Annotated in this window: 45 protein-coding genes and 1 tRNA gene (1 of these 46 only partly in view); 23 read left to right on the top strand and 23 right to left on the bottom strand. The window is 63.8% G+C overall.

Translation table 11 applies throughout. The features are described from left to right. Window positions 1–279 precede the first annotated feature (279 nt). The 6 genes from ACE3UG_RS08065 to trmB all read left to right on the top strand — a co-directional run bounded on the left by ACE3UG_RS08065 (window position 280) and on the right by trmB (window position 7,885). Window positions 280–1,305 carry an endo alpha-1,4 polygalactosaminidase gene (locus ACE3UG_RS08065; RefSeq protein WP_374622052.1) on the top strand — a complete coding sequence of 342 codons (1,026 nt, stop codon included), beginning with the start codon at window positions 280–282 and terminating at the stop codon, window positions 1,303–1,305. A gap of 298 nt (window positions 1,306–1,603) precedes the next feature. Continuing rightward, window positions 1,604–2,401 (top strand): DUF3348 domain-containing protein, encoded by a 798-nt coding sequence (locus ACE3UG_RS08060; RefSeq protein WP_374622050.1) that lies wholly within the window; start codon window positions 1,604–1,606, stop codon window positions 2,399–2,401. Then, complete coding sequence (locus ACE3UG_RS08055) at window positions 2,382–5,222, top strand: DUF802 domain-containing protein (RefSeq protein ID WP_374622048.1); 2,841 nt, start codon at window positions 2,382–2,384, stop codon at window positions 5,220–5,222. Before ACE3UG_RS08060 ends, ACE3UG_RS08055 begins: the two co-directional genes overlap by 20 nt. Further along, window positions 5,219–5,887 (top strand): OmpA family protein, encoded by a 669-nt coding sequence (locus tag ACE3UG_RS08050; protein WP_374622046.1) that lies wholly within the window; start codon window positions 5,219–5,221, stop codon window positions 5,885–5,887. The genes ACE3UG_RS08055 and ACE3UG_RS08050 overlap by 4 nt, the downstream gene beginning before the upstream one ends. Further along, window positions 5,880–6,803: a DUF2894 domain-containing protein gene (locus tag ACE3UG_RS08045; RefSeq protein WP_374622044.1), complete on the top strand. Its 924-nt coding sequence runs from the start codon at window positions 5,880–5,882 to the stop codon at window positions 6,801–6,803. The genes ACE3UG_RS08050 and ACE3UG_RS08045 overlap by 8 nt, the downstream gene beginning before the upstream one ends. A gap of 281 nt (window positions 6,804–7,084) precedes the next feature. Next, a complete protein-coding gene (trmB, locus tag ACE3UG_RS08040; protein WP_374622042.1) occupies window positions 7,085–7,885 on the top strand; it encodes a tRNA (guanosine(46)-N7)-methyltransferase TrmB in 801 nt (266 codons plus the stop codon). Window positions 7,886–7,967: 82 nt separating this feature from the next. Here trmB and ACE3UG_RS08035 read toward each other — a convergent pair whose 3' ends face one another. The 4 genes from ACE3UG_RS08035 to ACE3UG_RS08020 all read right to left on the bottom strand — a co-directional run bounded on the left by ACE3UG_RS08035 (window position 7,968) and on the right by ACE3UG_RS08020 (window position 10,634). Further along, window positions 7,968–8,810 (bottom strand): undecaprenyl-diphosphate phosphatase, encoded by an 843-nt coding sequence (locus ACE3UG_RS08035; RefSeq protein WP_374622040.1) that lies wholly within the window; start codon window positions 8,808–8,810, stop codon window positions 7,968–7,970. Window positions 8,811–8,884: 74 nt separating this feature from the next. Continuing rightward, complete coding sequence (locus tag ACE3UG_RS08030; RefSeq protein ID WP_374622038.1) at window positions 8,885–9,514, bottom strand: DUF1439 domain-containing protein; 630 nt, start codon at window positions 9,512–9,514, stop codon at window positions 8,885–8,887. Window positions 9,515–9,582: 68 nt separating this feature from the next. Continuing rightward, window positions 9,583–9,846 (bottom strand): YkgJ family cysteine cluster protein, encoded by a 264-nt coding sequence (locus ACE3UG_RS08025; protein ID WP_374622036.1) that lies wholly within the window; start codon window positions 9,844–9,846, stop codon window positions 9,583–9,585. Window positions 9,847–9,851: 5 nt separating this feature from the next. Next, window positions 9,852–10,634 carry an SDR family NAD(P)-dependent oxidoreductase gene (locus ACE3UG_RS08020; RefSeq protein WP_374622033.1) on the bottom strand — a complete coding sequence of 261 codons (783 nt, stop codon included), beginning with the start codon at window positions 10,632–10,634 and terminating at the stop codon, window positions 9,852–9,854. A gap of 99 nt (window positions 10,635–10,733) precedes the next feature. Between ACE3UG_RS08020 and ACE3UG_RS08015 the strand changes: the two genes are divergently transcribed. The 3 genes from ACE3UG_RS08015 (at window position 10,734) to ACE3UG_RS08005 (ending at window position 12,729) form a co-directional block, all read left to right on the top strand. Next, a complete protein-coding gene (locus tag ACE3UG_RS08015; protein ID WP_374622031.1) occupies window positions 10,734–11,414 on the top strand; it encodes a TetR/AcrR family transcriptional regulator in 681 nt (226 codons plus the stop codon). A gap of 173 nt (window positions 11,415–11,587) precedes the next feature. After that, entirely contained in the window at window positions 11,588–12,256 is a 669-nt protein-coding gene (locus ACE3UG_RS08010) for a protein-L-isoaspartate O-methyltransferase (protein ID WP_374622029.1), read from the top strand. Between the two features lie 149 nt (window positions 12,257–12,405). Next, the gene (locus ACE3UG_RS08005; protein ID WP_374622027.1) at window positions 12,406–12,729 is read left to right on the top strand and encodes a rhodanese-like domain-containing protein; all 324 of its coding nucleotides are present in this window, start codon (window positions 12,406–12,408) and stop codon (window positions 12,727–12,729) included. Between the two features lie 131 nt (window positions 12,730–12,860). On the opposite strand, the gene waaA is transcribed toward ACE3UG_RS08005, so the two are convergent. The 4 genes from waaA to ACE3UG_RS07985 all read right to left on the bottom strand — a co-directional run bounded on the left by waaA (window position 12,861) and on the right by ACE3UG_RS07985 (window position 17,644). Next, window positions 12,861–14,168, bottom strand: a complete 1,308-nt coding sequence (waaA, locus tag ACE3UG_RS08000; RefSeq protein ID WP_374622083.1) for a lipid IV(A) 3-deoxy-D-manno-octulosonic acid transferase — start codon at window positions 14,166–14,168, stop codon at window positions 12,861–12,863. A 3-nt stretch (window positions 14,169–14,171) separates the two neighbouring features. After that, on the bottom strand, window positions 14,172–15,077 hold the full coding sequence (locus ACE3UG_RS07995; RefSeq protein ID WP_374622025.1) for a Kdo hydroxylase family protein: 906 nt from the start codon (window positions 15,075–15,077) through the stop codon (window positions 14,172–14,174). Beyond that, window positions 15,074–16,042, bottom strand: a complete 969-nt coding sequence (gene waaC, locus ACE3UG_RS07990; RefSeq protein ID WP_374622081.1) for a lipopolysaccharide heptosyltransferase I — start codon at window positions 16,040–16,042, stop codon at window positions 15,074–15,076. Before waaC ends, ACE3UG_RS07995 begins: the two co-directional genes overlap by 4 nt. Before the next feature lie 204 nt (window positions 16,043–16,246). Further along, window positions 16,247–17,644 (bottom strand): phosphomannomutase/phosphoglucomutase, encoded by a 1,398-nt coding sequence (locus tag ACE3UG_RS07985; RefSeq protein ID WP_374622023.1) that lies wholly within the window; start codon window positions 17,642–17,644, stop codon window positions 16,247–16,249. A gap of 36 nt (window positions 17,645–17,680) precedes the next feature. Here ACE3UG_RS07985 and ACE3UG_RS07980 point away from each other — a divergent pair, with 36 nt between their 5' ends. From ACE3UG_RS07980 to ACE3UG_RS07945, 8 genes are all read left to right on the top strand, one after another. Further along, window positions 17,681–17,926, top strand: a complete 246-nt coding sequence (locus ACE3UG_RS07980) for a hypothetical protein (protein ID WP_374622021.1) — start codon at window positions 17,681–17,683, stop codon at window positions 17,924–17,926. Between the two features lie 71 nt (window positions 17,927–17,997). Next, window positions 17,998–19,215 (top strand): oligosaccharide flippase family protein, encoded by a 1,218-nt coding sequence (locus tag ACE3UG_RS07975; RefSeq protein WP_374622019.1) that lies wholly within the window; start codon window positions 17,998–18,000, stop codon window positions 19,213–19,215. A 4-nt stretch (window positions 19,216–19,219) separates the two neighbouring features. Continuing rightward, window positions 19,220–20,356 carry a glycosyltransferase family 4 protein gene (locus ACE3UG_RS07970; RefSeq protein ID WP_374622017.1) on the top strand — a complete coding sequence of 379 codons (1,137 nt, stop codon included), beginning with the start codon at window positions 19,220–19,222 and terminating at the stop codon, window positions 20,354–20,356. Further along, a complete protein-coding gene (locus ACE3UG_RS07965) occupies window positions 20,353–21,483 on the top strand; it encodes a glycosyltransferase (RefSeq protein WP_374622015.1) in 1,131 nt (376 codons plus the stop codon). The genes ACE3UG_RS07970 and ACE3UG_RS07965 overlap by 4 nt, the downstream gene beginning before the upstream one ends. 5 nt (window positions 21,484–21,488) lie before the next feature. Further along, on the top strand, window positions 21,489–22,631 hold the full coding sequence (locus tag ACE3UG_RS07960) for a glycosyltransferase family 4 protein (protein WP_374622012.1): 1,143 nt from the start codon (window positions 21,489–21,491) through the stop codon (window positions 22,629–22,631). Between the two features lie 66 nt (window positions 22,632–22,697). After that, entirely contained in the window at window positions 22,698–23,792 is a 1,095-nt protein-coding gene (locus ACE3UG_RS07955) for a glycosyltransferase (protein ID WP_374622010.1), read from the top strand. 55 nt (window positions 23,793–23,847) lie between these two features. Continuing rightward, the gene (locus ACE3UG_RS07950) at window positions 23,848–24,939 is read left to right on the top strand and encodes a glycosyltransferase (protein WP_374622008.1); all 1,092 of its coding nucleotides are present in this window, start codon (window positions 23,848–23,850) and stop codon (window positions 24,937–24,939) included. A gap of 94 nt (window positions 24,940–25,033) precedes the next feature. Further along, window positions 25,034–26,077, top strand: a complete 1,044-nt coding sequence (locus tag ACE3UG_RS07945; RefSeq protein ID WP_374622006.1) for a symmetrical bis(5'-nucleosyl)-tetraphosphatase — start codon at window positions 25,034–25,036, stop codon at window positions 26,075–26,077. Between the two features lie 121 nt (window positions 26,078–26,198). Here ACE3UG_RS07945 and ACE3UG_RS07940 read toward each other — a convergent pair whose 3' ends face one another. The 7 genes from ACE3UG_RS07940 to ACE3UG_RS07910 form a co-directional block, all read right to left on the bottom strand. Continuing rightward, on the bottom strand, window positions 26,199–27,029 hold the full coding sequence (locus ACE3UG_RS07940; protein ID WP_374622004.1) for a lysophospholipid acyltransferase family protein: 831 nt from the start codon (window positions 27,027–27,029) through the stop codon (window positions 26,199–26,201). 12 nt (window positions 27,030–27,041) lie between these two features. Next, window positions 27,042–28,310 (bottom strand): dihydroorotase, encoded by a 1,269-nt coding sequence (locus ACE3UG_RS07935; protein WP_374622002.1) that lies wholly within the window; start codon window positions 28,308–28,310, stop codon window positions 27,042–27,044. Between the two features lie 7 nt (window positions 28,311–28,317). After that, a complete protein-coding gene (locus ACE3UG_RS07930; RefSeq protein WP_374622000.1) occupies window positions 28,318–29,295 on the bottom strand; it encodes an aspartate carbamoyltransferase catalytic subunit in 978 nt (325 codons plus the stop codon). A gap of 92 nt (window positions 29,296–29,387) precedes the next feature. Continuing rightward, on the bottom strand, window positions 29,388–29,816 hold the full coding sequence (gene ruvX, locus ACE3UG_RS07925) for a Holliday junction resolvase RuvX (protein WP_374621998.1): 429 nt from the start codon (window positions 29,814–29,816) through the stop codon (window positions 29,388–29,390). Next, on the bottom strand, window positions 29,813–30,382 hold the full coding sequence (locus ACE3UG_RS07920) for a YqgE/AlgH family protein (protein WP_374621996.1): 570 nt from the start codon (window positions 30,380–30,382) through the stop codon (window positions 29,813–29,815). Before ACE3UG_RS07920 ends, ruvX begins: the two co-directional genes overlap by 4 nt. 177 nt (window positions 30,383–30,559) lie before the next feature. Then, window positions 30,560–31,945 (bottom strand): hypothetical protein, encoded by a 1,386-nt coding sequence (locus ACE3UG_RS07915; protein WP_374621994.1) that lies wholly within the window; start codon window positions 31,943–31,945, stop codon window positions 30,560–30,562. Between the two features lie 189 nt (window positions 31,946–32,134). Then, entirely contained in the window at window positions 32,135–32,305 is a 171-nt protein-coding gene (locus tag ACE3UG_RS07910; RefSeq protein ID WP_006400971.1) for a rubredoxin, read from the bottom strand. 216 nt (window positions 32,306–32,521) lie between these two features. Here ACE3UG_RS07910 and ACE3UG_RS07905 point away from each other — a divergent pair, with 216 nt between their 5' ends. Then, the gene (locus ACE3UG_RS07905) at window positions 32,522–33,358 is read left to right on the top strand and encodes a hydroxymethylpyrimidine/phosphomethylpyrimidine kinase (RefSeq protein ID WP_374621982.1); all 837 of its coding nucleotides are present in this window, start codon (window positions 32,522–32,524) and stop codon (window positions 33,356–33,358) included. A 93-nt stretch (window positions 33,359–33,451) separates the two neighbouring features. Here ACE3UG_RS07905 and ACE3UG_RS07900 read toward each other — a convergent pair whose 3' ends face one another. The 8 genes from ACE3UG_RS07900 to recA form a co-directional block, all read right to left on the bottom strand. Then, window positions 33,452–35,284, bottom strand: a complete 1,833-nt coding sequence (locus tag ACE3UG_RS07900) for a Wzy polymerase domain-containing protein (protein ID WP_374621981.1) — start codon at window positions 35,282–35,284, stop codon at window positions 33,452–33,454. 215 nt (window positions 35,285–35,499) lie between these two features. Then, window positions 35,500–36,024, bottom strand: coding sequence for a pilin (locus ACE3UG_RS07895; protein ID WP_374621978.1), 525 nt, complete (start codon window positions 36,022–36,024; stop codon window positions 35,500–35,502). 229 nt (window positions 36,025–36,253) lie between these two features. Further along, on the bottom strand, window positions 36,254–36,982 hold the full coding sequence (locus tag ACE3UG_RS07890) for a TerC family protein (RefSeq protein ID WP_374621975.1): 729 nt from the start codon (window positions 36,980–36,982) through the stop codon (window positions 36,254–36,256). A 155-nt stretch (window positions 36,983–37,137) separates the two neighbouring features. After that, window positions 37,138–38,019, bottom strand: a complete 882-nt coding sequence (sucD, locus tag ACE3UG_RS07885; RefSeq protein WP_374621972.1) for a succinate--CoA ligase subunit alpha — start codon at window positions 38,017–38,019, stop codon at window positions 37,138–37,140. An 82-nt stretch (window positions 38,020–38,101) separates the two neighbouring features. Further along, complete coding sequence (gene sucC, locus ACE3UG_RS07880) at window positions 38,102–39,268, bottom strand: ADP-forming succinate--CoA ligase subunit beta (protein WP_374621969.1); 1,167 nt, start codon at window positions 39,266–39,268, stop codon at window positions 38,102–38,104. Then, window positions 39,265–39,951: a DUF2889 domain-containing protein gene (locus ACE3UG_RS07875; RefSeq protein WP_374621967.1), complete on the bottom strand. Its 687-nt coding sequence runs from the start codon at window positions 39,949–39,951 to the stop codon at window positions 39,265–39,267. The genes sucC and ACE3UG_RS07875 overlap by 4 nt, the downstream gene beginning before the upstream one ends. A gap of 309 nt (window positions 39,952–40,260) precedes the next feature. Next, window positions 40,261–40,806: a recombination regulator RecX gene (gene recX / locus ACE3UG_RS07870; RefSeq protein ID WP_374621964.1), complete on the bottom strand. Its 546-nt coding sequence runs from the start codon at window positions 40,804–40,806 to the stop codon at window positions 40,261–40,263. A 97-nt stretch (window positions 40,807–40,903) separates the two neighbouring features. Continuing rightward, window positions 40,904–41,968: a recombinase RecA gene (gene recA / locus ACE3UG_RS07865; RefSeq protein ID WP_374621961.1), complete on the bottom strand. Its 1,065-nt coding sequence runs from the start codon at window positions 41,966–41,968 to the stop codon at window positions 40,904–40,906. Window positions 41,969–42,170: 202 nt separating this feature from the next. Between recA and ACE3UG_RS07860 the strand changes: the two genes are divergently transcribed. From ACE3UG_RS07860 to ACE3UG_RS07840, 5 genes are all read left to right on the top strand, one after another. After that, window positions 42,171–42,860, top strand: a complete 690-nt coding sequence (locus ACE3UG_RS07860; protein WP_374621959.1) for a response regulator — start codon at window positions 42,171–42,173, stop codon at window positions 42,858–42,860. Between the two features lie 68 nt (window positions 42,861–42,928). Continuing rightward, window positions 42,929–44,623, top strand: a complete 1,695-nt coding sequence (locus ACE3UG_RS07855; RefSeq protein WP_374621956.1) for a sensor histidine kinase — start codon at window positions 42,929–42,931, stop codon at window positions 44,621–44,623. A 171-nt stretch (window positions 44,624–44,794) separates the two neighbouring features. Then, complete coding sequence (locus ACE3UG_RS07850; RefSeq protein WP_374621953.1) at window positions 44,795–46,453, top strand: MFS transporter; 1,659 nt, start codon at window positions 44,795–44,797, stop codon at window positions 46,451–46,453. Window positions 46,454–46,630: 177 nt separating this feature from the next. Then, window positions 46,631–46,707 (top strand) — tRNA-Met (locus ACE3UG_RS07845). Between the two features lie 145 nt (window positions 46,708–46,852). After that, window positions 46,853–47,187 carry the 5' portion of an MFS transporter gene (locus ACE3UG_RS07840; protein ID WP_374621951.1) on the top strand. 403 nt of this gene lie beyond the right edge of the window, so only the first 335 of its 738 coding nucleotides appear in the window; it begins with the start codon at window positions 46,853–46,855; its stop codon lies off the right edge, out of view.

The raw sequence follows: 47,187 nt of genomic DNA, 5'->3' as shown, positions 1-47,187 counted from the left end.
GACTTCGGTATGAAATCCGATGCTCTGGCTGTTGATGGATGTGCTTGGCTCGCTTTGGATCACCCGCAACGGCCTGCGTTGACCAGGCCGAAGACTTGAGTCCACAATCGAGTCCATTCCGTGACGCTTGGATCGGAAAAAACGTTCGTAATAAACGAGTTAGCGACCGGGTGCTGTTCCCTTCACCCGCTCCACTGAATTCCCCGCAAGGCTCGCAGAAGCCATCGATCAGCCGTCTAACCGACGGCTTTTTTGTATCCATCGCGCCCCATTGCGTCCATGACGAATCACGCTCGCCAGATTGGCTGCTACGCGTCCCGACATCGCGGGCAATCCCCGGCGTCCTGGCTGCGTCGCGTCGCTTGCACCCTCCTGGCCCTCGTCATCCCGCTCGCGTCAGCGCAAACGCCCGTACAACCACACTCAGCCCCCAACCCACCGACCGGACGCAATATCGGTATCGGTGCCCCCTGGGTCAGCTACTACGGCAACGTCGCCAACCTCGACCTCGCACGCGTAGCACGCACCTTCCGGCTCATCGATATCGACGCCGATCCCGATCAGGGGAACGTCACGCCCGAGCAAATCGCCACCCTCAAGGCCGGCGGCAGAAACCGCGTCATCAGCTATCTCAATCTCGGCTCGTGCGAACGCTTTCGCGCCTACTGGCAGCACGCCCCCGCCGGCTTCGTCCCCTGCGGCAGCAACGCCCCCGCACATCTAGGTCGCTATAACGGCTACCCCAATGAGATGTGGATGAACCCGTCCAACCGGGCATATCGCAAGCTCATCGTGTCATACGTCGCGCCGCGGCTGATTGCGCAAGGCGTCGACGGCTTCTACCTCGACAATCTCGAACTGATCGAACACGGCACGTCAACCCGCAACGGCCCCTGCGACGCAACATGCAAGCAAGGCGCGCTCGATCTCGTGCGCGAACTTCGTCAAGCATTCCCCAACAAGATCCTCGTCATGCAGAACGCCACCAGCCCAGCAACGCGCCTCGGCCACACCGGCGGCGTTCCCTTCGCTTCGCTACTCGACGGTATTGCCCACGAAGAGGTCTACGCGCCCAAATACGACGCCGACGCCGAAGAACAATTGCGGTCATGGTCGCAACGCCCCCCAGGTCACAACGGTCGCAAGCTCTGGATCGGCACGCTCGACTACGTCGGCGGATGTCACCACATGCGCCAAGCGAACGCCGTCATGGCCCGTAGCCGTGCACACGGCTTCAGCCCCGCCGTCAGCGACGCCAGCGCAGGACAGAACGTCGTGTGCTACTGGAACCTCCCACGCGATTGACGCACCGCTGCGCCGGAAAATTCTCCGGCCCGAGCACCTTGCTCGCCCTAAACACCAACCACACACATCACCCTCGCTAACGTCCCCCGCCCCGCAAACGCCTCAGTCAGTGCTCACTCGTCGCTCGCTCACCTCCCTGCGCCGATCCATCACGATATCGTGCGCAGGCGCCTCTCAACGCCATGACCGAAGCCATCGGACGGCCGTCAAAACGCGTGTCAATCTCCCCCGAAGGGGGCCAGACGTCGTCAAGGCGCGCGCGCAGTGTAAACTGCTGGGTTTTCGACCCCTCTGTGGAATGGTGCAAGTGCCCCGGCGTCCCGTTATCAGCGCCCCGACACTCATACGCTCGCTGGCCCGCCTGAGCACGTTCGCGCCGCCCGAAGCCGCGCCGTCGCTCTCGGACCGCCTGAGTCAGTGGCTGGGCTGGACCGACGCCATCGCCCTGTCGTCGGCCCTGAAATCCGCCCCGCCGGCCGCAACGCCCGGCGCGCGAGCGGCTGCGCAGGATCCGGCGAACGACCTGGCACGCGTGCGCATCGAGCTTGCCGCCGCCATCGCCCGCGATTGCGGCCTCGCCGCCGCACCCGGCGGACAAATTCGCGCGCTGAGCGCCGCCGAGCGTCAACGAGCGGCGTCATTCGCGGAGTTTCCGGCCTATCGTCAACGCTACGCCACATCCCAGCAGACGATGGACACGGCGATCAGCGCCCTGCGCACCCGCCTGCGCGCGAAACTGGCCACGCAATCGCCACATGCCTCACGCCTCGCCGGCGTCGACGCCGTCATGGAACGCGTGATGGGCGCACGCGAGCGCTCGCTGCTCGCCAGCGTGCCGAACCTGCTCGAAGGACACTTCGTGCGGCTTCGCGATACGGAACAAGCCGCGATGGCCGCGCCTCGCGCATCCGGCATGCCGCCGCTCGCACCCGCCGGTACGTGGCTCGATACCTTCCACCGGGACATGCAGAGCGTCTTGCTCGCAGAACTGGATATACGCCTTGAACCGATCGAAGGGCTGATCGCCGCCCTCGCCTCGGTCCATACAGGTGAAAACGCTTGTGAACCCGGACAACATGACCCGTTACCTCGTTGATCTCGTCGCCTTCATCGCCGGCCTTGCCGTCGTCGGCTGGATCGCCATCGGCTACGCCGGCACCAATACCCTCGCCCTGGCCGTCGCCTTGTTGATCGCCGCCGTCTATCTCTTCGGCGCACTCGAACTCAAACGCTTCCACCAGGCAACCCACAACCTCGCCGACGCCGTCGCCCGCCTGGACGCCGCGCCCGCATCGCTGCCCGCCTGGCTCGACACGCTCCCCGCCGGCCTGCGCACCGCCGTGCGTCTGCGCGTCGAAGGTGAGCGCGTCGGCCTGCCCGGCCCCGCACTCACGCCCTACCTCGTCGGCTTGCTCGTGCTCCTCGGCATGCTCGGCACCTTCCTCGGCATGGCCGCCACGCTACGCGGCACCAGTCTCGCACTCGAAGGCGCCACCGACCTCGAAGCCATCCGCGCCTCGCTGGCGTCGCCCGTCAAAGGGCTCGGCTTCGCCTTCGGCACCTCGGTGGCCGGTGTCGCCACCTCCGCCATGCTCGGCCTGCTCGCCGCGCTCGCCCGCAAGCAACGCGCGCAAGTCGTGCAATCGCTCGACGCACGTATCGTCACGACACTACGCGGCTTCTCGCAACAGCATCAGCGGGAAACCACGCTGCAACTGCTTCAACAACAAGCGACGGTCATGCCCGCGCTCGTCGACCGGCTTCAGGACATGATGAACGCCATGGAGCGTCAAAGTCAGACGCTCGGCGAGCGGCTCGTCGCGAACCAGCACGCCCTGCACGCCAAGACCGATGCCTCGTATGCGCAACTCACGAGCGCCATGCAGCAATACCTCAAGGACAGCGTGACCGTCACCGCCAATGCCGCCGGTGCCGCCATCCGCCCGGAGGTCGAGGCGACGATGGCCAGCCTCGCACGCGAGAGCGCGTCGTGGCATCAGACTGTTTCCGCCGCAATGCAGGATCGAATGAACGGCCTGTCAGATCGCTTCGAGGCAACGACCGCACGCGTGGCCAGCGTCTGGACCGATTCGCTCGACGCTCAATTGCGCACCAATGAATCGCTCGCGACCCACCTGCGCACCGCCCTGAGCGAGTTCTCGCAGACGTTCGAGACGCGCTCGTCCCGACTGGTCGACGAAGTCGCAGCCCGTCTCGAGAGTGCGACGGGGCAAGTCGGCGCCGCCCATGCCAGTGTCGCGCGCATGTGGGAAACGTCGCTCGCCGAGCAACAGCACACCAACGATTCACTCGCCAAAGATCTTGGCGCAACGCTCGCGCAATTTGCCCAGACATTCGAGACGCGTTCCGTCGACCTGCTCGCCAATGCGACCGCCCGTCTCGATAACGCGACCGGCAGCATCGCGACCGCGCAAACGTCGGTCGCCCAGGCCTGGGAGCAAGCCCTCGCCCAGCAGCAGCGCGCTCACCAAGCCCTCACGCAAGACCTCGGCACCGCGCTGGAGCGTTTCGCGCACACGTTCGACGCGCGCGCCAGTGCACTGCTCGGCGACGTGGCCGCCAAGCTCGATGCAGCCAGCGGCAATGTGAGCGGTGCACACGAACGCGTGGCACAGGCGTGGGACCAATCGATCGCGCGACAACAGCAAGCCAACGCGGCGCTGACCGCCGAGCTCGCCGCCGCGCTCACCCGTTTCACCGAGACCTTCGAGCAACGCTCGGCGCACCTCATCGACGCCGTGAGCCTGCGCACCGAAGGCGCAATGCACAACGTGTCGGAGACGGCCGCCGTGGTGTCGGGCGAATGGCGACAGGCACTCACCGCCCAGCAGTCCGCGAACGACGCGCTCACCCGCGATCTGGCCGCCGCGCTGGCCCGCTTCGCCGACACCTTCGAGACGCGCGCGTCGCAGTTGCTGCAAGGCGTCTCGGCACAGATCGATTCGACATCCGCCAACGTCGCGCAAACGTGGCGCGACGCCATCGCCGAACACACCCGCACGAGTGAACGGCTGGCCGACGGCAACCACCAACTCGTGGCCGCGACGACCGGTGTCTTCACCGAGCACAGCGCATCGCTGCTGCAAGCGCTCAGCGCCGCCAACACCGCCCATCACCACGCCACAGCCGAGCGCGAGACACAACGCCTGTCCGCCTGGACCGAAACGCTCGAAGGCACGCTCGCCACACTGCGCTCGGAATGGCAGCAAGTCGGCGCGCAAACCGCCCGCCAACAACAGGCCATCTGCGAAACGCTCGCCCGCACCGCGCTCGATATGTCGGAACAGACACGCGCCAATGCCAGCGATACCATCGCCGAGATCTCGCGCCTCGTGCAAACCGCCTCGGAAGCACCGAAAGCCGCCGCCGAAATCATCGGCGAACTGCGTCAGAAACTCTCGGAGAGCATGGTGCGCGACAACGCCATGCTCGAAGAGCGCTCGCGCCTGCTCGACACGCTGGGCACACTGCTCGACACCGTCAAGCACGCCGGAAACGAGCAACGCGCCGCCGTCGACGAACTGGTGACGACGTCCGCCCAATTGCTGGCGCGCGCAAGCGCAAATCTGGGCGACGCCATCGCCGCCCAAACCGAGAAACTGACCGCCGCCTCAGCGCAGGTCACCGGCAGCGCGGTGGAAATCGCGAGCCTTGGCGACGCCTTCGGCGCCGCCGTGCAATCGTTCGGCGAATCGAACACGCAGTTGCTCGAGCACCTGCAACGCATCGAAGCCGCACTCGACAAATCGATGGCGCGCAGCGACGAGCAACTCGGCTATTACGTGGCCCAGGCACGCGAGGTCGTGGAGCTGAGCGTGATGTCGCAGAAGCAGATCCTCGAGAACCTTCAGGATCTGGCCCAGACGCGGGCACAACCGAACAGCGCAGCAGCATGAGAGACGACTTCGACGCGGACATCGGAGACAGCGGCGACGTGGGCGCCGCCGCGCCGACGTGGGCCGTCTTCGGCGATCTGATGTCGGTCATGCTCGGCGCATTCGTGCTCATCATGCTCGGCGTGATCGGCGTACAGATCGAACTATCCGCCAAGCTCGAGCGCGAGGTAAAGGAGCGCCGGGCCGAAACCCAACGCCGCGAAACGCTCGAGAAAGCGCTCGCCGGGCCGCTCGCGGGCGGACGCGTCACCCTCGTGAACGGTCGGATCGGGATCAGCGGCAACGTGCTCTTCGCGCTGAACTCGGACCAGTTGCAGCCGCAAGGGCGCGAGGTGCTGCGCAGTCTGGCCGCTCCGCTCACCGCTTATCTGCGAGCCAGTGACGAGATCCTCATGGTCAGCGGCTTCACCGACGACCAGCAGGTGCGCGAGACGAACCGGCGATTCGCCGATAACTGGGAGTTGTCTGCCCAGCGCGCGCTCACCGTCACCCGGGAGTTGATCGCCGCAGGCGTGCCGCCGGCGTCGATCTTCTCGGCGGCTTTCGGCTCGGAACAGCCGGTCACATCGAACGCCGACGAAGCCGGTCGCGCCAAGAACCGACGCGTGGAAATCGCCCCCATGCCGCGCAGTACCGCCAGCAACGCAGGTAAGCCCCATGCATGATGCAATGCACGACGCGACCACAGCGACGAATTCGCACGATGTCCCCGACCCAGTGTTCGAGCAGCTCGACGCATGGCGGGCGCAGGGCGTCGATAAACGCGATCCCGCCCGCTTTCACCGCATCGAAGCACTGGCACTGCGCAGCCGTTCCTACAGCGGGCCCGTGCGGCAGGTGCTAGACGACCGTCTGAAGGCACTCGTCGACGAGCTGGTGCAGTCGCTCGGCAGCGCCCGCGCCACACCGACCTCGTCTGCCCTACCTGCCCTACCTGCCCTAACGGCCCTAACCGCCCTGCCCGCCCCACCTGCCCTAACCGCCGCATCGTCCGATGGCGACTGTCATATCCCGCAATGCGCTGCGTCGCCACTTGCGGCACTGACGGCGGTCATCACGCAACGCGTTGGCGTCCGTGAGCCTCTCGCGCCGTCGACGATGCCTCGCACCGCCAAAGCCACAGCGCCGGCTCGGCAGACGCACCGCGCAGGCGAGTCCACTCAGCCGGTCGGCGTCTTCACGCCACCGCCGCCGACGACGACGACGACGACGACGCGCCCCATCGTAGCGCCAGCCGCGATGCCCGTGCTCACCGTGCCGACGGTCATCGCGACGGACAACGCCTTCGAGGACCTCGATGTCCTCGAGTACTTCCGCGAGACCTGGTCGAAGCTGAGCACCGACGGCAATCTGCGTCAGTCCCTCGCACAGGTGCCGGAGAACGCCGGGCCGCTCAACTCCAGTCACCTGGTGCACCGCGCGCTCTCGCTCATGCACGACGTCTCGCCCGACTATCTGCGGCACTTCCTGCGCCACGCGGACGCACTCTCGTGGCTCGAAGACATGGAGACAACCGGCGTACTCGGCAATAAGGCCACCGCTCGCGCCCCCGTCAAGCCCTCACGCGCGAAGTCTCGCTAACGTCTGTCCAACCTCGGTTCGCAAGGCAACCCTCGCGACGGCGGCCGCTCGGCATCGGTGGCGCCGCAGCACACCGCAGGTCGTCCGCCCGCGCGTGAACGGGGTGCAAACTTGCCAGTGGAGGCCGTTCCGGTGGATAATCGACCCCGCTCCCGACGCTACGGCACGGGAAAAACTTTCGAAAAATCATCGTGTTGGGTGCCGACGCCGATAGCAATGCCGGCTGTGCCGCCCGCCGCAGCCTTTCTCGACAAGCCGTCGCCCGACGGCTTTTTGTTTCCATGACGAACCACGGACATCCGCCGGCTGACGACGCGCAACCGGCCCATGACGACGACGCCGACATCGGCGCGCCGACCACCAACGCCGAGGGCGACGATACCCCGCAGGCCGACCCGGACGGTGTGGCGCATCCACGTCGCATTCGCAGTTTCGTGCGCCGTGCCGGCCGCAGCTCGGAAGCGCAAAAGCGCGCTTTCGACATACTCGGCCCGAAGTTCCTGCTGCCATACGCCCCCGAGGCGCTGGACTGGCCCGCAGCCTTCGGGCGCGGTGACGCGCCTCGCATTCTGGAGATCGGTTTTGGCATGGGCGACGGCACTGCGCACATCGCGAAGCTGCGCCCGGCGGACGATTTTCTCGGCGTCGAGGTGCACGAGCCGGGGGTCGGTGCGCTGCTCAAGCGCATTGGCGAGACGCCGCTCTCGAACGTGCGCATCATCGAGCACGATGCAGTGGAAGTCGTTCAGTACATGCTGCCCGAAGGGTCGCTCGACGGCGTGCACGTTTTCTTCCCCGATCCGTGGCACAAGAAACGCCATCACAAACGCCGCCTGCTTCAGCCGCCGTTCGTGGCGTTGCTCGCCTCGCGCCTGAAGCCCGGCGGCTACCTGCACTGTGCGACGGACTGGCAGGAATACGCCGAGCAGATGCTCGAAGTGCTCAGCGGCGAGCCCATGCTCGAAAACACGGCGGCCGATTACTCGCCGCGTCCGGATTATCGCCCCGTAACGAAGTTCGAGAATCGCGGCCTGCGTCTCGGTCACGGCGTGTGGGATCTCGTGTTCCGTCGGCGCGCCTGAAAGACGCCGACGCACACGACAAGGGGCACCGCGCGGTGCCCCTTTTTCGTTCAGCCTTTACCTTTGGCTTGCCCCGCCGGACTCAGTCGGCCCAAACGACCCATCCGCTATAAGCAGTGACAAGCACCACGAGGCCGAACACGATGCGATACCACGCGAACGCCGTGAAATCGTGCGACGCGATGTAGCGCAGCAGCCATCGCACGCAAATGAACGCGCTGACGAAGGCCGCAATGAAGCCGACGCCAAACAGGCTGAAGTCGTCGACCGACAACGTCGCGCGCGCCTTGTAGAGTTCGTAGACGGTCGCGCCGAACAGGATCGGAATCGCAAGGAAGAACGAGAATTCGGTGGCCACCTTGCGCTCGAGCCCGAACATCATGCCACCGATGATCGTCGCCCCCGAACGCGACGTGCCCGGCACGAGTGCAAAACACTGCGCAATGCCGACCTTCAGGGCGTCGGTAAGCGAAAGATCGTCGATCGCGCTCACGCGCGGCAGCTTGCCCGCTTCCGCGTTGCGACGGTTATGCCGCTCCACCAGCAGGATGATCACTCCGCCAACGATGAATGCCGTCGCGACCACCACGGGACTGAACAGCGCCGCCTTGATGTACTTCCCGAACAACAAGCCGAGCACGATCGCAGGCAGGCACGCCACGATCACATTCACCGTAAAGCGACGCGCCCGGGCGTCGCTGCCCAGCCCCGCCACAACCTGCGCAATCTTCGCGCGAAACTCCCAGCACACCGCGAGAATCGCACCGAACTGAATCACGATCTCGAAGACCTTGCCCTTGTCGTCGTTGAAGTCGAGCAGACTGCCGGCCAGAATCAGGTGCCCCGTCGATGAGATCGGCAGAAATTCCGTCAGACCTTCCACCACACCGAGAATGATGGCTTTGAACGCCAGCAACAAGTCCATGCAACGAGTTCCTAAAAAATGTGAACGACAAATTGGGGGTAAAAGCGACGACGCCGCCCGCGAGGTCGCCCTCGTCAGCGTGAATCGAACGTGACGTCGACACCATGCGAGAACACCGTGATCGTGCCGGGCTGACGCGCCACGCCACCCATGGTGAGTTGCTCGGGCTTGAACGTATAAATCGGAGCGCCTTGCAGCAACTGCATCGCAATCAACGCTCCCGCGGCATTCAATTGCCGCGACCAGCGATCGGGCAATCCGTCGATGGCGAAGGTCTCCACCTCCGGATCACGCAGCACGACCGACATCGTCGCCGGGTCGTAGGCGAGCGCGCTATCGATGGCGAGTGTGCCGGTGAGCGGTGCGCCGCCGAACGGATGCATCACGGTGGCATCGACGGACACCGCCAGACGATTGCGCGCCGGCAGCAAGGTCAGCCGAGGATGCGAAAGGTGCACGTCGAGTACCGCCAGCACGCGCCGGTCGAACGGAAACTTGCGTTCGAGCGCGCGCTGAAGCTGGCCCTCGGAGAAGGTGTATTGGTTGCCGAATGGCAACCCCGCGCAGGCGCCCAACGCGGCAGCAAGCGCCGCCGCACCGCTCAGCGCCAGCCAACGGCGACGCGAGACCCGCGAGGCTTGCTGCGACGCGGGCACCTCGCACTGTTGACGAACGGGTTGATCCCGATAAGCACGACCCTGCATGTCACGTTCCGCTACAGGGCGCCAGGCGCCCGACACGCGCGACTATAGCATTCGCGTGCGACGCCCAACTAGGCCGTCCTGGGCGCGGTCATCGCTTCGAGTTGCGTCAGCCAGACGATGGCTTGCTCGCGATCGTCGCCGCACATCTCGGCCGATGGCAACAACGATCCGCATACGGCCGGGCGCTCCGGCCTGCCGAAGATCCGGCAGCGATCGTCGTCGTCCAGCTGCACGCAACGCGTGTTTGCCGGCTTGCCGTCAGGCATTCCGGGAATCGGTGTGGAAATGGACGGCGCGATGCAGCAAGCCGCGCACCGGGGCCGGCAATGCATGACGCTCACCACGGCAAACTACCCGCGACGTCGAAAAATCCGCCCGTCACCGGCCCGCGCTCACCGAGCGCCAGCATCAACACACTGCGCGCGCCCTCCGCCACGCCCTCGCGGACGCGCTTGCCGGTCGCATCGACCGTCAAATCGGCGGGCGCGCCAGGATCGACCGAGTTGACCGTGATCGAGGTCTCCCGCAACGTATGCGAGAGCTGCACCGTCAACATGTTCAAGGCAGCCTTCGACGCATTGAACCCGATCTGCCGGAACGCCGCATGCGCCCAGGCCGGGTCGTTGTTGTGCGCCAGCGAACCCAGGGCGCTCGACACATTGACGATATGCGCGCGCGGCGAGCGCGCCAGCCAAGGCAGCATGGCTTGTGTCACGCGCAAGGTGCCGAAGAAGTTGGTCGCGAACACCCGCTCCACGGCTTCGATGGAAGCTTTCTCAGGCGCGTCGTCGCGCGGATCGGTCACCCCCGCGTTGTTGACCAGCACGTCGAGCCGCCCATGATAGCGGCCGATGCGATAGGCCGCCGCGTGCAGCGTCTCCGGGCGCAACAGGTCGATCACCAGCGTCTCCGCCTGAAAGCCCGCCTTGCGCAACGGCGCGACGACGTCGTCGCCCTTCGCTTCCTCGCGCGCGCCCACGAGCACCGTCATGCCCGCCTCGGCGAGCCCCCGCGCGACTTCCTGTCCAATGCCCCGGGTCGCGCCAGTCACCAGCGCCACGCGTCCCAAGTGGCGTTCGGCGTCCTCGCGCACCGCATTCTCGATGGCGTCCCGTTTCATCACTGCTCCCGTCGATTGACCTTATTGTGCTGCGCCCGATTGCGCGCAAATTTGTTAGCATCGAGTTTATGAAGAATCCTTCAGCTTTTCCATTCGCATATGAAACCGGACAGTCGAGCCCCCGCAACGCCCCGTAAGACGCCGCAGCAAGCGCGCTCACGGGTCACCATCGACGCCATTTTCGAAGCCGCGCTTCAGGTTTTGCTGCTCGACGGCGGACGTCAACTGACCACGACTCGCGTGGCCGAACGGGCGGGCGTGTCGGTGGGCACCCTGTACCAGTACTTCCAGAACAAGCAGGTGTTGCTCTATGCGGTGCTCGAGCGACACATCGAACGGATCGTCAAGACGGTGGAGGCCACGAGTGTGGCGTCGCACGGCCAGCCGCTCGAAGCGATGGCGCAGGCGCTCGCCAAGGCGTACGTCGGCGCAAAGATGACGGACATCGAAGAAGCCCAGGCGCTGTATCGGCTCTCGGAAGATCTCGACGGACGCGAGGTGTTCGCCGGAGCATCCACACGCATGCATACCGCGGTCGTTGCCATGCTGAAAACGGCGCGCGACGCGCATTTCGACGATCCGGAGACGGTCGCGTTCGTGTTCCTGAACGCGATGACCGGCCCCATCAAGGCGATCTTGGAGAACCGGGCGCCCGCAGGCACCTGCTACCCCACCCTCGCCAGCCAGATCGCCGATCAGATGGCGACCATGTGCGGCGCCTACCTGCATCGCGTGGCGAAAACGGTCGGCGCGGCGCACGCAACGCAAGCCGCTGCCTAGACCTGGCCAAGACGCCTCCCTGACGTCACCCAAGCGCCATTTCCGCGCCGCTCGCCCCCTGCGGACAGCGCCCTGGCACCGCTTCGGCGACAAAAGTTCACGCGTCATCATGACTGCGGTCCGGAACTGGTAAAATGCCGGGTTGTGTTTGCCTACTACCCACGGTAATCGAGATGAACTACGAACAGGCCCGCTTTAACATGATCGAGCAGCAAATCCGTCCCTGGGATGTGCTCGACCAAGAGGTGCTCAATCTGCTCAAGCTCGTCAAGCGCGAGGAATTCGTGCCGACGGCCCAACGCGCGCTCGCGTTCACCGACGTCGAACTGCCGCTCTCGGGCGCTGCGATCGCCGACAAGAGCCAGCACATGATGTTCCCGCGCGTTGAAGCGCGCATTCTGCAGGCCCTCGCGCCGAAGAAGCACGAGAACGTGCTCGAAATCGGCACGGGTTCGGGCTACATGGCCGCGCTGCTTGCCTACAATGCGCACCATGTCACGACCGTGGAGTTCGATGCCAACCTCGCCCAGGCCGCTCAGCAGACGCTGCGCGCCAACGGCGTGACCAACGTCGAAGTCATCAACGCCGATGGCGCACACGGCTGGAGCGCCGCCGCGCCATATGACGTGATCGCCATCTCCGGCGGGCTGGCCGAACTGCCCCAGGCGTTCCTTGACCAGCTCAAGGTCGGCGGCCGTCTGGCCGCGTTCATCGGCGGTAGTCCTGTCATGGAAGCGAAGCTCATCACGCGCGTGTCCGAGACCGAGTACCGCGCAGAAAACCTGTTCGAGACGCAAGTGGCCTATCTGATTGCGCCGCAGCCATCGAGCTTCAAGTTCTGAGCCCGGTGCCTGGGCCAACGTGCCGTTCGATGACGGACGGCGCGTGCCTCGGGAATGCCGCGAGCGGACCGGTCCTGCGCCCTTTGTGAAGACAGATGCGGGCGAGAATGAACGCAGACCGGACGCGATCCATACGACACAAGAACATCATGCAAAACATTACACCGGCGCAATTGGCCCAGTGGCTCGCGAACGGGGAACGTAGCCAACCCACGCTCCTCGACGTGCGTGAGGATTGGGAAGTGCAGACCTGTCGCATTGCCCAGAGCAAGAATGTACCGCTCGGCGAGGTGCCCGCCCGCCTGACGGAACTCGATGCCGATGCGCCCATCGTGTGTATCTGCCATCACGGCATGCGCAGCGCACGCGCCGCAATGTTCCTCGAACAACAGGGTTTTACCCAACTGTTCAATCTGGACGGCGGAATCGACGCCTGGGCTCGTCAGGTCGATCCGTCGATGCCGACCTACTGAGCCGAGCAAGCGTCACGCCTCGCCAAGCGTGCCGCGCAAGCCCGCCAGACATGCCCCGCATGGCCAATACGGTGTGCGGGGCATGTTGTTTTTGCGACGCGCAATGAGGTGTATCGGGCTTTGACGCGAGATCAGTCCTGCACGGCCGTGAGACCCGTGTCCAGCCAGCGGCCCAGGGCCGTGACCGTGCGCACCGTTGCCCCCTGATGCTGCTTGGCAAACAGCATTGCCGCCGTACGCATCGCGAGCCGCCGGTCGTCGTTGACCAGCAAATCGGCCAATGCAGTGGCGAGCTCGCCTGCATCGCTCACCCGCCGCGCCGCACCGGCAGTCAACGCATTTTCGCTGGCCTGTGTGAAATTGAACATGTGCGGACCGAAGACGACAGGCGTGCCCGCCGCACAGGCCTCAATCAGGTTCTGACCGCCCAACGGCAGCAGGCTGCCGCCGATGAATGCGACGTCTGCCGCTGAGAAATAGGCCGCCATCTCGCCCATCGAGTCGCCGAGAACAACGTCGACGTCTGCCGGCAGCGGCGTCTCATCGTCGGGCCACGCGCTTCGGCGAACGTAGTTGAGCCGCACCTTCGCCAGCATCGCCGCCACTTCGTCGAAACGCTGCGGATGGCGCGGCACGATGACCAGCAACGAGCGCCGCCCCACGTCGGAAGACGCCGCCAACATGGCGCGCGCGTGAAGGACCAGCGCTTCCTCGCCATCGCGCGTACTGGCGGCCAGCCAGACCTTGCGCTCGCCGAAGCGCTCGCGCCAGCGTGCGCCCAGCGCGAGCAGCGCGGGCGGTGGGGTCATGTCGAACTTGAGATTGCCCATCACGTCGACGTCGTTCGCTCCCAGCATGCGCAGACGCTCGGCATCGGCGTCGCTCTGCGCGAACACGCGGCTGAAGCCACCGAAGACCGGCTTGGCCGCGTCGCCGAAGCGGGCGGCGCGCCGGAACGAGCGCGCCGACATCCGCGCGTTCGTGAGCACCAGCGGCACACCACGCTCGCGGCAAACGAAGATCAGGTTCGGCCAGACTTCCGTCTCCATCACCATGCCCACACTCGGCCGCCATTGCTTCAGGAAGCGCCGAATCGGCCCGACCATGTCGTAGGGCAGATAGCAGCGCAGCACGCGATCGCCGAACAGTTGCTCCCCCGTCGCGCGCCCGGTAGGCGTCATGTGCGTGAGCAGAATGCCATGTGATGGATAGCGCGCGAGCAGCGCTTCGATGAGCGGCTGCGCGGCGCGCGTCTCTCCGACAGAGACGGCGTGCACCCAGATCAGCGGGCGGCCGGTGTAGGGCGATGCGGCGTAAAACCCGAAACGCTCACCGATATGACGGCGATACCCAGGCTCGAAGCGCCCGCGCCACCACAGGCGAACGACCGCCAGTGGCGCGACGATCCACCAGAGCGCGCGATAGACGAGACGCAGCAACATTCAGATGAGCGCGCGATGCGTGAGGCGTTGCAAAACCGCCAGCGGCGAGCACTCGGGGTGCACCATCGCATCGGCGGGAAGGAAGAAGGTCTGCTCCATCATGAACTGGCCCGACATCACGGCGTGCGACGTCTGATCCGAGAAGCAGATCCATACGCTGCCCGGCGGGAACGGCATGGTCTGCTGATCGGCATCGCGCTGATAGCCCATGTCGGCTTTCATGCCGTCGTGCAAATGCAGCATGATGTGATCGTAGCCGCTGCGCGCGCGCTTGGTGATGCCCACGGCATGCTGCAGCCATGCAGCGCCGGGCCATTGCGTCGGCACGTTCGGCAGAAAGCGCTTGGCCACCGCTTCGAACGGCTCGCCCACACGCCAGACGCGCGCCTGACCGGCCGGGTTGACGTTGGTGAACACGCGCAGAATGCGCTCGCCGTAGTTCGGCCGTGACGGGAACGCGTCGACGTGCAATCGGCTGTCGTCCTTACGCCACGATGTCTGGCGCGTTTCGACCTGGTGCAGACGCAGGCTCGTGGGTGCCGCACGCAGCTTGCCTCGATACTCGGGCAGCAGGCCGTCGATCAGGCTGCACGCCTGCGTGTAGTAGCGCTTGACCAGGGCATGGACGGCGCGCTGCGTGAGGTCGTCCGCAGCCACACCGACGAGCACGCCGGTCTTGGGATCGAGACTGATGTTCTTGCGCTTCGGATCGGCAATCGCCGGATCGAGCAGGCGCTGCTCGTCGGCATCGATGGCGAAGGCCAGATGGGGGAAATACAGCACTTTGCCGGCCTCGACCTCGGCGACCAGCGTCTCGCGCGGCACCGACAGTCCCGCCCCCTGCCAATCGCCGGATTCGACCGTGACGATTTGGCCGCTTTCGTTACTTTCGTTCGTTGAACTCATGCGCTTCGGTCCTCTGCGGGCGCGGCGGCGCCGCTCTGCGCCGGCGGCAGCGACGGTGCGAGCTGACGCACCGCGTCGCGCACTTGCGCGAGCGTTGGCTTGTGTTCGGCGTCGCCAAGATTGACGATGCGCGGCGACCAGAACCCGCCGGTACGCCACGCGGTGCTGAAATTGTATAGCTCGATGGTCGGCCGGTTGAGCGCTGCGGCAATATGTACCAAGCCGGTGTCGACGCCCACCGTGATTCCCCCCTGATCGATGAGGCCGACCACCTGCGACAGGTTCATCTTCGGCGGCACCCAGGCGGCGTCACCCAAGGCGGCTGCGAGCCGCAACGAGACCTCGTGCTCAGCGGCACTGCCCCAGGGCAAGACGATCAGCCACCCCTGCGAGGCCAGATCGCGGCCAAGCGCGATCCAGTCGGCTTCGGGCCAGGTCTTGTCGTCGCGCGACGTCGCGTGCACGAACACCGCATACGGACGGTTGGGGCATTGGCTGTGGTCGGCCCGCTCGGTGGCAATGCCGAAGTCGATATCGCCCGGCATCTCGAAGCCGATCGCGTCGGCTACCAGCCGCCGGGAGCGTGTCACGACATGCGTATGCGGCTCGATGCAGACCTTGTGCTGGTAGAGAAAACGCACGGGCCACTCGTAACTGGCCCCCTCGGTCCGGTTACCGAGCCCCCACACGGCACCGCGCGCCGTGCGCGCAATCCAGCCGGTCTTGACCAGACCTTGTGTGTCGATCACCAAGTCGTAAGGGGTTTCGCGCAATGCGCGACGAAACGCGCCGATTTCCTGCCACGTCCGCACGGCGAGCGGCTTCTTGCGCCAGCGGCGCAGTGCAAACGGGATGACGCGACGCACACCGCGCACGAGCTTGACGAGTTCGACGAAGCCCTCTTCCACGACCCAGTCGATCTGGGCGTCGGGCGCGTGGCGCAGGATGTCCTGCACCACCGGCATGTTATGGACGACGTCGCCGAGCGACGAGACTTTGACGATCAGAACCTGCAACCGAACGCCCCGGCGGTTGGGCCGGGCCTCGTGAGCAAAACCGCGATTTTACTCCACCCGGCCCGCAGAACAGCGTGGATCATGCCGCTCTTGAAACGCTCGCCCTTACGGCGCCCCGCGTCCGATGTCGAACGCTCCCGCCCCGGCCCCACATCAGAACGGCAGCTTCGCGTCGGGCTTGACTGCCAGAATGGCGCGGCGGAAGTCGTCCTGAATGCGCTTGATCGCCGCATCGCTATCGGCCTCGAAACGCAGCACGACGACCGGCGTGGTGTTCGACGAACGGGCCAGACCGAAACCGTCGGCATATTCGACGCGCACGCCGTCGATCTTGATCACTTCCTGAGCGCCGTCGAACTTCGCGGTCTCCCGAAGCTTGTCGATCAGTGCGAAGTTCTCGCCTTCAGCCAGCGGAATCTGCAGCTCGGGCGTCGAAATCGAATTGGGCAACGCGTTGAGCACCGCACTCGGATCGGCCGTCTTCGACAGGATCTCAAGCAGACGCGCCCCCGTGTACAGGCCGTCGTCGAAGCCGTACCAGCGATCCTTGAAGAACACGTGGCCGCTCATCTCGCCCGCCAGCGGTGCCCCCGTCTCCTTGAGCTTCGCCTTGACCAGCGAGTGGCCTGTCTTCCACATGAGCGGCTCGCCGCCATGCTTGCGCACCCAATCCGCGAGGTTACGCGTGCACTTCACGTCGTAGATGATCGTCTCGCCCGGATTGCGGCTCAACACCTCGGCAGCGAAGAGCATCAACTGGCGATCCGGATAAATGATCTGACCGTCCTTGGTGACCACGCCGAGCCGGTCGCCGTCGCCGTCGAACGCCAGGCCGATTTCCGCATCGGTCGTCTGAAGCGTCTTGATCAGATCCTGAAGATTCTCGGGATGCGCGGGATCCGGGTGATGGTTCGGGAACGTGCCGTCCACCTCGCAGAACAGCTCGACGACATCGCAGCCGAGCATCTGGAACAGCGCCGGGGCATAAGCGCCCGCCACACCGTTGCCGCAGTCCACCGCAATCTTCATCGGACGCGCCAGATGAACGTCGCCCGCAATGCGCGCACGATACGACTCGCCGATCTCGTCGGCCGTGTACGTGCCCTGCCCCGTCTCGAAGTCCTGCTGCTCGATCAGCTTCGCCAGGCCCTGGATCGCGTCGCCATAGATCGCCCGGCCGCGCAGCACCATCTTGAAGCCGTTGTAGTCGGGCGGGTTGTGGCTGCCCGTGACCATGATGCCGGAGTCGACAATCCGGCCATGCAGCGTAACGTTCGTCGCGAAATACACCATCGGCGTGACGACGACGCCGATATCGACCACATCGACCCCCGCCGCGCGCAAGCCGTCGGAGAGCGCGCCGACCAGTTCGGGGCCCGACAGACGGCCATCGCGGCCGACCACGACGGCATTGCCGCCTTCGCGCCGCAGTGCCGTGCCGAATGCGCGTCCGATCAGGTGTGCGACGTTGACATCCAGGGTCTTGCCGACGATGCCGCGAATGTCATAGGCCTTGAAAATCGCAGGCGAAACTTGCGTGGTTTGCGTCATTGGAATGGGTCTCTCGGAAAACGCGGGAAGAATGAATTGGCCGAAGCGACCGGGCCGGAGCTATCGCTTGCCCGAACCCGACGCGTGACGGAAATTGCGAAGCGCGTTGGCCGCGAGGAAAGCGCCGGCCGCGCTGCAAACGTGAATCCCGGCAGGAAGCCCGGCCGGGAACGGCTGCATTACGTTAAAATTATACGGGACTTCGCCGCACTGCGGCATCTCTCGAAACGCGTGTCGGCGATCGCCTACAATCCGTCATCGCGCGACGCGACATGCGCGTGAAGTCCCCCTGTACCGGCCTTGCGAGGCCGGTTTTGCTTATCTTGAGAACAAGTGAGCCGCGCGAGCGCCACATGCCCTATCGGACCATCATTCGCAACATCCTCTGGATGCTGACCGAGCGCGGCGCGCAGATCGCCGGCGGCATCGCAGTCTCCGGTCTCCTCGCACGCAGTCTCGGCGCCGCTCAGTTCGGCCTGTTTCAATACGCGCAATCGCTCGTGTTCCTCGCCGCGTCGCTCACGCTGCTATGCGGCAGCGAGGTCGTGGTACCGCGCCTGGTCGGCAAATCGGAGACGGAGCAACGCACGGTCATCGCCCATGCCTTCGTGCTGCGGCTGGCTGCGGCCGCCGTCGCCTATACGATCCTCGCGATCTACGTCATCGGGTTTGCCGAGTCCCGGCTGGTCGCCGTCGCCCTCTGGCTCGGTGTGGCGCTTTGGTTTCGCGAACCGTCGGGCGTCGTGATCGCATGGCTGCAAGCACGCACCTTCAACCGGCCGAGCGTGGCGGCCAACGTGTGCGGGTTGGGCGTGAAGCTCGCGCTCGTGGCAGTCCTGTACATCACGCATGCAGGCATTGCCGCGTTCGCTCTCGTCTATGCCGCCGAGGCCATCGTGGCCGCCGCGCTTCTCGGCCGCTATTACTTGAGGCACTCGCCGAAGACGCCCGTGATCTGGCGGCGCGCCCTGCTGCTCGAACTGCTCGCAAGCGGTATGACCTTCTGGGGCGGCCTGATGCTCATGATCCTGTTCAAGCGCATCGATCAGCTCGTGCTCAAGCCGATCATCCCGCTCGCGGAGCTGGGGGCCTACGCCGCAGCGATGCAAATCACGGAGAACTTCGTCCTCGTCGCGCCGATCATCGCGAATTCGCTGGCGCCACAACTGATCTTCCAGACGTTCGACAACGCGACCGCACGACGCAACACGGTGCGGGCCGTGTGGCTGATGATGGCCGCAGGCGCCAGTCTGGCCATTCCGATCGCGCTGCTGGCGCCCTGGATCGTGCACCTGATCTACGGTGCGGGATTCGCGGAGTCGGCAGTCATTCTGCGCGTCTCGGCACTCATGGGGATTCTCGTGTTCGCCGATGCCGCCCTCAACCTGACGCTGATTCGTCGCGGCGCCGGACGCTGGGTCATCGCGAAGTGGCTGTGTGCAGCGGTGATCGCCTTCGTGGTCGTACGCGGTCTGGCCCCGCAGCTCGGTGCGCTCGCCGGGGCACTCGGCTATGGCGCAGGATATGCGGCCGCGCTCGCGCTCGGTGTCTGGCTGCTGCGGCGGGAATGACACGATGATGCTGCCTCGTTCCTCGCATTCCGCCGAAGTCCGCACCGTTTGCCTGTTCACGGGCACGCTCGCGGCGTTCGCCGGTGCCGAACGCGCCACGGCCACGCTGGCAAATGCGCTCGCGGCGCGCGGGCATCGCGTGCACGTGCTGTCCTTGTGGGGACACACGCCCGTCTTTGCGTTGACGTCCGACGTGAAGCATCACGCGATGTTCGCCGAGCGCGTGGCTTTCAAGCATCATTACTTATCCATCGTCCGGCAGGTGCGGCGCTACGCGCGCGAGCACGCCATCGACGTATTGATCGACGTCGACCCGATGCTTTCCCTCTACACAGTCCCGGCCACGCTCGGCCTTTCGCTGCAACGCATTGCCTGGGAGCACAGCACGTACGGCAGCGACCTGGGCCGTCGCGCGCGCCGGTGGGCACGCGCGCTGGCGGCGCGTCGTTACGACGCCGTCGTTGTGCTCACCGAAGCCGACCGCGACGCATGGCAGGCGCACCACCCTCGCGCACGCGCACGGATCGTCGTGCTGCCCAATCCGCTTGGCCTCGCGATACCCGACACGCCGCCCGAGCACCGCGATGCGCGCTGCATTCTCGCCGTCGGGCGTCTCGTCCCTGAAAAGGGGTTCGACCGGCTGATCGACGCATGGGCACGCATCGCACGCGACGTCCCCGGCTGGCAGGTGAGCATCGTTGGCGACGGCCCGTTGCGCGATACCTTGCTCGCGCAAGCACGGGACGCCGGGGTCGGCGACAGTGTGCAGGTGCTGCCTGCGGTGGCCGATATCGCGCAGTACTATGCGCGCGCGGCCATCTACTGTCTGCCGTCGCGGCGCGAGAGCTTCGGGCTGGTGTTGATCGAAGCGAAGGCGCATGCGCTGCCCGTGGTGGCCTATGCCGCGGACGCGGGGCCCCGTGCGCTGTTGAACGACGAGGTCGACAGCCTGGTCGTCGACGACGGCGACATCGACGCGTTGGCCGACGCACTGCATCGACTCATCGGCGATGCAGCGCTGCGATGCCGGCTCGGCCTGGCTGGCTACGCGCATGCGCGGGACTTCGGGGCCGATGCCATCGCGACGCGCTGGGAAGCGCTCTGGACCGGTAGCCGGCCGTCCCCCGGAGACGCTCGATGAAGATCGCTCTCGTCGTCACCGGTTTGCAGTTGGGCGGTGCGGAGACCCAGGTGGCCGATCTCGCACGGGGCTTCCTCGCGCGCGGCCATGACGTGGCGCTCATTTCGCTTACCGGAACCTGCGCGATCGACTTGCCGAAATCGCCACGCTTGACGCTCATCGAACTCAAGGCGGCCAAAACGCCGTGGTCGCTCGGCTGGGCATTGCGACGGCTCGTCGCCCATTTGCGCGTCTGGCAGCCGGACGTTGTGCATGCTCATATGGTCCATGCCAATCTTCTCACGCGCGTGGCGCGGTGGTTCGTGCGCATGCCAGTACTCGTGACGAGTGCGCACAGCCGTAACGAAGGGGGGCGCTTGCGCATGTTGGCTTATCGGCTGACGGACCGGTGGACGGATGTGACGACGAACGTCAGCGACGACGCCGTGGCCGCCTTTGTCGCGCAACGTGCTGCTCCGGCTGGACGTATCGTGAGTGTGCCGAACGGCATCGACACCCAGCGTTATCATCCCGACGCGCAGGCCCGTGCGGCGTTGCGCGCGACCATTGACACGTTGCCATCGGCGGCGACGCCGATCGTCTTCGCTGCGGGCCGAATGGTCGACGCGAAGGACTACCCGACGCTGATCGATGCGTTCGCGCACGTGGTGCGCGCGTTGCCTGAAGCGCGCCTGTTGATCGCCGGCGACGGGCCGCTGCGAGACGCGGTGCAAGCAAGGGTGGATGCCCAAGGGCTTGCCCGTGCGGTGACACTGCTTGGGCGGCGCAACGACATTGCGAAGTGGATGTGCGCGGCTGACGTCTACGCCATGTCGTCGGCGTGGGAGGGATTGCCGCTTGTGATCGGTGAGGCGATGGCCAGCGGCTTGCCGGTGGTGTCGACCGACTGCGGGGGTGTGCGGGAGCTGCTCGGCACCGGCTCGAGCAATACGCTGGTGCCTGTGGGCGATGCGCAGGCCCTCGGCGACGCCCTGATTCGCCACCTGCGCACTCCCTTGGACGCGCGCCACGCTATCGGTGCCGCCAATCGCGAGCGCATCGCCGCCCGCTATTCCCTCGATGCCGTCGTGACGCGCTGGATCGAGATTTACGCTCGTCTTGCCACTTCCCGGGCCGTAACCCACTGAACCTCATGCAAGCACCCGTTCTTTTTTGTTCGAACTCGTTCTGGTCGATCCACAACTTTCGTGGCGGTCCGATCCGTGCGCTGCTCGCCGACGGGCATCCCGTTCATGTCGTAGCTCCGGATGACGACTACTCCCCGCTGTTGCGCGCGATGGGCTGCACGGTACACATCATGCCGATGGCCTCGAAAGGCAGGAATCCGTTGCAGGACATTGCACTCTTGATGCGCCTGTATCGCCTGTATCGACGCGTTCGGCCAGCCGTCTGCTTTCACTACACCATCAAGCCGAACATCTATGGCGCCATGGCAGCCCATTGGGCGGGCATCCCGTCGGTATCGATCACAACGGGCATGGGCACCGTGTTTATCAACCCCTCATTTATCACCCATGTGGTCAGGCGCTTGTACCGGTACGCGTTTCGTCACACGCTGGAGAACTGGCTGCTCAACGCGGCCGATTTCGATGCCATGGTCAGCGGCGGACTCGTCGATGCTCGCAAAGCACGTCTACTTCCTGGTGAAGGCGTCAATCTCGACCATTTCGCACGTGCCCCGTGGCCGAAGGACGACGGCACGTTCCGTTTTCTGCTGATCGCACGGCTATTGCGCGACAAAGGCGTGCTGGAGTTCGTGGAAGCTGCGCGGACACTCAAGGCGTCGATGCCGCACGTGCGGTTCCAGCTTTTGGGGCCCGCCAACGTCGAGAACCCCACGGCGATCTCTCGGGCACAGGTGACGGCATGGGAGCGGGAAGGCCTCGTCGAATACCTAGGTGTCACCCAGGAAGTTCGCCCGTTCATCGCCCAAGCGCACTGTGTGGTGCTGCCGTCTTATCGGGAAGGTTTGTCCCGAACGCTAATCGAGGCGAGCGCGATGGCACGCCCGGTGATCACCTCCGACGTTCACGGCTGCCGCGAGGTGGTGAGCGAAGGCGTGACAGGTTGGGTCGTGCCGGCGCAGAACGCAACGGCACTAGGGGAAAGGATGAAGCAGGTTGCAGGGATGCCTGCAAACGATCTCGCAGCGATCGGGGGGGCGGGGCGTGCTAAAGTAGCGCAAAATTTCGACGAGCGATTGGTGATCGCCGAGTATTTCAGAATACTTGGCGAGGTCAATCGGGGGGCTCCGCTTGGCTCAATTCATGTTTAATTGGGCTTGGCGAGAGAACGCCAATCGCACATAAATATTAAGCAACGCGATCAACTTGTCCGTACTATGCTGAACCTGACATTGGCATTGGTGGTTTCATTTGTCACTACGCTGCTTATCGTGCGTTATGCCCATGTACATGCGCATTTTTCCAGCGATAGCGACACGCGCGGGGTTCAGAAGGTTCACGCCCATCCTGTGCCTCGCGTCGGCGGCTTGGGCATCATGCTCGGGCTGCTGGCAGCCGGCACATTCGCCACGCTACGTTATCCGGGGCCGCTCAAAGACGTTCTGCTGCTCGCCGCCGCCGCTGCGCCTGTGTTTCTCGGCGGTTTCACTGAAGACATCACCAAACGCGTCTCTCCGCGATTGCGCCTGTTGTGCGCCATGGCCTCCGCACTCGTGGCGTATTGGGTGCTGGGCATCCACATCAACCGAGTCGATATTGCCCCGATCGACCACCTGCTCGCCATCCCCGTAATTTCGATCACTCTGACTGTCATATGCACGGCAGCAATGACCAATGCGATCAATATCATCGACGGCTTCAATGGACTAGCCGCGATGGTCAGCATTTTCATGTTCATGTCACTCGGTTATGTCGCTTTTCAAGTGGGCGATAGCGTTGTGCTTTCTGCGGCAATGATGATGGTTGGTGCCGTTTTTGGTTTTTTCATTTTGAACTATCCGAATGGTCTGATTTTTCTGGGAGATGGCGGCGCCTACTTTCTCGGGTTTATGCTTGCGGAACTTGCTATCCTGCTGGTGATGCGAAATCCGATGGTGTCCGCGTGGTACCCGGCATTGATGCTGATTTACCCGATTTTCGAGGTCTGCTTCTCGATATACCGGCGACGTTTCGTTCGGGGAGTCTCCCCCAGCATGCCCGATGGCGTGCATCTGCATATGCTCATTTATAAGCGCGTATTACGCTGGGCCGTCGGTTCGCAAATCGCGGCACAGCTCGCACGGCGCAATTCGATGACCTCGCCCTACCTCTGGGTCCTGTGCCTCTCCGCCGTGGTCCCAGCAACGATCTTCTGGCGGCACGGTGGTCTTTTGGCGGGGTGCTGTCTTGTATTCGTCGTCATTTACGTCTGGTTGTATCGACGAATCGTGAGATTCCGCTCCCCGCGCTGGATGGTCTTCAAGAAGAAGTGACCCACCTTCCGAACCCTCGTTTCGTCGACCGAATTCTCGGCCGTCGCGCCGCATCATGCTGAGTCTCGCCATCGCCCTCGTCGTGTCGTTCGTTGCGACGCTGCTGATCGTCCGTTATGCGCACGTTCACGCCCGCTTCTCCGGCGATAGCGACGTCGCCGGGGTGCAGAAATTCCACGTGCGTCCGGTGCCGCGCATTGGCGGTGTCGGCATTCTCGCGGGCCTGATCGTGGCCGCCACGGCGCTCGGTTTCCCGTATCCGGCCGTCTCGCGCGACATTCTCCTGCTCGTCGCCTGCGGCCTGCCCGCCTTCCTCGCCGGCTTCATCGAAGATCTGACCAAGAAGGTGACGCCGACCGCGCGCCTCCTCTGCACAATGTTCGCGGCGCTGCTGGCGTGGCTCATGCTCGACATCCACATCACGCGCATCGACATCGGCCTGGCCGACCGCGCACTGATGTTCGCCGCCGTGTCGGTACCTCTGACCGTGCTTTGCGTGGCCGGCATGGCCAACGCCGTCAACATCATCGACGGCTTCAACGGACTCGCGGCAATGGTCGCGATGATCATGTTCGCCTCGCTAGGGTATGTCGGATTCCAGGTGCAGGACCCCGTCGTACTCACCACGTCGATGATCATGGTCGGCGCCATCCTCGGGTTCTTCATCTTCAACTTCCCCGGTGGACTGATTTTTCTCGGCGACGGCGGTGCCTATTTTCTCGGGTTCATGCTGGCCGAAATCGCCGTGTTGCTGGTCATGCGCAATCCGCAAGTGTCGCCGTGGTACCCGGCACTGATGGTGATCTACCCCGCCTTCGAAGTCTGCTTCTCGATCTATCGCAAGCGCTTCGTGCGCGGCATCTCGCCCGGCATTCCCGACGGCGTTCATCTGCACATGCTCGTCTACAAGCGGTTGATGCGCTGGGCCGCCGGCGCACGCAATGCCAGCGCACTGACGCAACGCAATTCCTTGACGTCACCTTACCTTTGGCTGCTATGCTTGCTGGCAGTGATCCCGGCGACCGTTTTCTGGCGACACAGTCTGGTGCTTGCATTGTGCTGCGTCGCCTTCATGGTGACGTATGTCTGGCTGTATCTGCGCATCGTTCGCTTCAAGGCGCCACGCTGGCTGATCTTCAAGAAATGAACACTCCCGGGGGGCAACGCGCCGAAAGTGCGTCGTCGAAGCTCACGACATCCCCCTGACCGGGATAACAAGACGAGACAGCGCCACCCACGCAATGCGTAACATCTATGCCATCGGCGACCTGCAAGGTTGCCAGACGTCGTTTGAACAACTGCTCGCGCGCCTGCCGCGCGACGCGGAGCTGTGGCTCGCAGGCGACCTCGTCAACCGCGGCCCGCACTCGCTGGGCACGCTGCGTCAGGTCATCGCGCTGGGCGATCGCGTCACGGCGGTGCTCGGCAACCACGATCTTCATCTGCTCGCCGTGGCGGCCGGCGTGCGTGAGGCCCACGGCAGCGACACCATCGGCGACATTCTCGACGCCCCCGACTGCGACGCCCTCATCGACTGGGTCCGTCATCGGCCTCTCGCGCATCTCGCCCACGGACATCTGATGGTGCACGCGGGCGTGCTGCCGCAGTGGGACGCCACGCAGGTTGTCACACTCGCTCGCGACGTGGAGGCACAACTGCGCGGCCCCGACTGGAAGACCTTTCTCTCGCGAATGTTCGGCAATCAGCCCGATCGATGGCACGACCATCTGAGCGACGAAGACCGTCGGCGTCTCACCATCAACGCCCTCACCCGTATGCGCTTTTGCACGACCGACGGACGCATCGACTTCAAGATCAAGGAAGGCGCCGACGCGGCCACGGACGAACTGAGGCCCTGGTTCGACACACCGGGCCGACGCACCGCCGACGTTACCGTGGCGTTCGGTCACTGGTCGGCGCTCGGACTGGTCTTGCGCGAGAATCTGCTCGGACTCGATACAGGCTGCGTCTGGGGCGGCAAATTGACGGCAGTGAAACTCGCCAATTCGCCCGAAGGCCGCGAGGTGATTCAGATCGATTGCCCGCAGATTCGCGATCCGTTTGCGTCGGCCGGTGGGAAGAAGCGCAGCAAGATCAGGAAGGCCGACAAGGCCGAAGACGCGTTCAAGGCCGCGAAAGCCGAGAAGCTCGGCAAAGCCGCAGAACGCAAGCTCGAAAAAACCGACAAGGGCGCGAAAGCGGAGAAGATCGAGAAGGTCGAGAAGGTTGAAAAGCTCGAAAAAACCGACAGAGCCGAAAAAGGGACGAAGCGCAAAGGCGATTGATTGGGTACGCGCTCCCGCTCGCCGTCAGGACCGTGTGTCCCATGGATCGCCGGACGGCGTCGCCCCATCTAACGAAGACAACACCCCGCAGGTGTCGCACTTTGTACCATCGCGACGCGCCTCACGCCTGAATCGCCTGCGCGGTATCGCCGTCCTCGTCCCCCAACGTCGCGTCGCGCGAACCAACCGAGCCGCTTTGCGGCAATACCGCCTCGGGCAGAAAATCCTGCAATGCATCGCCAATCGCTTTTTGCGCACCGAGCGCAAACTCGCGACGATGCTGCCCTTCTCGCGGATGCTGCGGTTCGCCCACCGAGAGCCGGACAGTCATGGGCGGCGCGCGCAAAATCATGTCGATGGACTCGATCAGACTTGTCTCGCCGATATACGCCGGGGCCATCGTATGGCATCCGCTCTCGGCATCGGTATAGAACAGACACAGCGGCTGCACGGGCTTGCCCGTGGCGACCGGCGCCTGCAGCAGGTTGGCGTGGAACGGCAACAGACTTCGGCCGTCCGTGGTCGTGCCTTCCGGGAAGACGGTGATGATGTCGCCGTCGCGCAGGCACTCAGACAGGTAATGCATGATGCGACGCGCGTCGGCACGACGCTCACGTTGCAGGAAGATCGTGCGTGTCTGCACGCTCAGCCAGCCGACCAACGGCCAATGCCTGATTTCGGCCTTGGCGACGAACCGCACCGGCTGCCACGCATTGATCGCGAAAATGTCGATCCACGACACGTGATTGCACAGCAGCATCACACCGCTGTTCGGCAACGGGGCACGCTGCTCGACTTCAAGACGCATGCCGCAAAGCTTCAATAACTTTTGCGACCACGCGCGAATGCGACGATGCTTCGCCGCTTCCGACAGGAAAGGAAAGAGCAGCAACGCGGTCAACATGCCGCGTGTGAGGTGCAGGCCGAGACGAAGTTTTCTGATTAACAGCACGGCAATCGCATCCTAATCGGCGAGGGCTTCGTGCGCCACGTGGCCACCAACCAGCGTGAGACGTACGCGCCCCGGCAATTCATATCCTAGAAACGGGGTGTTGTGGCCGGCACTGCGCAGACGCCGTGCATCGACGGTCCAATACGCCGCTGGCGCAAACACGCAAACATCGGCCGGTTGTCCCGGCGCGAGCCGGCCCGCGCCGGGTGCCACCCGCGTCAGCCTCTGCGCCGGCGCATGCGTCACACGCGCGAGTGCATCGACCAGCGGCACGCGCGATTCGTCCGCCCACTTCAACACCAGCGACAACAGCAACTCCAACCCGCTCGCCCCCGGCAACGCTTCCGCAAACGGAACGAGGCGCGCGTCGGCGGCCAGTGGCGTATGGTCCGAACAGATCGCGTCGATCGTGCCATCCCGGGCCGCGTCGCGGATTGCCTCGCGGTCGCGTTGCGCACGCAGCGGTGGGTCGAGCCGGTAATGCGCATCGAAATAGCCGATGTCCATATCGATCAGATGCAGGTGATGGGCGGCCACGTCGCACGTCACCGGCAACCCTTCTGCCTTGGCCGCACGCACGAGCGCCAACCCCGCACCAGACGACAGGCGGCACAGATGCACCCGCGTGCCCGTCACGCGCACGAGTTCGAGAATGGTGTGCAACGCGATAGTCTCCGCAGCCACCGGAATACCCGCCAGCCCGAGCCGCGAGGCCACCGCGCCGCTGGCCGCCACGCCACCTGCCGCCAGCGCAGCATCTTGCGCGCGCAACCAGACCGTCAGACCAAACGTGCCTGCATATTGCAGCGCACGCAGCAACGTCCGGTTATCTGCCATGGGCGCATTGGCCTGCGAAAGTCCAATACAGCCTGCTTGCGTCAACTGCGCCATTTCCGACAGGTCTCGGCCCGCGAGCCCGACCGTCAACGCGCCCAACGGATGAACCTGCGCATGCTGCGTGGCGCGGGCACGCAATTGCAACATCTCGACGAGATCCGGCTCGTCGAGCACGGGGTCGGTATCGGGCGGACAGACAACGCGTGTCACGCCGCCAGCCAGCGCCGCCGCCGCTTCGCTGGCCACCGTCACGCGGCGCGCCCCCAAATCGACGAGCCCCGGCATGACGGCAAGCCCCGTCACGTCGACGGTGCGATCGGCGGTAAAGCCGGCCGGCGGTGCCCCCAGCCCGGCAATCTTGCCCTCTGCGATGTAGACGTCCCGGACGTCATCGGTTCGCGTCGCGGGATCGATGACGCGGCCGCCCTTCAGATGCAGTTTCATGGCGCACTCACCCGTGGTTTGCGGCGACGATACTCATCACCGCCATGCGCACGGCAATGCCGAACGACACTTGTTCGAGAATGACCGACTGTGGGCCGTCCGCGACCGCCGAATCAATCTCCACGCCCCGGTTCATCGGCCCGGGATGCATGACAATGGCGTCGGGTCTGGCCAGCGCAAGGCGCGCCGGCGTCAGGCCGTAATGCTTGAAATATTCGGCCGCCGAGGGCAACAACGCGCCGCTCATCCGCTCGTTTTGCAGACGCAGCATGATGATGACATCGACGTCGCGCAGCCCTTCGTCCACATCGTGGAACACGCGCACGCCAAGCTGTTCGAGCCCCGAGGGCAATAACGTGCGCGGGCCGATGGCGCGCACTTCCGGTACGCCGAGCGTGGTCAGCGCGTGAATGTCGGAACGTGCCACCCGGGAGTGCAGAATGTCGCCGACGATCGCGACCGTCAGATTGTGGAATTCGCCCTTGTGATGGCGAATCGTGTACATGTCGAGCAAACCCTGCGTAGGATGCGCGTGACGCCCATCGCCTGCGTTGATCACATGCACATGCGGCGCGCAGTGCTGCGCGATCAGGTACGGAGCGCCCGACTGCGCATGACGCACGACGAACAGGTCTGCATGCATGGCCGACAGGTTGCCGATGGTATCGAGCAGCGTTTCACCCTTGCTCGTCGATGACGCGCTGATATTCAGATTCAGCACATCGGCCGATAGACGCGCGGCGGCAATTTCAAACGTCGTCCGCGTACGCGTCGAGTTCTCGAAGAAGAGATTGAAGACCGACTTGCCACGCAGCAACGGCACCTTCTTGACGTCGGCATCGTTCACGCTAACGAACTGCGTAGCGGTGTCGAGAATGTGCATCAGAACGGCGCGCGGCAGCCCCTCCACCGTGAGCAGATGCTTCAGTTCACCGTTGCGGTTGAGTTGCGGATGACCGCGCCGGCCGAGAATTCCATTAGCCATGCGCAGTCTCCGCAGCGAGGGTGCGTGAGACAACCTCACACGGGCGGCCGCCGGGCGTCGCAGGTGTAGCAGGCGTAGTGCCGGTCAGAATGTCAGACAGGAACATGCTCGTCGAAGTATTGCTGGAGGATGATGCGAGCCGCCTCGGCGTCGAGCGATACCTTCTGAGACACCTTGACACCCGCCTCGGCCAGCGCCGCTGCGGCGGCGACCGACGAGTAGCGCTCGTCGACCCACACGACCGGTACGTTGAATCGTCCGTTGAGTTGATTGCCAAAGCGCTTGGCCTGCTGGGTCATCTCGTGCGGCGTGCCGTCGGGATGACACGGCAGGCCGACAACGAGGAGTTCGGGTTGCCACTCGGCGATGAGCTTGCCGGTCTCGGCGAACCGGACTTCGCGATTGAGATTGGCCACGACCGTCAGTGCGCTGGCTTCGCGCAACATCAGATTGCCGATCGCAACGCCGATACGGCGCTCGCCGTAATCGAAGGCAAGGACCGTGGCACTGCCAGCCGTCATGCGTGACCCGCGTCGGCGGACAGCATCGACGACGTTACGCCCAACAGCGCCAGCGCAGCGTCGAAGCGCTCGGCCGGCGGTACATCGAACACGATGCCCGGGTTGGCCGCCACTGTCAGCCAGCCATTGCGGCCAATCTCCTCTTCCAGTTGCCCCGCGCTCCAGCCCGAGTGCCCCAGTGTGAGCAGGAATCGATTCGGCCCTTGGCCATTGGCCACGGCTTCGAGCACGTCCTTCGATGTGGTCATCTCAAGGCCGCCCGGCACCGACAGCGATGAACTATAGGCCGTGCCGGTCGCCTCGTGCAGCACGAAGCCACGCTCGGTCTGCACCGGACCGCCGAAGAACACCGGCTGATGCGCCAGGGGATCGATTTCCAGCTTGAGATCCAGCCGCTCGAAGAGCGACTGCAAATCAATGTCGGTCGGACGATTGATGACCAGCCCGATCGCGCCTTTTTCACTGTGCTCGCACAAGTACACGACGGTGCCGGAAAACGTCGGATCGGCCATGCCGGGCATGGCAATGAGGAATTGATTCGTGAGATTGATACGGTCGTTCGGCATAGGGCCAAAGTTTATCGGAACCTGTTTGACGGACTGCCGCCCGGTGTTGCGCTCCGCAGCGATTGCTTCAGCACCCGGTGAGTGCGAGGCACGGGCCTACGGCCGGTCGGCGGACCCACTATTTCCGCATCGGGGTACGGCCATCGGCTGCCATTGGCAGCCTTTGCGCCGACTTTATCACGGAACGTCGCGCCCGGTGACGAGCCGCTGCCCGAACACGCTGGCGTCCAGCGCGCGCTCACGCCACATCGCCATCTCCGCGATCAGATCGGGGCGCGGCTCGGGGTACGCATCGGCAGCAAACTGATGAAGCATGCCACGCAATGCCCTGACCGTCATCGCCAACGCCGCCGGGCCGCCCGGCGCTGCCGGCGGCGAAACTGCCAGCCGCTCGCCGGTCGCCGCCACCGCCGCCGCGAGCCGCGCGACCGGCGCCAGTCCGATCGCTGCGGCGTATTGCGCGACCGTCGCCGCCACCGCCGGATCGTTCAGATTCGGAAGTGCGTCGTCCGCAAGACTCAGAAACGTCTGGCAAATGTCCTGCCGCACGGCCAACGGCCCAATGCGCAGCCAGTCGCGCGAACTGGTTCCGGCGCCCTGCTTTTGCGCCGTCTCGGCGGCATCGGCAAGCGGCTCGGGGAGATGGCCCGGATGACGCAACACGCCGAAATCGGTCAATAGCGCGCTCAGCCAGCGGTCCGGCGCTTGCTCATGCCACGTGGCAAGTGCCTCGAGCAGATCGTGACCGGGAATGGCCTCGACGGCGCTCTTTCCGCTCGTACCCGGCGCCACAGACGCGGGCGCCTCCTGGTAATCGCGCGGTCCCGCAGGTCGGGTCAGTTGCCTGCGCAAGGCCAAATTCATCCGCCCAATCTGGCGTTTGTCGGCCAGACTCAGCGGGGCGCGGGCAAACCTCAGCCACGCGGCCGCCAGACGCCAATAATCAAGAGGCGCCGTCGCACCGGCCCGATGCAGATCGGCCGCCAGATCGGCCAATTGCGCCAACGCAGCCGTGGTATCCGCTATCTCAGTATCGGAACGAAGCAGACGCAACAGGACGCGCTCAACGTCCGCACGCAACGGTGCCGTCCCCGCGGGGAGGCCGTCCAGGCGTGGGATCGCGATCACCCAGCCCGCCATACGAAGTTCGCCCGGTGACGGCGCGCCGGGCCAGTTCTCGACAACGGCGGGGGCGGGAGCGTCAGCAGTGTTTGGCCCGGCCGTCGGCGCGGCCCCGGCCTGCCAGATGTCGCGCTCGAACTGACGCAGGGCGTTGCGCTCGACGTCGTGGCTGCCGGCCTGTCCATAGGCCGCTTCGGCAATCGCCTGCACGAGACGCTCGCCATGCAATGCCCAATCGGCGTGGCCGCTCGCCTGCAACAGACGGTTGGCCCGTCGCAACGGCCCGAGCGCCCCCGCCGGACCGCTCGACCACGCGTCAGACGCGTCGGTGAGCGCTTGCGCCACGTCTGGCAAACGCCACAAAGGGGAGTCGCGCGTCTCGCGTGCGGGCGTTCCGGGGGTGTTGATGGTGGTGTCGGAAGGCATTTTCGGCGTCACCATAGGCCCTCTCCTGGCCGTGCGGCCGGTCTTCGTGAATTCGGGCGGGAAGTCCGCGTCACCGTCCAAGCCAATGTCTGGGCAGTTTGTCGAGCGCCGCGGCATGCAGATGCCACAACGGCCATTGCACACATCGGAGAACGCACCGGACGGTCGAGCGTCTCGGGAAACGGGCGGCCGCGCCGCCCGTCTTCAGATCTGGACCATTTCGAAATCTTCCTTGCGCGCACCGCACTCGGGGCAGGTCCAGTTGATGGGCACGTCTTCCCAACGTGTGCCGGGTGCGATGCCCTCGTCGGGCAAACCGGCCTCTTCGTCGTAAATCCAACCGCAAATAAGGCACATCCAGCTCTTGTATTCCATTCTTTCTTCAGCGACGAGCGTTCCGTTACAATGGCTTGTCAACCGCTTCGGGCACGACCGGCAGAGATGTCGGACGGTGTTGTGGGAACCTGCCGGCGCATTCACTGTCCGGCGGGCGCTGCCCACGGCGCTTTTCAGCGCTCCGAAACGGGCATTTAAGGCGTGATGGTACCAACGAACCCAAGGCCTGACCAGATCGCCGTCTATCCTGCCTCCATGCACACTGAATCCCCTCCCATTCTCCTGACCTTCGGACTCTCCGATCCTACTTCGGCAACGGGCGTTCAGGCCGACCTGCTCACCTTCGCGAGCATGGGCGGCTACGGCGTATCGGTACTAACTGGCTACTCCTCTCAAGACTCGCGCACCTGCAATGACGTGCAACCGATCGATCCGGACTGGATCGTCGATCAGGCACGCATGCTGCTCGAAGACATGCCCGTCGCGGCGTTCAAGATCGGGAGCGCCGTCAACGCAGAGAACGTCGCGGCCATTGCCGAGATCGTGGCTGACTACGACGAGACCCCCCTCGTGGTCGCCCCTGACTTCGGACTGGCGGGAGAGCATCTGCTCTCGGCCGACGAGTTACGCGAGGCCACGGCCAGCTTGCTCGTGCCGCAGGCCAGTGTGCTGGTCGTGAGTCCGGCCAATGCCGTCGCGCTGGCGCAGACGGTCGCGGAGAACGAGAATCTTTCACTCGACGACGCGGTCGCCATTCTGCTGGAGAACGGCTGCGAATTCATCCTGGTGAGTGACAACAGCACTCCGCAATTCACCCATACGCTCTACGCCGATGGCGGTGTTGTCCGCGAAGATGCCTGGGACCGCCCTCCCCACAACGTCGCAGGTGCCATCGACACGCTGGCGGCGGCCGTCACCGCGATGCTTGCCAACGGCCTCGCCGTGCCGGAGGCCGTGCGTGAGGCACAGGAGTATCTGCAGCAGGTCCTGGAGAACGCATTCCGCCCAGGCATGGGGCGCCATTTCCCCGACCGGTTCTTCTGGGCTCGCAGCGAAGACACGGATCAAGAGGCCGACGCCCCGGAAGCCTGAACCTTCGATGGGAAAGACCGCAAAGCGCACAAGTCCCGCGAAGCTTGCGGGCGTTGTGCTTGCATGACACCGGCCGGCGACGCGTTCGGGGCGTTACGCGTGCGAAGCCCGTGAAGCCCGTGAAACGCGCGAAGCCCGTGAAGGTGTCGTCCCTTGCGGCGCGGCCATCGCTTCGTCGTCTGCCGCGTCCTTTGGCCGTCCCCACGCTTCGATGACTCGACTGACGAATGGCTTCAGCGCGTCGCCCTGTGCATGCAGCATACGAACGAGCGCGGCATACTGCCCTTCGAAAATCGCCGAGTTGTAGTTCTTCAAACGCCGAATATCCTGAAGCGCTTCGTCGTCGCGCCCTGCGAGGGCCAGCAGCACGATGTAACGCTTGATCATGGTCGGCCCCGCCCCCAGCGCCAGCGCTTCGCGATGGGCCGCCAGCTTCTCGTCCAACTGATCTCGATTCAGGAACAGCGCCCCTGTGACGGCGTAGTCGCCGTACGGTGTAAAGAAGAGCGCCGGGTCGGTGCGATATGTCTCGATCTTGCCCGCGCGATACGCCACTTCGACACGCTGATAGTCGTGATAAAGCCAGGGAATCGCCACGCACGCAAACAGCACGATCACACCATTGATGGCACCGGCCGCAGCCGGTGGCACGCTGTCGATCGACTTCGTCTCGCAAAACCCCAGCAGGAACAGTGCGGGCAGCAGGAAGAATGCGTAGTGCTGTGGGTATTCCAGCATGGCGTGCACGGCAAGCATGCCGAGCAGAACGAAGGCGAGCGCAACAGACGCTGTCTTGATGCCGCGCACCGCGCGCGCGAACCAGAACGCCAATGGCAAGAGCACCGCCAATGCGCCAACGATGCCGGTCTTCGCCAGCAGATCGAGCAACACGTTATGGGCGTTGTCGGCCATCTCGACAGGGCCAAGCTTGTCGACCAGCGCAAATTGCGCGTCGATGTAGTTCGACCAGCCCGCCCCCAACAACCAATGCTCGCGGAAGATCGCCAGACCGTATTCCCACAAGTTCAGGCGCCCCGCGACCTGGCCGGCCTGCTGCATGCGGGCCACGGCGCTGCCGTCGAGCTGCAATCCCCACGCTGCGTTCGCCCAGCCGACGGCCATCGTCATCAGCGCAAGCAGGGGGAGGATCGCCATCGGGACGAACCAACGGGTCGAGCGGCGCATATTGCGCATCCCCTCGGCACGCGCCACCCACACGAGCCACACCCCGAACGCCGACAACAGCGCGAGTTGCAGCCATGGGGTCCGCGAGCCGGTCAGACAGATACCGACGTCGAGCGCCGCGCACACGACAAACCAGAGCCAGGCGGGCAACTTGCGCAGATACCAGAGGTAGAACGCGCCCGCACTGGCGAGCGACAAATACGTGGCCAGATGATTCGGCTGATACATATTGCCGAAGAGACGCCGCGCGACGGTCACCGTGTACTTGGCGACCAGCCAAGGCACATGGGCTTCCAGATGAAACGCTTGCACGACTTGCGCGCCCACCGAGTAGAGCCCGCCCAGGGTGAGCGCCACGGCACTCCAACGCATGAGCACATCGCGCCAACCCAATTGGGCCAGCCAGAACCCCGCGTTCGCCGCCACGATCATCGCCACGCCGTAGAGCAGCGCCGTCATCATCAGTTGCGGCAGCTCGGTCGGCATCGTGGCGCGCTGCACGAGGATAACCGCCACAAAGGCAAGTGGCATCCATGTGATACGAGGCATGCGCAGTGCGCGCGCGTCGCGTTGCCACACAGCGATCATCGCCAGCGCACCGAGTAACGCGAAAAGCGAAAACGTCAACGCTTCCGAATAGAAGGTGGAGATCGGATAAGTGTGCCTGACGAGGTTATAGGGCAAGGCCCAGATCAGGGCCAGCGTCAGCCCGATCGTCGAGAGAAGCAGAGGAGGAAACAAGATCGCCGCCGTGCAATGCACCCGTTGGAAGATGCGCAAGCATAACGAAAAATGGCCGCCCGAGGGCAGCCATTTCACGCCCTACGCACGTGAATTTTTCATCGATAAATCCGCAATCGCAGCGGGCCGTGTGGGGCGTTGCCTGACATCGCCTTGCACCTTATGCCTTCGCCTCATGCGCCAGCCCCGCCGCGCCCCTGAACTCGGACTCGGACTCAGCGGCGCTTGTCGCCCGCGGCAGCGCCACGGCATTCCGGCGGTGCCAGCTTACCCAGCAACGTCGCACCGCTGGGGGCCCCTTCGCGGCCCTGCGCGTAACACGTCCAGACAATCTGTCCTGGGGGGGCCTTGCCGACCACGAGCGCCTTGGGCGTGCCGTCGCTGTCGGCGCTCGTCGGCACCAGCACGATCGCACCGTCACCCGCGCGTTGCGTGTAGGCGACCGTCACATTGCCGCTCGTCGGGTCGATATTCACGGCGCTCACGTTGTCGGTCGCACTCGGCGCCTGCCAGCCGCTGTTCAACGGCGCCCCGTGCATGGCGTTCTCGCTCACGAGTACCTTCGCCGACGCCGCAGCACCCAGCCCCTCGACAACGCGTGCACGCACCAGATAATTCTGCAGATAGGGAACCCCTGCCGTGACCAGCACGCCGATGATCGCCAACACGATCATCAGTTCGATCAGGGTGAAACCCCGGGACTTGGCGATACCGGTGGTCCGGTGGCCGAAACGACGCATTGTGTAACTCCCTGCAAAAGCAATGAAAACAAAAGGGACATAGGGGAAGTGGGCGGAGTATGCCACACCCCCATCCGTCGGTGCCCTGCCACAGATCAAAATCGGGTGGCGCCGTTTGGGTAAGGAGAATCGTCTCGGTCCACGACAAGACGATTCGTCCGATTGGGAAGCAATCTCCCCCTGAAGGCCCCCACCGTACCGAGAACGACGGTCCTGGCAATGGACTCGATTATTCCGCAGAGGTTGCACGCGCTTGACGTGCGTCGGCGCGACGCTTGAGCACGAGGCCGACCACCACGACCAGCAGCGCGCCGATCGCAGACGCCACGTAGTTCGTGTATTGGGCCGCCGCGCCCGGCAGGTGCAGCAGGCCACCGATACCCGGGTCCGAGACGATCAACCCGCCCGCGATCCAACCGAGCAGGGCCGCGCCGGCCATGACAATGAATGGGAACCGGTCGAGGGCCTTGAGCACCAATTGCGAGCCCCAGACGATCAGTGGAATGCTCACGAGCAGACCGAAGATCACGAGCGGCAACCGATGGTGTTCAGACGCACTTTCCGCCGCGCCGGCAATGGCAATCACGTTGTCGATGCTCATCACCAGATCGGCGACGATGATCGTCTTGACTGCGGCCCAGAGCTTGTCGGCGGGTTTTACGCTGTCGTGTGCATCATGCTCGGGCACCAACAGCTTGATACCGATCCAGAGCAGCAGCAGCCCCCCCAGCGCCTTGAGGTAGGGCACGGCGAGCAGTGTCACGGCGAAAGCGATCAGGATCACGCGCAGCACGATTGCCCCGACCGTGCCCCACAAGACACCCTGCAAACGTTGCTTGGCCGGCAAGTTTCGGCAGGCGAGCGCAATCACCACGGCATTGTCGCCACCCAGCAGGATATCGATCATGATGATCTGCAGGACCGCGGTCCAGTTCAGCTCGGCAAAAAACGCAAGCATGGCGGAAATATCCTTGGGAACGAATGAAACGAATGAAACGAATGACGTTGCACAAGCCATAGCAAAAAAGGGAGCCCGATGCTCCGGGCTCCCTTTTCATGACCTCGCTCGCATCCGCCGTTACCGGCGGATGCAACACGGCCGTCCGGCGGGAATTACAGTACCGACTTGAGCAGGCGGCCCATTTCCGACGGGTTCTTGGTCACCTTGATACCGCAGGCGTCCATGATTTCGAGCTTGGCTTCCGCCGTATCGGCACCGCCCGAGATCAGCGCGCCGGCGTGGCCCATGCGCTTGCCCGGGGGCGCCGTCACGCCCGCGATGAAGCCGACGACCGGCTTCTTCATGTTGCCCTTGATCCATTCGGCAGCCGTCGCTTCGTCCGGACCGCCGATTTCACCGATCATGATCACGGCGTCCGTATCCGGATCGTCGTTGAACATCTGCATGACATCGATGTGCTTCAGACCGTTGATCGGGTCGCCGCCGATACCCACGGCGGTCGATTGGCCCAGACCCAGTGCGGTCAACTGGCCCACGGCTTCATACGTCAGGGTACCCGAGCGCGACACCACGCCGATGCGACCCTTCTTGTGGATGTGACCCGGCATGATGCCGATCTTCAGTTCGTCCGGCGTGATCACGCCCGGGCAGTTCGGGCCGAGCAGCAGGGTCTTGCGACCTTCGCGACGCATACGGTCCTTCACTTCGATCATGTCACGAACGGGAATGCCTTCCGTGATACAGATCGCCAGATCCAGGTCGGCTTCAACGGCTTCCCAGATCGCAGCAGCAGCGCCTGCGGGCGGCACGTAGATCACCGACACGGTGGCGCCGGTCTGCGCCTTGGCGTCCTTGACCGAACCGAAAATGGGGATGCCCTCGAAGTCTTCGCCAGCCTTCTTCGGGTTCACGCCCGCAACGAACGCGTTCTTGCCGTTCGCGTATTCGCGGCACATGCGGGTATGGAACTGGCCGGTCTTGCCAGTGATACCTTGGGTGATGACCTTGGTGTCTTTGTTGATCAGAATCGACATTGCTTGATTTCCTTCATCCGGTTGCCGGGCAGCGTTCGCACACCCTCGGGGCGGCGCGCCGCTGCGTTTTCGACTGTTCTGGTTACTTGCCTGCGGCAGCCGCGACAACCTTCTGGGCAGCCTCTTCCATGCTGTCTGCAGAGATGATCGGCAGGCCGGACTCGGCGAGCATCTTCTTGCCCAGGTCCTCGTTCGTGCCCTTCATGCGCACGACCAGCGGCACCTTCAGCGAGACGGCCTTCGAGGCTGCGATCACGCCTTCGGCGATCACGTCGCAACGCATGATGCCACCGAAGATGTTGACCAGAATGGCGGTCAGGTTCGGGTTCTTCAGCATGATCTTGAACGCTTCGGTGACCTTCTCGGTCGTGGCGCCACCGCCCACGTCCAGGAAGTTCGCCGGCTCGCCGCCGAACAGCTTGATGGTGTCCATCGTGGCCATGGCCAGACCGGCGCCGTTCACCAGACAGCCGATATTGCCGTCGAGCGAGATGTAGGCCAGATCGAACTTCGAGGCTTCGACTTCAGCCGGATCTTCTTCGTCCAGGTCGCGGTACGCGACGATTTCCGGGTGACGGAACAGGGCGTTCGAATCGAAGTTGAACTTGGCGTCCAGGGCGGTGACCGTGCCGTTGCTGCTCACGTTCAGCGGGTTGATTTCGGCCAGCGATGCGTCCGTTTCCCAGAAGGCCTTGTACAGACCTTGCAGGATCGTGCGGGCTTGCGAGATCGAAGCGTCGGGGATGCCGATCTTCTTGGCCAGATCGTCGGCTTGCGCGTCGGTCAGACCGACGGACGGCTCAACGATGACCTTGTGGATCAGTTCCGGGTGCTTTTCGGCGACTTCTTCGATGTCCATGCCGCCTTCGCTCGAACCCATCAGCACGATCTTCTGCGAGACGCGGTCGACCACGAGGCTGACGTACAGTTCGTTCTTGATGTCGGCGCCTTCTTCGATCAGCAGGCGATTGACCTTCTGACCTTCCGGACCGGTCTGGTGCGTGATCAGTTGCATGCCGAGGATCTGGCTGGCGTATTCGCGCACTTGCTCGATCGACTTGGCAACCTTCACGCCGCCGCCCTTACCGCGACCGCCTGCGTGAATCTGGGCCTTGACCACCCAAACCGGACCGCCGAGTTCTTCGGCTGCCTTCACGGCCTCGTCCACGGAAAACGCCGGAATGCCGCGGGGCACCGCGACTCCGAATTTCCGGAGGATTTCCTTGCCTTGATACTCATGAATCTTCATGCGTGATTCCCTTCTTGCTGAGTTGGAAGTTTGGGTTCGAGCTTGCGAGACGAGGCACCATCGCGCACCGCTTCTGTTGTGACGGGCGTCGTGGGCTCGCTCGCTCGATCGTTTGCGCGGCCGTTGAACCAGCGCGGGTAAAACCGGCGCACCGCCTCGCCATCAAACCTCAGGGCGTGACAATGTCCGAGTTGGAAAGGAGGTGCCGAAGGATCGGCATCGTTGGCGGCCTTGAGCGCCGTATCGGGGGTGTGGATGACCACACCGGCAAAGGCCTGAATCGCTGCCGTGGGCAGGACACTGCAGAGTTCTGTCAGATGCGTGCAACCCGCCGCGCCACCAAGGCGCTCGCGGACCGCGTGGCGGAAGCCGCGTCGCAGGTTAAGTCCGATCAATTGGCGATAGTCAGGACCGATCTGGTCGCAAATACCGGGATAAGGGACCCAGTCGGAGACAGCCTCGGCGTCATGCACCTCGAAGTTCTCATCGATCGTCACCCGCAGCCATAGCTCGTGAATCGGCGTGCCCTCCCTGCGAAGTCCCGTTGCCAATGGAAAATCCCGATCTTTATGATCGGTTAGACGGGCTTCGATGTCCCATAGGCCATCGTCGCGCGAAAACGCTTCGACAGCGATCGTGCGGCGGTGACGCAGGGTACGAGAGGCAGGCTCAGAGAGCGGCATGCGAGAGTGTGCAATGCATGAACGCAGAAAGGTCTTAATTCTAGCATAGGCGACGAGGGTCTCTGCCGCAGCGCAGCAGAAGCCCGTCGCATAAGGCCGAATTAACCGACTCATTGGTCGGGTTATCGCAATTCGTCAACCGAGGGCCGTATGGTGCAACGCCATATCGCGATAACCGTGGCACGACGCGTCACGCGAGATTCGGCGTTATGTCACGCCGGCATGCATGCGAGGTTGCACGCTCGCAGGGGTCAGGGCATCTCACCGGTGAATGACAACTTATTTATCAGGAAGGCGATGGAACGCACGTTATAGGTCGTCTGAAAATTCGTCGGCACCACGCACGATTTTGCTGATAACGGTACGCGAGAAACCGCGCGAGGCGAGAAAGCGCATCTGCTTGGCTCGCCCTTCGGGCGTCGAGGCGATCTCGCCAAACTTCTTCTGCCATACCGCACGGGCGCGGGTGAGTTCAGTCTCACGGAGTCGCTCCGCGAGCGCGGCAACGGTCTCGGCATCGACCTGATGCTGCCTGAGTTCTCCAACGATACGCGTCGTCCCCATGCGCGACGCGCGCCGGTTCACCACGCTTTCGGCAAACCGTTCGTTGGACAGCCAGCGCTCCTGCTCAAGGGTATCCAGTACGTGATCGAGCGCCTCAGGTTTCTCGGCGTCGGCGTACGGCACCAGCTTGCGGCGCAGTTCAGCCCGGCTGTACTCGCGGCGGGCAAGATACGAGAGTGCGCGCGCCTTGAGGCTCAGAGCGGGTTTGCGGGACGGCTTGACCGCAACCGCTTCGTCGCCGGGTTGCGGCGGCGGTGCATTCGGATCTCTGGGAAGGCGGCGAGTAATCATGACCTCATCGTGGCGAAATCAAAGCAGGGGGGCGCGGAAAGCAAAAACGGCAACGCGACGCCATCTGGCTTCACGTTGCCGCTCCGATGGCAGGGCCTCAGGCTTCGTCGCTTGCTTCGATCTCGCCGGTTTCGTTGATCGCCGTCACGCCGAGCGATGCACGCACCTTGTTCTCGATCTCGTGGGCGATGTCCGGATTTTCGCGCAGGAATTCCCGTGCGTTGTCCTTGCCCTGGCCGATCTTCTCGCCGTTATAGCTGTACCAGGCGCCCGCCTTCTCAACGACCTTGGCGTTCACGCCCAGATCGATGATTTCACCTTCGCGCGAAATCCCCTGACCGTAAAGAATGTCGAAAATCGCTTCACGGAACGGCGGCGACACCTTGTTCTTGACGACCTTGACGCGAGTCTCGTTGCCGACGACCTCGTCACCCTTCTTGATCGAGCCGATACGGCGAATGTCCAGACGCACCGACGAGTAGAACTTCAGCGCGTTACCGCCCGTTGTCGTTTCCGGGTTGCCGAACATCACACCGATCTTCATGCGAATCTGGTTGATGAAGATCACCGTGCAGTTCGTACGCTTGATGGTGCCGGTCAGCTTACGCAGCGCCTGCGACATCAGACGCGCCTGCAAGCCCGGCAGCGAATCGCCCATCTCGCCTTCGATTTCGGCCTTCGGCACAAGTGCTGCCACCGAGTCGATGACGATGAGATCGATCGACCCCGAGCGCACCAGCGCATCGGCAATTTCGAGTGCCTGTTCGCCCGTGTCCGGCTGCGAAATGAGCAGTTCCGGCACCGAGACGCCCAGCTTGTTTGCGTACCCGACATCGAGCGCATGTTCGGCATCGATGAACGCGCAGGTACCGCCGATTTTCTGCATTTCCGCCACGACTTGCAGCGTGAGGGTCGTCTTACCCGACGATTCCGGCCCGTAGATTTCGATCACGCGGCCGCGCGGCAGTCCTCCCACGCCAAGGGCGATGTCCAACCCAAGCGACCCCGTCGAGACGACCTGGATGTCCGCTTCGACCTCGCTGTCGCCCAGACGCATGATCGAGCCCTTGCCGAATTGCTTCTCGATCTGCGCGAGGGCAGCGGCGAGCGCCTTGCCTTTCTCGGCCGACAGATTGGCAGACCCTTTCTTGCTTTCTTCCATGAATCGTCCTTTGATATGATGAGCGAGACGGCTCGAGTGAGGCGTGATTGCCAGTACTGTATAAAAAACCAGTGCTCTTTGCAAGTGCCTGTTGTCAGAAAGCGCCGAAACGACAAAAAAAGCCGCGAACCACGCGCCGCAACATCACAGGAGACACACCGCTGCCGTCAGGCGACGGTGCCTACACAAGCCTATCACGCCCATGCGAATTCTCATCGCAGAGGATGACAGCATTCTGGCCGATGCCCTGATCCGCTCGCTGCGCCAGGGGGGCTACGCCGTGGATCACGTCAAGACCGGGCTCGAAGCCGATTCCGCGCTCTCCGCCCAGACGTTCGACCTGCTGATTCTCGACCTTGGTCTGCCCCGCTTGCCCGGTCACGAAGTCCTGCGTCGGTTGCGCGCGCGCAATTCCCATCTGCCGGTGCTTATCCTGACGGCGTCGGACAGCGTCGACGCCCGCGTAAAAGGTCTCGACCTCGGCGCAGACGACTACATGGCCAAGCCCTTCGCGCTGGCCGAACTCGAAGCCCGCGTGCGGGCGTTGACCCGGCGCGGTGCGGGCGGCGGCTCGACGGTCATCCGTCACGGCCCGCTCAGCTTCGATCAGGTTGGGCGCACCGCCTATATTCATGAGCAGATGCTCGACCTGTCCGCTCGCGAACTCGAGTTGCTCGAAGTGTTGCTGCTGCGCACCGGCCGGCTCGTCTCCAAGGAACAACTCGTCGACCACCTGTGCGGCTGGGGCGAAGAGGTCAGCAACAACGCCATCGAGGTCTACATGCACCGGCTGCGCAAGAAGATCGAGCCGAGCGGCGTGCGCATCGCCACGATCCGCGGGTTGGGGTATTGTCTGGAAAAGCCGGCCGCCGCTCCGGCCAACGCAGCCTGACAGCGTCGCAACCAGCGTAGTGCGTCGAGCGGCGCCCGCCGTCCCTGCCACTTTAGCCTTCCCGCCCGATGCGTCCGAGCTTTCGTCACCCTCATCGCGCCACCCCCGCAGACTCGGACGCTTCCGCTCAATCGTCCCGTTCGGCAGGCGGCGTGTCCGCAAAACGTGACGCCCCCCCACTCTCCGGCGCCGACGATCCGTTCGCCCCCTACGCCGAGCCTGACTCCGCCCCCTACGCCGATCCCTACGCCAATCCCTACGCGGATCCGTACACTGATCCGTTCGTGCGCCCCGGCTTTGGCGCGCCGCTCGAGCACGAGGCGGACCCGCCGCCTCGTTCGCTGTTCGGCGAGATCCTTGACTGGATGCTCGCGCCGCTGCTCCTGCTCTGGCCGATGAGTATTGCCGTGACGTATCTCGTCGCGAAATCGATTGCCAACGGGCCGTTCGACCGGGCGCTCGAGACCAACACTTACGTCCTTGCCCAGCAAGTTCATTCCGATCGCGGACAGGTCACACTGACGCTGCCCATGCCGGCTCGCGACCTGCTGCGCGCCGACGCGACCGATAACGTCTACTTTCAGGTACTCGGGGCGAAGGGGGAACTCGTCGGCGGTACTGCGGACCTGCCGCTGCCGCATGAAGACGACCGACCGCAGCCGGGCGTGGTCCAGTTTCGCGACGAGACCATCGGCGGCAACGACATTCGCGTAGCGTTCACCTATGTCGATTTGCCACACGTGGCGCCCCCCGGCAGCATGGCGCTCGTACAAGTTGCAGAGACGCTCGACAAGCGCAGCCAACTGGCGAACGAGATCATCAAGGGGGTGATCCTGCCGCAATTCGTGATCCTGCCGCTGGCCATCGTGCTGGTGTGGTTCGGTCTGTCGCGGGGCCTTGCTCCGCTGCATGCGCTGCAAGAACACATACGCGCCCGGCGTCCCGACGACCTGTCGCCACTCGAAGCGCGCCAGGCACCGCCGGAGATTGCGCCACTCGTGGCGTCGCTCAACGATCTGCTCGGGCGGCTTGAGCAGAACATGAAACTCCAGCAGCGGTTCATTGCGGACGCCGCTCATCAACTCAAGACACCGCTCGCAGGACTGCGCATGCAGGCCGAACTTGCCTTGCGTCAAACGTCCCCCGACGAATTGCGTCGCTCGCTCTCGCAGATTGCGGTGAGCTCGCAGCAAGCGGCACGCCTCGTCAACCAGTTGCTGGCACTGGCCCGCGCGGAGAACAGCGCCAACGATGCTTCGGCCTTCACGCCGGTCAATCTCAGCGTGCTTGCGCGTAACGCCATGCAGGACTGGTTCCAGGCGGCGTTCGCCAAACGGATCGATCTCGGCTTCGAGGAGCCGCCATTCCCGGTGCACCTGTCCGGTCAGCCGGTGATGCTGCGTGAGTTGCTCAACAACCTGATCGATAACGCGATCCGCTATACGCCATTGGGTGGCAAGGTAACGGTTCGTCTGCGGTACGAAGCGTCCGACGGCTTCGTGCATCTTGAAGTCGAAGACACGGGGCCGGGCATTCCGGCGTCGGAGCGCCCTCGGGTGTTCGAGCGCTTCTATCGCATTCTCGGCAGCGACAGCGACGGCAGCGGCCTCGGCCTCGCCATCGTGCGCGAGATCGTGCAGATCCATCGCGGCGATGTGAGCGTACTCGACCATGTCGACGCGCAGCACCCCGAAGCAACCGGCACGCTCATTCGGGTGACACTCCCCCTCGCAGACACCCCTATCGAAAACCCGCATGCATGACAAAAACACGCTAAATACGTGCCATTTCGGGTCAAAGTCGAGGGTAAGCCCCTAGCAGCGTAAGCTTCGAGTCAGTTTGGCGTCAGACGGCGGTAAGGTTGTCCTCCAATAATCAGTTGTAGCGGCCCGGGCACGTCCCAGGGGCGTGCTTACATTACAGGAGACAACCGCATGGCTACTACAACGACAGCCACCTCCCATGCGCCGATGACTGCCGAAGAAAGGAAGGTTATCTTCGCGTCGTCGCTGGGCACGGTGTTCGAGTGGTACGACTTCTACCTGGCCGGGTCGCTGGCCGTTTTCATCAGCAGGCACTTCTTCTCGGGCATCAACCCGACGGCGGCTTTCATTTTCACGTTGTTGTCGTTCGCGGCGGGTTTTGCGGTACGTCCGTTCGGTGCCATCGTGTTCGGGCGCATTGGCGACCTGGTTGGCCGCAAGTACACGTTCCTTGTGACCATCACGCTGATGGGGTTGTCGACACTGGTGGTCGGTTTGCTGCCGGGCTACGGGTCGTGGGGGATTGCTGCGCCGGTGATCTTCATCGCCATGCGCTTGCTGCAGGGTTTGGCCCTTGGCGGCGAATATGGTGGTGCCGCCACGTACGTTGCCGAGCATTCGCCGCACGGCCGTCGCGGCTTCTATACGTCGTGGATTCAGACGACGGCCACGCTCGGTCTGTTTCTCTCGCTGCTCGTGATTCTCGGCACCCGCACGGTGATTGGCGAAGAGGCGTTCGGCGACTGGGGTTGGCGCGTGCCGTTCGTACTGTCGCTGGTGCTGCTGTTGGTGTCGCTGTGGATCCGCATGCAACTGAGCGAATCGCCGGCATTCCAGCGCATGAAGGCTGAGGGCAAGGGGTCGAAGGCGCCGCTCAGGGAGTCGTTCGGTGAATGGAAGAACCTGAAGATCGTGATTCTGGCGCTGGTCGGCCTGACGGCGGGCCAGGCAGTCGTGTGGTACACGGGTCAGTTCTATGCGTTGTTCTTCATGACACAGGTCTTGAAGGTCGATGGCAACACGGCGAACATCATGATCGCGGTGGCCCTGCTCATTGGCAGTCCGTTCTTCGTGTTCTTCGGTGCGCTCTCGGACAAGATCGGACGCAAGCCGATCATCATGGGGGGCTGTCTGATCGCGGCACTGCTGTACTTCCCGATCTTCAAGGCGCTCACGCACTATGCAAACCCGGCTCTGGAAGCTGCAACTGCTCGCTCGCCGATCACGGTGATCGCCGATCCGAACGAGTGCTCGTTCCAGTTCAATCCGGTGGGCACCTCGAAGTTCACCAGTTCGTGCGACATTGCCAAGAGCTATCTGTCGCGTTCCGGTCTGAACTATCACAACGTAGCGGCACCGGCCGGCACGATGGCGACGGTGAAGATCGGCGACAAGGTGATTCAATCGGTCGACGGCAAGGCGGCGGACGCGAAGGACGCGGTCAAGGCGTTCGAGGCGAACATGTCATCCACGCTCAAGGCGGACGGCTATCCACCCAAGGCGGAGCCGGCACAGATGAACAAGCCGATGGTCGTGGTTCTGCTCACGATTCTGGTGATCTTTGTGACGATGGTATACGGCCCGATTGCCGCGATGCTGGTGGAGATGTTCCCGACGCGCATCCGCTACACGTCGATGTCGCTGCCGTATCACATTGGTAACGGATGGTTCGGTGGCTTCCTGCCGGCCACGGCCTTCGCGATCGTGGCAACCAACGGGGACATTTACTCGGGGCTGTGGTATCCAATCGTCATCGCCCTGGCGACCTTCGTGATCGGCATGCTCTTCATCAAGGAGACGAAGGACGTCGATATCTACGCCAACGACTGATGGGGTAATCGACCCGGTCGCTTGAACGGATCGACAACGCCGGGGCCTTCGGGCCTCGGCGTTGTCTTTTCTGGCACGGGCACAGGGAGGTGGTCGGGATGCGGTTGCGTTTATTTTTGCCGTTTGGAAAAAAGATATTGACAGCCCATAGGGCCCTACCTATAATCTTTCTTCTACGGCGAATTAGCTCAGTTGGTTAGAGCGACGGAATCATAATCCGCAGGTCCGGGGTTCGAGTCCCTGATTCGCCACCAAATAAAACAAAGGGTTAGCTTCGGCTAACCCTTTGTCGTTTCTGCGCACTGTCAACGAAGTGTCAACCGTCCCAAACGTCAGCGGCACTACAGACCAGTAGGCTTGCGAGCGATCTTCACCTTATAATCAAATGAAGGCCGCGCCATGGACAAGACCGAACTCATCCAATTTCGAATCGACGCTTTTACGCCGGACACTCTCCCGATGTCGCGGCTGGCGGAGTATTTGACTCAGCTCGCAGACTTGCTCGGTAGCCATGAGCACGTCCACTTCACGAGCGTCAGGAAGGGGAGCGCAATTCCCCAGGCAAAGGTCGATTATCCAGCCATACCAAAGGTGCAAGCGCGACTACAACTTGCACACTCGATTGACGCGCCGGATGACATTCGGAAGCCATTCGAGGCAATCAATCGTCTTTTGAAGGCGGACAATGCCAAGGCGACACTGAAGGCGGGGAACGTCGTCTATGTTAAATTTCC

It is taken from the genome of Pandoraea sp. (assembly GCF_041919235.1).
Taxonomy (GTDB): domain Bacteria; phylum Pseudomonadota; class Gammaproteobacteria; order Burkholderiales; family Burkholderiaceae; genus Pandoraea.
Note: the sequence above shows the minus strand (reverse complement) of the source record. Positions and strands in the feature narration are given on the sequence as shown.

Bases quoted from the DNA above. Each gene is read 5' to 3' on its own strand.
- ACE3UG_RS08035 (WP_374622040.1), bottom strand. From the start codon at position 8,810: ATGGACTTGTTGCTGGCGTTCAAAGCCATCATTCTCGGTGTGGTGGAA.
- ACE3UG_RS07930 (WP_374622000.1), bottom strand. From the start codon at position 29,295: ATGGCTAATGGAATTCTCGGCCGGCGCGGTCATCCGCAACTCAACCGC.
- ACE3UG_RS07955 (WP_374622010.1), top strand. From the start codon at position 22,698: ATGCTGAACCTGACATTGGCATTGGTGGTTTCATTTGTCACTACGCTG.
- ACE3UG_RS07945 (WP_374622006.1), top strand. From the start codon at position 25,034: ATGCGTAACATCTATGCCATCGGCGACCTGCAAGGTTGCCAGACGTCG.
- ACE3UG_RS07890 (WP_374621975.1), bottom strand. From the start codon at position 36,982: ATGCTTGCGTTTTTTGCCGAGCTGAACTGGACCGCGGTCCTGCAGATC.
- ACE3UG_RS08055 (WP_374622048.1), top strand. From the start codon at position 2,382: ATGACCCGTTACCTCGTTGATCTCGTCGCCTTCATCGCCGGCCTTGCC.
- ACE3UG_RS08060 (WP_374622050.1), top strand. From the start codon at position 1,604: ATGGTGCAAGTGCCCCGGCGTCCCGTTATCAGCGCCCCGACACTCATA.
- ACE3UG_RS07970 (WP_374622017.1), top strand. From the start codon at position 19,220: ATGATGCTGCCTCGTTCCTCGCATTCCGCCGAAGTCCGCACCGTTTGC.
- ACE3UG_RS07895 (WP_374621978.1), bottom strand. From the start codon at position 36,024: ATGCGTCGTTTCGGCCACCGGACCACCGGTATCGCCAAGTCCCGGGGT.
- ACE3UG_RS08015 (WP_374622031.1), top strand. From the start codon at position 10,734: ATGAAACCGGACAGTCGAGCCCCCGCAACGCCCCGTAAGACGCCGCAG.
- waaC (WP_374622081.1), bottom strand. From the start codon at position 16,042: ATGCCGGTGGTGCAGGACATCCTGCGCCACGCGCCCGACGCCCAGATC.
- ACE3UG_RS07985 (WP_374622023.1), bottom strand. From the start codon at position 17,644: ATGACGCAAACCACGCAAGTTTCGCCTGCGATTTTCAAGGCCTATGAC.
- ACE3UG_RS08020 (WP_374622033.1), bottom strand. From the start codon at position 10,634: ATGAAACGGGACGCCATCGAGAATGCGGTGCGCGAGGACGCCGAACGC.
- ACE3UG_RS07875 (WP_374621967.1), bottom strand. From the start codon at position 39,951: ATGCCGCTCTCTGAGCCTGCCTCTCGTACCCTGCGTCACCGCCGCACG.
- recA (WP_374621961.1), bottom strand. From the start codon at position 41,968: ATGGAAGAAAGCAAGAAAGGGTCTGCCAATCTGTCGGCCGAGAAAGGC.
- ACE3UG_RS08065 (WP_374622052.1), top strand. From the start codon at position 280: ATGACGAATCACGCTCGCCAGATTGGCTGCTACGCGTCCCGACATCGC.
- sucD (WP_374621972.1), bottom strand. From the start codon at position 38,019: ATGTCGATTCTGATCAACAAAGACACCAAGGTCATCACCCAAGGTATC.
- ACE3UG_RS08045 (WP_374622044.1), top strand. From the start codon at position 5,880: ATGCATGATGCAATGCACGACGCGACCACAGCGACGAATTCGCACGAT.
- ACE3UG_RS08030 (WP_374622038.1), bottom strand. From the start codon at position 9,514: ATGCAGGGTCGTGCTTATCGGGATCAACCCGTTCGTCAACAGTGCGAG.
- ACE3UG_RS07910 (WP_006400971.1), bottom strand. From the start codon at position 32,305: ATGGAATACAAGAGCTGGATGTGCCTTATTTGCGGTTGGATTTACGAC.
- ACE3UG_RS07920 (WP_374621996.1), bottom strand. From the start codon at position 30,382: ATGCCGAACGACCGTATCAATCTCACGAATCAATTCCTCATTGCCATG.
- sucC (WP_374621969.1), bottom strand. From the start codon at position 39,268: ATGAAGATTCATGAGTATCAAGGCAAGGAAATCCTCCGGAAATTCGGA.
- ACE3UG_RS08010 (WP_374622029.1), top strand. From the start codon at position 11,588: ATGAACTACGAACAGGCCCGCTTTAACATGATCGAGCAGCAAATCCGT.
- ACE3UG_RS07995 (WP_374622025.1), bottom strand. From the start codon at position 15,077: ATGAGTTCAACGAACGAAAGTAACGAAAGCGGCCAAATCGTCACGGTC.
- ACE3UG_RS08005 (WP_374622027.1), top strand. From the start codon at position 12,406: ATGCAAAACATTACACCGGCGCAATTGGCCCAGTGGCTCGCGAACGGG.
- ACE3UG_RS07860 (WP_374621959.1), top strand. From the start codon at position 42,171: ATGCGAATTCTCATCGCAGAGGATGACAGCATTCTGGCCGATGCCCTG.
- ACE3UG_RS08025 (WP_374622036.1), bottom strand. From the start codon at position 9,846: ATGCATTGCCGGCCCCGGTGCGCGGCTTGCTGCATCGCGCCGTCCATT.
- ACE3UG_RS07850 (WP_374621953.1), top strand. From the start codon at position 44,795: ATGGCTACTACAACGACAGCCACCTCCCATGCGCCGATGACTGCCGAA.
- ACE3UG_RS07950 (WP_374622008.1), top strand. From the start codon at position 23,848: ATGCTGAGTCTCGCCATCGCCCTCGTCGTGTCGTTCGTTGCGACGCTG.
- ruvX (WP_374621998.1), bottom strand. From the start codon at position 29,816: ATGACGGCTGGCAGTGCCACGGTCCTTGCCTTCGATTACGGCGAGCGC.
- ACE3UG_RS07960 (WP_374622012.1), top strand. From the start codon at position 21,489: ATGCAAGCACCCGTTCTTTTTTGTTCGAACTCGTTCTGGTCGATCCAC.
- ACE3UG_RS07975 (WP_374622019.1), top strand. From the start codon at position 17,998: ATGCCCTATCGGACCATCATTCGCAACATCCTCTGGATGCTGACCGAG.
- ACE3UG_RS08050 (WP_374622046.1), top strand. From the start codon at position 5,219: ATGAGAGACGACTTCGACGCGGACATCGGAGACAGCGGCGACGTGGGC.
- recX (WP_374621964.1), bottom strand. From the start codon at position 40,806: ATGATTACTCGCCGCCTTCCCAGAGATCCGAATGCACCGCCGCCGCAA.
- ACE3UG_RS07915 (WP_374621994.1), bottom strand. From the start codon at position 31,945: ATGGTGACGCCGAAAATGCCTTCCGACACCACCATCAACACCCCCGGA.
- ACE3UG_RS07905 (WP_374621982.1), top strand. From the start codon at position 32,522: ATGCACACTGAATCCCCTCCCATTCTCCTGACCTTCGGACTCTCCGAT.
- ACE3UG_RS07965 (WP_374622015.1), top strand. From the start codon at position 20,353: ATGAAGATCGCTCTCGTCGTCACCGGTTTGCAGTTGGGCGGTGCGGAG.
- trmB (WP_374622042.1), top strand. From the start codon at position 7,085: ATGACGAACCACGGACATCCGCCGGCTGACGACGCGCAACCGGCCCAT.
- ACE3UG_RS07855 (WP_374621956.1), top strand. From the start codon at position 42,929: ATGCGTCCGAGCTTTCGTCACCCTCATCGCGCCACCCCCGCAGACTCG.
- ACE3UG_RS07935 (WP_374622002.1), bottom strand. From the start codon at position 28,310: ATGAAACTGCATCTGAAGGGCGGCCGCGTCATCGATCCCGCGACGCGA.